The organism is Sphingobacterium sp. 2149 (assembly GCF_031455655.1).
Lineage (GTDB): Bacteria > Bacteroidota > Bacteroidia > Sphingobacteriales > Sphingobacteriaceae > Sphingobacterium.
The window spans coordinates 1-57,671 of sequence record NZ_JAVDTD010000011.1 but is presented as its reverse complement, the minus strand read 5'-3'; the positions used below and the strand labels follow the sequence as shown (position 1 = coordinate 57,671).

45 protein-coding genes, 2 tRNA genes and 1 pseudogene (1 of these 48 running past the window's edge) are annotated in these 57,671 nt (G+C 39.9%); 21 read left to right on the top strand and 27 right to left on the bottom strand.

Annotated elements, in window-relative coordinates:
- Positions 1–67: pseudogene (locus tag J2X77_RS23780) on the bottom strand (NPCBM/NEW2 domain-containing protein); its annotated part reaches 616 nt to the left of the window's first position; the annotation flags it as partial.
- An 89-nt stretch (positions 68–156) separates the two neighbouring features.
- Complete coding sequence (locus J2X77_RS16335) at positions 157–2,532, bottom strand: beta-L-arabinofuranosidase domain-containing protein (RefSeq protein WP_209580225.1); 2,376 nt, start codon at positions 2,530–2,532, stop codon at positions 157–159.
- 1,253 nt (positions 2,533–3,785) lie between these two features.
- Here J2X77_RS16335 and J2X77_RS16330 point away from each other — a divergent pair.
- From J2X77_RS16330 to J2X77_RS16320, 3 genes are read left to right on the top strand one after another with little or no spacing between them, the layout of a single operon-like run.
- The gene (locus J2X77_RS16330; protein ID WP_209580228.1) at positions 3,786–6,965 is read left to right on the top strand and encodes a TonB-dependent receptor; all 3,180 of its coding nucleotides are present in this window, start codon (positions 3,786–3,788) and stop codon (positions 6,963–6,965) included.
- Positions 6,966–6,975: 10 nt separating this feature from the next.
- Positions 6,976–8,739 carry a RagB/SusD family nutrient uptake outer membrane protein gene (locus J2X77_RS16325; RefSeq protein WP_209580239.1) on the top strand — a complete coding sequence of 588 codons (1,764 nt, stop codon included), beginning with the start codon at positions 6,976–6,978 and terminating at the stop codon, positions 8,737–8,739.
- A gap of 6 nt (positions 8,740–8,745) precedes the next feature.
- Positions 8,746–10,065, top strand: a complete 1,320-nt coding sequence (locus J2X77_RS16320) for a glycan-binding surface protein (protein WP_209580241.1) — start codon at positions 8,746–8,748, stop codon at positions 10,063–10,065.
- A gap of 270 nt (positions 10,066–10,335) precedes the next feature.
- Here J2X77_RS16320 and J2X77_RS23775 read toward each other — a convergent pair whose 3' ends face one another.
- Together J2X77_RS23775 and J2X77_RS16315 are read right to left on the bottom strand one after the other, a co-directional pair.
- A complete protein-coding gene (locus tag J2X77_RS23775) occupies positions 10,336–10,428 on the bottom strand; it encodes a hypothetical protein (RefSeq protein ID WP_209580340.1) in 93 nt (30 codons plus the stop codon).
- Between the two features lie 132 nt (positions 10,429–10,560).
- Positions 10,561–10,640, bottom strand: a tRNA-Leu gene (locus tag J2X77_RS16315).
- Between the two features lie 182 nt (positions 10,641–10,822).
- On the opposite strand from J2X77_RS16315, the gene J2X77_RS16310 reads away from it, so the two are divergent.
- Entirely contained in the window at positions 10,823–11,773 is a 951-nt protein-coding gene (locus J2X77_RS16310) for an aldo/keto reductase (protein ID WP_209580243.1), read from the top strand.
- A gap of 240 nt (positions 11,774–12,013) precedes the next feature.
- Here the strand turns inward: J2X77_RS16310 and coaD are convergent, their stop codons facing one another.
- From coaD to J2X77_RS16295, 3 genes are read right to left on the bottom strand one after another with little or no spacing between them, the layout of a single operon-like run.
- Positions 12,014–12,490 carry a pantetheine-phosphate adenylyltransferase gene (gene coaD / locus J2X77_RS16305; protein WP_209580245.1) on the bottom strand — a complete coding sequence of 159 codons (477 nt, stop codon included), beginning with the start codon at positions 12,488–12,490 and terminating at the stop codon, positions 12,014–12,016.
- Position 12,491: 1 nt separating this feature from the next.
- Positions 12,492–13,031, bottom strand: coding sequence for a 16S rRNA (guanine(966)-N(2))-methyltransferase RsmD (rsmD, locus tag J2X77_RS16300; RefSeq protein WP_310081610.1), 540 nt, complete (start codon positions 13,029–13,031; stop codon positions 12,492–12,494).
- The gene (locus J2X77_RS16295) at positions 13,022–13,819 is read right to left on the bottom strand and encodes a DUF3822 family protein (protein ID WP_209580248.1); all 798 of its coding nucleotides are present in this window, start codon (positions 13,817–13,819) and stop codon (positions 13,022–13,024) included. The genes rsmD and J2X77_RS16295 overlap by 10 nt, the downstream gene beginning before the upstream one ends.
- An 85-nt stretch (positions 13,820–13,904) precedes the next feature.
- On the opposite strand from J2X77_RS16295, the gene J2X77_RS16290 reads away from it, so the two are divergent.
- The 3 genes from J2X77_RS16290 to J2X77_RS16280 all read left to right on the top strand — a co-directional run bounded on the left by J2X77_RS16290 (position 13,905) and on the right by J2X77_RS16280 (position 18,463).
- Positions 13,905–15,329 (top strand): ATP-dependent RecD-like DNA helicase, encoded by a 1,425-nt coding sequence (locus J2X77_RS16290; protein WP_209580250.1) that lies wholly within the window; start codon positions 13,905–13,907, stop codon positions 15,327–15,329.
- A gap of 91 nt (positions 15,330–15,420) precedes the next feature.
- A complete protein-coding gene (locus J2X77_RS16285) occupies positions 15,421–17,913 on the top strand; it encodes a DPP IV N-terminal domain-containing protein (RefSeq protein WP_310081608.1) in 2,493 nt (830 codons plus the stop codon).
- Between the two features lie 7 nt (positions 17,914–17,920).
- Positions 17,921–18,463 (top strand): hypothetical protein, encoded by a 543-nt coding sequence (locus J2X77_RS16280; RefSeq protein ID WP_209580255.1) that lies wholly within the window; start codon positions 17,921–17,923, stop codon positions 18,461–18,463.
- A gap of 20 nt (positions 18,464–18,483) precedes the next feature.
- On the opposite strand, the gene ruvB is transcribed toward J2X77_RS16280, so the two are convergent.
- The 5 genes from ruvB to pdxH all read right to left on the bottom strand — a co-directional run bounded on the left by ruvB (position 18,484) and on the right by pdxH (position 22,967).
- Complete coding sequence (ruvB, locus tag J2X77_RS16275; RefSeq protein ID WP_209580257.1) at positions 18,484–19,506, bottom strand: Holliday junction branch migration DNA helicase RuvB; 1,023 nt, start codon at positions 19,504–19,506, stop codon at positions 18,484–18,486.
- A gap of 13 nt (positions 19,507–19,519) precedes the next feature.
- Positions 19,520–20,257 (bottom strand): polyprenol monophosphomannose synthase, encoded by a 738-nt coding sequence (locus tag J2X77_RS16270; RefSeq protein ID WP_209580342.1) that lies wholly within the window; start codon positions 20,255–20,257, stop codon positions 19,520–19,522.
- 363 nt (positions 20,258–20,620) lie between these two features.
- On the bottom strand, positions 20,621–21,817 hold the full coding sequence (locus J2X77_RS16265; RefSeq protein WP_209580259.1) for an NADH-quinone oxidoreductase subunit D: 1,197 nt from the start codon (positions 21,815–21,817) through the stop codon (positions 20,621–20,623).
- A 5-nt stretch (positions 21,818–21,822) separates the two neighbouring features.
- Positions 21,823–22,311 carry an NADH-quinone oxidoreductase subunit C gene (locus tag J2X77_RS16260; protein WP_209580261.1) on the bottom strand — a complete coding sequence of 163 codons (489 nt, stop codon included), beginning with the start codon at positions 22,309–22,311 and terminating at the stop codon, positions 21,823–21,825.
- 2 nt (positions 22,312–22,313) lie between these two features.
- Positions 22,314–22,967, bottom strand: coding sequence for a pyridoxamine 5'-phosphate oxidase (gene pdxH, locus J2X77_RS16255; RefSeq protein ID WP_209580263.1), 654 nt, complete (start codon positions 22,965–22,967; stop codon positions 22,314–22,316).
- Between the two features lie 153 nt (positions 22,968–23,120).
- On the opposite strand from pdxH, the gene J2X77_RS16250 reads away from it, so the two are divergent.
- The 3 genes from J2X77_RS16250 (at position 23,121) to J2X77_RS16240 (ending at position 26,070) form a co-directional block, all read left to right on the top strand.
- Positions 23,121–23,684: a YqgE/AlgH family protein gene (locus J2X77_RS16250; RefSeq protein WP_209580265.1), complete on the top strand. Its 564-nt coding sequence runs from the start codon at positions 23,121–23,123 to the stop codon at positions 23,682–23,684.
- Between the two features lie 171 nt (positions 23,685–23,855).
- Positions 23,856–25,748: a molecular chaperone HtpG gene (gene htpG, locus J2X77_RS16245; protein ID WP_209580267.1), complete on the top strand. Its 1,893-nt coding sequence runs from the start codon at positions 23,856–23,858 to the stop codon at positions 25,746–25,748.
- A 248-nt stretch (positions 25,749–25,996) separates the two neighbouring features.
- Positions 25,997–26,070 (top strand) — tRNA-His (locus J2X77_RS16240).
- A gap of 120 nt (positions 26,071–26,190) precedes the next feature.
- On the opposite strand, the gene J2X77_RS16235 is transcribed toward J2X77_RS16240, so the two are convergent.
- Positions 26,191–27,348, bottom strand: coding sequence for a glycoside hydrolase family 130 protein (locus tag J2X77_RS16235; protein ID WP_209580269.1), 1,158 nt, complete (start codon positions 27,346–27,348; stop codon positions 26,191–26,193).
- 475 nt (positions 27,349–27,823) lie between these two features.
- On the opposite strand from J2X77_RS16235, the gene J2X77_RS16230 reads away from it, so the two are divergent.
- The gene (locus J2X77_RS16230; protein WP_209580278.1) at positions 27,824–28,852 is read left to right on the top strand and encodes a Gfo/Idh/MocA family oxidoreductase; all 1,029 of its coding nucleotides are present in this window, start codon (positions 27,824–27,826) and stop codon (positions 28,850–28,852) included.
- Between the two features lie 57 nt (positions 28,853–28,909).
- Here J2X77_RS16230 and J2X77_RS16225 read toward each other — a convergent pair whose 3' ends face one another.
- The 5 genes from J2X77_RS16225 to J2X77_RS16205 form a co-directional block, all read right to left on the bottom strand.
- The gene (locus J2X77_RS16225; protein WP_209580279.1) at positions 28,910–29,803 is read right to left on the bottom strand and encodes a cation diffusion facilitator family transporter; all 894 of its coding nucleotides are present in this window, start codon (positions 29,801–29,803) and stop codon (positions 28,910–28,912) included.
- A 93-nt stretch (positions 29,804–29,896) separates the two neighbouring features.
- Positions 29,897–30,457, bottom strand: coding sequence for a TlpA disulfide reductase family protein (locus tag J2X77_RS16220; RefSeq protein WP_209580280.1), 561 nt, complete (start codon positions 30,455–30,457; stop codon positions 29,897–29,899).
- Between the two features lie 386 nt (positions 30,458–30,843).
- The gene (locus tag J2X77_RS16215) at positions 30,844–31,065 is read right to left on the bottom strand and encodes a heavy-metal-associated domain-containing protein (RefSeq protein ID WP_209580281.1); all 222 of its coding nucleotides are present in this window, start codon (positions 31,063–31,065) and stop codon (positions 30,844–30,846) included.
- A gap of 142 nt (positions 31,066–31,207) precedes the next feature.
- Positions 31,208–33,625: a heavy metal translocating P-type ATPase gene (locus J2X77_RS16210; RefSeq protein WP_209580282.1), complete on the bottom strand. Its 2,418-nt coding sequence runs from the start codon at positions 33,623–33,625 to the stop codon at positions 31,208–31,210.
- Between the two features lie 146 nt (positions 33,626–33,771).
- Positions 33,772–34,032, bottom strand: coding sequence for a hypothetical protein (locus J2X77_RS16205; protein ID WP_209580283.1), 261 nt, complete (start codon positions 34,030–34,032; stop codon positions 33,772–33,774).
- 684 nt (positions 34,033–34,716) lie between these two features.
- Between J2X77_RS16205 and J2X77_RS16200 the strand changes: the two genes are divergently transcribed.
- Positions 34,717–35,085, top strand: coding sequence for a hypothetical protein (locus tag J2X77_RS16200; protein WP_209580284.1), 369 nt, complete (start codon positions 34,717–34,719; stop codon positions 35,083–35,085).
- 12 nt (positions 35,086–35,097) lie between these two features.
- On the top strand, positions 35,098–38,181 hold the full coding sequence (locus tag J2X77_RS16195; RefSeq protein ID WP_209580285.1) for a lantibiotic dehydratase: 3,084 nt from the start codon (positions 35,098–35,100) through the stop codon (positions 38,179–38,181).
- A 4-nt stretch (positions 38,182–38,185) separates the two neighbouring features.
- Here J2X77_RS16195 and J2X77_RS16190 read toward each other — a convergent pair whose 3' ends face one another.
- On the bottom strand, positions 38,186–38,890 hold the full coding sequence (locus tag J2X77_RS16190; RefSeq protein ID WP_209580286.1) for a LytTR family DNA-binding domain-containing protein: 705 nt from the start codon (positions 38,888–38,890) through the stop codon (positions 38,186–38,188).
- A gap of 28 nt (positions 38,891–38,918) precedes the next feature.
- Positions 38,919–40,028 carry a sensor histidine kinase gene (locus J2X77_RS16185; protein WP_209580296.1) on the bottom strand — a complete coding sequence of 370 codons (1,110 nt, stop codon included), beginning with the start codon at positions 40,026–40,028 and terminating at the stop codon, positions 38,919–38,921.
- A gap of 163 nt (positions 40,029–40,191) precedes the next feature.
- On the opposite strand from J2X77_RS16185, the gene J2X77_RS16180 reads away from it, so the two are divergent.
- From J2X77_RS16180 to J2X77_RS16170, 3 genes are all read left to right on the top strand, one after another.
- On the top strand, positions 40,192–40,653 hold the full coding sequence (locus J2X77_RS16180) for a DinB family protein (protein ID WP_209580298.1): 462 nt from the start codon (positions 40,192–40,194) through the stop codon (positions 40,651–40,653).
- A gap of 127 nt (positions 40,654–40,780) precedes the next feature.
- Positions 40,781–41,263, top strand: coding sequence for an OsmC family protein (locus tag J2X77_RS16175; protein ID WP_209580301.1), 483 nt, complete (start codon positions 40,781–40,783; stop codon positions 41,261–41,263).
- A gap of 84 nt (positions 41,264–41,347) precedes the next feature.
- Entirely contained in the window at positions 41,348–42,583 is a 1,236-nt protein-coding gene (locus J2X77_RS16170; RefSeq protein ID WP_209580303.1) for a TCR/Tet family MFS transporter, read from the top strand.
- Between the two features lie 440 nt (positions 42,584–43,023).
- Here J2X77_RS16170 and J2X77_RS16165 read toward each other — a convergent pair whose 3' ends face one another.
- The 5 genes from J2X77_RS16165 to J2X77_RS16145 all read right to left on the bottom strand — a co-directional run bounded on the left by J2X77_RS16165 (position 43,024) and on the right by J2X77_RS16145 (position 51,442).
- Entirely contained in the window at positions 43,024–44,334 is a 1,311-nt protein-coding gene (locus tag J2X77_RS16165; protein WP_209580305.1) for an efflux RND transporter periplasmic adaptor subunit, read from the bottom strand.
- A gap of 7 nt (positions 44,335–44,341) precedes the next feature.
- Positions 44,342–48,667 carry a CusA/CzcA family heavy metal efflux RND transporter gene (locus tag J2X77_RS16160; protein ID WP_209580306.1) on the bottom strand — a complete coding sequence of 1,442 codons (4,326 nt, stop codon included), beginning with the start codon at positions 48,665–48,667 and terminating at the stop codon, positions 44,342–44,344.
- A gap of 135 nt (positions 48,668–48,802) precedes the next feature.
- On the bottom strand, positions 48,803–49,132 hold the full coding sequence (locus J2X77_RS16155) for a DUF6660 family protein (protein ID WP_209580308.1): 330 nt from the start codon (positions 49,130–49,132) through the stop codon (positions 48,803–48,805).
- 305 nt (positions 49,133–49,437) lie between these two features.
- Positions 49,438–50,604, bottom strand: a complete 1,167-nt coding sequence (locus J2X77_RS16150) for an alpha-hydroxy acid oxidase (RefSeq protein ID WP_209580310.1) — start codon at positions 50,602–50,604, stop codon at positions 49,438–49,440.
- 181 nt (positions 50,605–50,785) lie between these two features.
- Positions 50,786–51,442 carry a response regulator transcription factor gene (locus tag J2X77_RS16145; protein WP_209580320.1) on the bottom strand — a complete coding sequence of 219 codons (657 nt, stop codon included), beginning with the start codon at positions 51,440–51,442 and terminating at the stop codon, positions 50,786–50,788.
- A 320-nt stretch (positions 51,443–51,762) separates the two neighbouring features.
- Between J2X77_RS16145 and J2X77_RS16140 the strand changes: the two genes are divergently transcribed.
- The gene (locus J2X77_RS16140) at positions 51,763–52,263 is read left to right on the top strand and encodes a hypothetical protein (RefSeq protein WP_209580322.1); all 501 of its coding nucleotides are present in this window, start codon (positions 51,763–51,765) and stop codon (positions 52,261–52,263) included.
- 6 nt (positions 52,264–52,269) lie between these two features.
- On the opposite strand, the gene J2X77_RS16135 is transcribed toward J2X77_RS16140, so the two are convergent.
- On the bottom strand, positions 52,270–54,423 hold the full coding sequence (locus J2X77_RS16135; RefSeq protein ID WP_310081592.1) for a mechanosensitive ion channel domain-containing protein: 2,154 nt from the start codon (positions 54,421–54,423) through the stop codon (positions 52,270–52,272).
- 79 nt (positions 54,424–54,502) lie between these two features.
- Complete coding sequence (locus J2X77_RS16130; protein ID WP_209580327.1) at positions 54,503–54,736, bottom strand: hypothetical protein; 234 nt, start codon at positions 54,734–54,736, stop codon at positions 54,503–54,505.
- A gap of 253 nt (positions 54,737–54,989) precedes the next feature.
- On the opposite strand from J2X77_RS16130, the gene J2X77_RS16125 reads away from it, so the two are divergent.
- From J2X77_RS16125 to J2X77_RS16110, 4 genes are all read left to right on the top strand, one after another.
- Positions 54,990–55,733: a nucleotidyltransferase domain-containing protein gene (locus tag J2X77_RS16125; RefSeq protein ID WP_209580328.1), complete on the top strand. Its 744-nt coding sequence runs from the start codon at positions 54,990–54,992 to the stop codon at positions 55,731–55,733.
- Between the two features lies 1 nt (position 55,734).
- Positions 55,735–56,466, top strand: a complete 732-nt coding sequence (locus J2X77_RS16120) for a metallophosphoesterase (RefSeq protein ID WP_209580330.1) — start codon at positions 55,735–55,737, stop codon at positions 56,464–56,466.
- 171 nt (positions 56,467–56,637) lie between these two features.
- A complete protein-coding gene (locus J2X77_RS16115) occupies positions 56,638–57,192 on the top strand; it encodes a type 1 glutamine amidotransferase domain-containing protein (RefSeq protein ID WP_209580333.1) in 555 nt (184 codons plus the stop codon).
- A gap of 86 nt (positions 57,193–57,278) precedes the next feature.
- On the top strand, positions 57,279–57,530 hold the full coding sequence (locus J2X77_RS16110) for a Rho termination factor N-terminal domain-containing protein (protein ID WP_209580335.1): 252 nt from the start codon (positions 57,279–57,281) through the stop codon (positions 57,528–57,530).
- The last annotated feature ends 141 nt before the right edge of the window (positions 57,531–57,671 follow it).

Below are 57,671 nucleotides of genomic sequence, written 5' to 3'. Positions count from 1 at the left end.
CTGTTGCTACTTTCAGGTCTAAGTCGTCTAACCACACAGTATGCTGAGCGCGGACAATTTGTGTCATAGACAAGAATAACAAGACAAGAATTCCTTTTTTTATGCTGTATATCATATTTTATATGTAATTTGTTTAGGTTAAAAATATTAAATGTCTTATCGGTGTCTTTCAACTAAGCGAACTTGAAATATCCGACCACTGCTGTTGTTTTCCTTTGCCTTAAACTCAACACGAATCTTTGTTTTGTTTTTCGTCCACTCTTGGGGAATGGAATAAGTGACATCGAAAAATTTACTCTGTTCCCATTTTCTAGCCAAATCTTCTGCAACCAATATCTTGTCATCAACCAGAATATCAAATTTCTTATTCCCAATCTCATATCCCCAATATCGAACTAAAAGATCTAATGGTTGTTTCTTATTGGTTTGGAGTTCAAAAGAAAAGCTGCCTCCTCCATTAGTTTGACGCCATGACTCACCTTGATGTACACCTTTGGCTATGTTTTCGCCTTTCAAGACGTGGTCCACTTCGGGTTGCTGCTCTCCTAGCTTGATCATATCTGCAGTACGCTGATCCAACCCAACTTTTTCCTGTTCTTTATGCTCCATTTCCTTTTTGAGATGATCAAATCTATTTTTTGTTACAGACAACCAATACATCATATAACGGCTATCATGAATTTGATAAAATGGCTGAAGTGTCAAATTCTTTTCATTTCCCCTGGTAACCGTCGCATTCATCCTATAATGGAGTGAATCGCTATCTAACGGCGCGCTTTCATTCAGAAATTTTAACAGATCCTTTCGTTCTCCCAATAGGATCGGACTGTCGAACAGCGAAACCAACGGGCCATGTGCTATATGCCCCCAACGATGGTCATCGGCAACCAAGCCATCCAAATTTTTAGTACCCACTTTTGCTCCCATTAAGATTGGGCCACGAAATAGCGCTACATAATCCGGGTTAAATGGAAGTTCTTCGACGTGAAATTTCAATTTTGTATCCAATGTAACGATGTCTCCTTTTTTCCATATGCGATCAATAATAATGTACTCCCCTGGTTTGGTATTATCCGCATAATTAAACCCGTCCACCTGTACTTTAAATTCGCCTTTCTGAGCCCAAAGCGGATAACGCACGAACATTTTGATTCGAGTGGGCAGATGAAGATCAATAGTTAGGGAACCTCGGCCGGTTACGGGCAAATTGCCTTGCTGAGTCAAGGTAATTTTTTTCTCCTTCCACTGAACTTCCGAAGGCACAAAAAGATTTACATAAAGGCTATCACTCTGATGACTATAAATCATTTCGCCATACTTACCATGATTTTCCATTCCGGTCCCCACGCAACACCACATTGCACTATTAACACTAGAGTACACTCTATAATGTGCGGGTCTAGCAGATGTAAAATAAACATAACCACCATGCTCAGGATGCTGGGTTGAAAGAATGTGATTGTAAAGTGCTCTTTCATAAAAATCCATTAACCTGGCATCGTGTCTCATCCTAAAAAGCCCTTCGGTCAACTTCAACATATTGTTTGTATTACAAGACTCAGGCCCTTCACGTTCTTCTATGTAACTGAAAAAATCCTTCTGGGACGGAAAATGTTCGCGCCGACTATTTCCACCCAATGCAAGCGAACGATAGCCCACTACAGTCTCCCAAAAGAATCGCGCCGCAGTAGCATAATCCATATCATCTGACACTTCGGCAACACGTTGATATCCCACAGCTTTGGGAACTTGTGTATTTGCATGCTTATTATCGAGATTATCCTCTTGTATACGCATACTGTCAAATATTTCCCGATGTGAGAATCTCTTTGCTGTCTTTAAATAACGATCGTCTTTTGTCATTTGATAGGCGTCTGCATAAACTTCGTTCATTCCACCAAATTCATTAGCTAACATTGTCTCCATCTGACTATCATCTAGCTTACTGATCAGTTGCGCACCCCAATCACATAGCTTTAAAAACATCTCTTTAGCTTGCTCATTACCCCCATACAACCACGAATCCCGCAGACCGGCATAGGTCTTATGCAAATTATACCACGGCACCCAATAACGCCCTACAATATTCACATTTCCTTTCCCAACTTCATTCCAGATATATTTACCTTCAGGAACACCACCTAAGTAACCATTGCCCTGCTTGTCCTGACATTTTTTCAATTCAGAAAGCATATATTCCATACGTATTTTTAATTGTATATTACCTGTGGCAGCATAATGAATGGCCAATGCTGAAAGGTAATGTCCACCAATGTGACCATCGAGATCAATCCAATTACCAAAACTCGGAGCTTTTGGCGGCAGACCAGCCTCTTTTAGAAAAGGAGCCAATAGCCTATCGACATCATAATGGAGCAGTGTTGTCACATTTAGGTCCTGCGCATGTTTAAAAGGGCTTTCTAAGAGCTTAACATCCGCTAAAGCGAAGTTAGTTTTGTAAAGACGATCTTGCGCTGATGCTGTACCGCTAAAGAATAATAAATAAATCAAAAATTTAAAGTAAGCTCTCATAGCTAATAAGGTTTAATAATTTTGTTAAAATAATCTGCTTTGACCTGCAATTTCTGAAAAAATAGTCCTATTCAATAGATACTTTTTCGATCTGTCAACCAGTGTCTGTCTTTTTCTCCTATTCAAATGTATGTACGTATCTAATCCTGAGGCGAGCGATCCCTTACTTACAATTGGTTATTGATGACGCTATTTTTTATACTCAACCACCGGATCATTAAATGCGGTTAATAAAGACAGGTGCATGTTGAGATTCTTAAATCACTCTTCAAAATTATCATACTTGGCCAAAAATAACGTCGTAAAATGTTACTTTTAATTTGCTATTTGTTTCAATTAATAGTGTTTTCAGATCCTAATACCACAAACACCGCACTTCTAAAGATATACAAGCCGACAATCCGCACTAATCACAAGATTATCAAAGTAAACAACTATCCTGAATGTGCACTCTTTCTCGCCCAATTTTTATTTATTACTTAACCTGTTGTGGCGAGTTTGGATTGTATGCGCTCGAGTCACAGTTAAGCTTTAGGTAATATACTATTCGCGCTGAAAGAATCTCTTTCATCCGTAAGACCTGCTACAAATTTATTGCAGCTAAAATAAAATTGCTGCAGCATCTATATGATAGGTGCTTGAAGTCCACTTTGGCAATCCACGTATATCTATGAATCAGAGATATAAGATAAGTAAATATCAATTTTACTTATATAATAACATCGTTTAAAAATGGATAATTCAGCGCTATTATATACGAAGCAGAGTATTAAACAAGTGATTTGAACTCACATCTACATACAATAGTTTGCCTCTGACATAAACGAGATCATAGCTCCCAAAGTGATAAAGTAGAATTTACAAATAAATTTTACACCTGAATAACAATAAGTTAAAAAGGATGTAACAAAAAACAATGTTTATGAAACACGATGATATTTCAGTTTCGAAATGTTATTTCGACATTTATAATCATAAACGGGCTACAGCATTCGACAGAAGTTAAAGTAAAAGTCCTAAAACCAATTATAAATTCTATTAAAGTTATGAAAAATCCAATTGCAGGAATAAAAATTCCTATGCTCCTATCCACTCGGCCATTCCGATCTTTGGCAGCTGTTGATAATCCACAGCGAGATGGTGTACCGCAAATCTACTACGTTTCATCTATCAGTAAAAATTGATTTAGAAGCTCGATCGAAGACAACACTCTTTCTAGAAAGAAAAATCTGAACTAGCTAAACTGTTTAATTATGAGAATTCAACTATTAATCATTCTCTTTCTATCTACTTGTGTTTATGCATTTGGGCAAAATACACAGATAGAGGGCTCCGTTAAAAACATACTAGGCGAGCCGTTAATCGGCGTCACGGTGGGGATAGAAAATTCCAGTATCGTGACCAAGACAAACAAAGACGGGTTTTATACCATAAAGGCACCAAAAAATGCCACTCTGAGCTTTTCGAGTGTAGGTTATAAGACTGTCACTGTTGCGACTTCAAATCGTAAAACAATCGACATTATTCTACAAGATGACACGAGAAAAATTGACGAAGTCGTTGTTAACGTGGGTTATGGCACCATGAAAAAAAGTGACCTTACAGGGGCTGTTTCGTCAATTACAGCGGAGAGTATACAGCAATCTGTACCCACTACGATAGATCAGGTCTTTCAGGGACGAATAGCAGGCCTACAAATGTCATCCAACTCAGGTCTTCCCGGAGGGGGAAGCTCTATTCAGATTCGCGGCATAAACTCTATCAATAGTACAAACGAACCTATTTACGTTGTAGATGGAGTCATTATGAGTGGGCAGACAGGTAATAATGATGTAAATGCACTGGCAGGAATCAATCCGAATGATATCGAAAGTATCGAGGTACTTAAAGATGCATCTGCTTCCGCAATTTATGGCGCCCAGGGCGCAAATGGTGTAATTATTATCACCATGAAAAAGGGAAAAAATGCTCGTCCAATTATCAATTTCAATCTAAAATATGGTTTAGAAGAACTCCCAAAAAAGATAAAAATGATGAACCTCAGGGAGTATGCCGTACACCACAATGCTTTCTCCGATGTGCTCGGCTATGGCCATCGAACAGACTTTGCACATCCTGAGTACCTAGGAGAGGGAACAAATTGGCAAGACGAACTTTATAGAGTAGGCAATCTACAAACATATGATATCGCCGTACGAGGCGGAAACCAGATTTCCAATTATGCAGTCTCCGCGGGTTATCTCAATCAAGATGGTATGATTTACGGATCGGGCTTCAAGCGATTCACTTTTCGGTTAAATCAGGAAACGGAGTTGCGTCCATGGTTAAAAATGGGTGCTGTACTTAATGGTAATTATACGAAGCAAGCTACAGCAGTTTCGTCATGGGGTGTTGTTGGTAGTTCTCTATTGCAAACGCCATCTATCCCTGTCCGAAACGCCGATGGCACATTTGGTGGACCTTCATCTGAATACGATGCAAATAATCTTGGATTTTCAAACCCTTTGGCCATCGCACAGCTCAATCAACGTAACCGAGCTCAATTTGGAGGAAGAGGTAATTTTTATCTGGAAGTTAAACCGACGACATGGATGAACTTTAGATCCGAGCTCACTGGCGAAGGCAATACCAATAACTATCAGCAGTTTTTACCCGCCTATACTTTTGGTGCTTCCATCAAATCTAATTCCGAAACTAGACATGAAAAATCCTTTAATACATTCTGGTCACTGAAAAACCTATTCAATTTTAATAAAGATTTCGGTAAAAAGCACAAAACAACATTAATGCTAGGACATGAAGTCATTGCCACTCGATATGAGTTTTTAATGGGTGAACGTCAATATGGCTCAAGCGAGTTGCCAGGTCTTGACGCTGGAGATGCAGAGTATGATTCGAATGCAGGCAACTCCAATGAAACCAAAAGAATTTCCTTTCTGGCGCGAGGCACCTATAATTATGATAACCGTTATCTCTTTACAGCGACATTTCGCCGTGATGGATCGCATAACTTTGCAAGAGGCCGTAGATGGGGCAATTTTCCTTCGGCAGCTCTTGCATGGCGCGTGTCTCAAGAACGATTTTTCGCTCCTTTAAAAAATAGCATTGATGATCTCAAATTTAGGGTGAGTTATGGCGCCGTTGGCAATGCCAATGTAGACGCATTTGCCTATCAGGCCATTTTAGCTAATGTCCTCACCAACAATTGGGGAGTAGGTTATTCGACTTCAAATATTCCGAACGAAAATATTACGTGGGAGACAACAAAATCTTGGAATATAGGCTTTGATCTCAGTTTTTTAAAGCGGCGTGTTGAATTGGTTTTCGATGCTTACAATAAAGTCACAGATGATCTTCTCCTTCGTTTGTCTTTGCCCTCATTCACGGGGACACGCGGCAATACCCCAGGTTCAGCTGCCCCTCCTTATTATAATATTGGTGCTATAGAAAATAAAGGAATTGAATTTTCCCTCAATACACATAACATCAAAAAGACCGATTTCAACTGGAGAAGTGGGCTTGTGTTTACCCTTAATCGAAATGAGGTGACCCGCATGAATACCAAAACAGCAACAATCCAACAGATTGATTACTCCAATGGCACCAACATCATCACCCAAACCATGCAGGGCAAGCCTATTTCTCAATTTTATGGATACAAACAGATTGGTCGAATTAATACTGCATCTGACTATCTACAGGATAATGGTAATGGAACGAGTACCGTGATCACTGCGACATTTAAAAATCGAATTGGTGACATTGTCAATAATGACGGCTTAGCAACTTCCACCTATGTCGGTGACATCCTTTATGCAGATCTGAATCAGGACGGAATCATCAACGATGCCGATATGACATTGATCGGAAGTCCGCTGCCGAAATTTACTTTTGGTTTCAATAACACGTTCAATTATAAAAACTTTGATTTCACGCTGTTCTTAAACGGTTCTTTTGGTCATAAAATCTTTAATATTTTTAGAGCAGCGCTGGATAATCCCAGAACGTATAGCAATGTCCGAAAAGATGTTGCCAACTATCCAAAAATCGGTTATTATGACGGTGATGCACAAAATACAAATGTGTGGAATGCATTTGTGCTACCAGGTTCAGATCCTCAATTAGGACGCATGTCTGTCAGAGATGCTCAAAACAGCATCTTTAGTGATCGTTTTGTGGAAGATGGCACTTTCGTGAGGGTACAAAATATCGCTCTAGGTTATCGGTTTCCAACAAAATTTCTGTCTAGATATAATATCAACAATATTCGGGTGTATTCCAATTTACAAAATGTGTTCATCTTCACCAAGTATAAAGGCTATACACCTGAAGTAGGTTCCAGTTCAGGGCAAAGTATGCTTCGCTATGGCGTTGACGGTGGTTTTGTTCCTTCACCTCGCACATATACATTAGGTTTAGATATCACCTTTTAACCATTTGATCATGAAAAATACATTTTATTATATCCCATTAGTTTGTGCTATATTAGGTTTTTCAAGCTGTGAAAAATACCTTGACGTAACATCTGAAACACAGAAACAGGCAACACAATCTTTTAAAAACATAGCCGATCTCCGTGGCGCAACGGCTGCTCTATACTGCCGACCATGGTACACCACCAACACCTCTGTACGGGAAATCACAGAGGCCAGAGCTGGAAATCTATATGTGGACGGAGTGACCGGTGAATTGATCACTACTGCCCTATTCTCAGAAGTTGCCAATTACAATAATATAGCAAACTCTTGGGCATCTTTATATCTGGTGATTACCCAAGCTGATTACATTATCAATGATTATGTGAAAACAGCGATAGCAAATGGTATAAACGAAACAGAAGTAAAAGCATGCGAAGCTGAAGCACGTTTTATGCGAGCAACTGCATATTGGTACCTGGCAAACTTATGGCACGATGTACCCATTATCGACGATCCTAGAAACCATACTTTAAATCCCCTAACACCACCTCATCGCTTTGAAGATGTGGTGCAATACGCCATTAACGACCTCATATTTGCGTCAGAATTTCTCAAAGATACCGATACAAAAGGAAGAGTGACTAAAGATAGTGCAAGGGGGATGCTATCAAGGATATACCTAATGGCTGCAAATTATGCGATGGGCAACCATTTTTCAACCGATTATCTAAGTCGAAACAATGCAGGAAGCAACAACGAATTGGCAGACACCTATTTTCAGCATGTCAAGAAACTCTGTCAACAAGTGGTGGAAGGCGGATATTACTCCATGCTGCCTGATTTCGAACAACTTTGGCGGACACAAAACAATAATAATTCGGAAACCCTATTTGGCATTCAATTTATACCGGGCATTACAGATTGGGGATATACGAGTCCATTGAATGATCTTGCCTACAACAGGGAGTTAACAGGCAACTTAAATGGAGGCGGGGCACTATTCGCTTCTTACGATATGCTCAAGTCCTTTGTGGATGATGGTGCGTTGTCCAGAATGCGCGGAAGTGTTTCGATTCCTGGACAAAATTACAGTTATATCGGAACTCACTTAAAAGCAGGAAGCTGGACTGTACCTAGCGGAAAAACGAAGGTCAATTTAAAAAAATTCGTTGTCGGCAGTAGTAAAGACACCGATGGAGCGGCTGTTCAGGGCAATACAGGTTTAGTATCACCCATGTTACGGATGTCTGAAATCTATCTCATGTATGTCGAGGCTGCTCTTGGAAGACAACAACAGACTGCTGATCAAATAGCGCTAACATACTTTAATAAAGTAAGGGAAAGGGCATTCAGCAAAAATATCCAGAATTATGTGCCAGCAACAACGATTACCCGAAACCGATTATTTATGGAAAGAAGGCTCGAGTTTTTTTATGAGACGATCTACTGGACTGACCTTAAGAGGAGATCCTTTTACGACATGGAATGGACCCTTAACTTACTCAATAATAAACTAAAAGATAGCGATGCGGAAACCCCATTTACCAATTATGCCTCTTGGGCATACACCTATGATCCTTTATTGTATCCCGCAGGCAAAGGTTGGACAAACTCTCCTCGCGCCCAAAGTGGTTACAAACCACAAGCCGTGGTACATAACCTGCCCGCAGGATCTTATGTGCATGCAGTGGGTTCAACATCCAATATTTGGTGTTTACCCTACCCATCTGCAGATGTAACAACTGATCCTGAATTGACCTCAGCTCCAATAAATTATGACTTTAAATAATTTGATATGAAAAATTTAAGGATTACATATATATTTATCATAGTGCTAATATGTTATAGTTTTTTTTCATGCAAGAAAGATTCAGCTAGCAGCAGCATACAAGTTACAGGTGTCTGGTCACACAGCAGAAATACAGAACCCACCCAGATATCTTCTGTTTTTTTCAATAATTGGATCCGTATCCACGGCAATGGTTTTACTGGCCTACAGCGTGTCTACTTCAATGGAACACAGGTGCCTTTTATACCGATTTATGTTACCGATACAGACATTATCATCAACGTGCCGGAGACCATACCAACAGGCAGTGATGTAACGGACCAAACATTGCTAAACACCATCAAGCTAGTGACCACAGCAGGTCAAATAAGCTTTGACGGATTTATTTTTCGGGACCCAGATAAAATTCCATCGATCAGTGGAATATCTTATACAATGCCCTATGCTGGAGACCTCATTGAAGTATACGGTAAAAACCTGAAAGATGCGAATGCCGTCACTTTCCCTGATTCAACAAAAGGTACTATAAAATCTGCCAATGACTCCATCTTACAAGTGATTGTTCCTGCAAACATCGATAGACAAAAATATGGACGCATTACGATTGAGATCGATAATGAGCGCTATTCTTCAGCTCCCTACATGTTTTTCCAAAATGGAATATTTCTAAAAACTTTTACAGAGGAAGCTATGGTTGCTGGAGGAAGTAACGGGATCAAAATCTACTCGAATCCAGGGGATATTGCGGCACTGACAGGCCTTCAGCGAAATCCAGAATACGTGATTGCTATTCCAGCTACAAAAACAGATATACCCGTAGCAACAAACAATGGTATTAGCGGCAATTTTTTTAAGTTTCACGCTTATAAAGCTTTCAACAAATTGATTGAAAACAATAGCGAGATAAAAGGAACAACCTCCATTGAAAATCTCGCCATACAATTTGAACTATACATGCCATCACCCTGGATATCAGGCGCTATCCCTTTCAAAATGAATAAAAACAGAAGTGGGGTGAACTATGCATATCTCTATAATATCACGGCTTGGGAATGGAAAAAAGTGACTACTGGCGGATTAGAATTAAGTCCATTTGGATTTGACAACGGGTGGAAAACAATTACGCTCAAATTTAGTGAGTTTCCAACACTAGCAATGAGCTCACTAAAAGATTATTCCACATCATTGCAAACAAATGGCTTCGAGTCATTAGTCGGATATACGAATTACGATCTCAACGAAGATGGCCATACGCCACAAGCCGTAAAGAATTTTCAGATGTACCTTGCAAACTTCCGACTTGTTCCATTAACAAGTTTAGAATAACAGATCCGTCATATCATCCCCTCCCTTATCAATCCTTTCCGCCCAGAATTAACTCTAATTCCTGGGCGGATTAATTTTGACGTTTGTCCGATGTTGTTGCTGTAGGTCGGTAACATTTTATCGTCAAAAAAAAACATGCGTTGATAAACATGGCTACTGAGATGTGAATTATAGAACTTTCTTTTATACTTCACACTTCTCCGATGCCAACTGTTATAAGGAGTTTATTAGGGTTCGTCTATATTAACAAGATTAGTTATTGGTGAGACGTTAATCTATTCTGGTTAACACCTCGCTCTCCCGCGGACCGAGGTAAGAGGGTTTGAGTCCACCTCGGTCTATGATTAATCGTTGCAGAACAATGCCCTGATCCTATTTTTTGACATATCTTCAACTTTTGTACATAATCCATCCGTGATTATCGGATGTAATGATTTATTGAAAAAGGCCTATAAAACAATAAATCCTCTTTACATTCAGTAAAGAGGATTTTTGTACCCGGAGCCGGAGTCGAACCGGCACGGTTTCCCACTGGTGTTTGAGACCAGCGCGTCTACCAATTCCGCCATCCGGGCATATCCGTTTGGGATGATGCAAAAGTAAGCAAAGTTTTTATTATTCCAAATTACCTTACTAATCATTTTTAAAACCTGCTGAGAATGAATAAGAAAATTTAAAAAAAACTTTTCACTCCGATATAAATAGATTGAAAATGGGCTTTTTTACCTAATTTTAATTAGGAAACAATCAAATGATCATGGAAAAAGTAAAACTCGGAAATAGTGAAATTGAATTCAAACCGCTTGTATTTGGTGGAAATGTATTTGGTTGGACCGTAGATGAGAAGCAATCCTTCGCGCTGTTAGATGCTTTTGTCGATATGGGATTCAGCCTGATTGATACATCTAACAACTATTCGCATTGGGTACCGGGGCACAGCGGATCTGAATCAGAAACAATCATTGGCAAATGGATCAACAAACGAGATACGCGTGATAAAATTCAGATTGCCACAAAAGTCGGTGGACGCCGAATAGATAATAGTAAACCTAATCTGAAAAAAGAGTATATTATTAAAGCTGTGGAAGATTCGCTCTTGCGCCTGAAGGTAGATACAATTGATCTTTATCAATCTCATCACGATGATCTGACAATCGGAATCGATGAAACACTGGAGGCTTACCATCACCTGATCCAGACTGGAAAAATAAAATGGATCGGTGCATCAAATCTCAGTCCGGAACGGATTGCGGAATCCCTCCAGATTGCTGAGGAGCACAATCTGCCCGCTTATATTGCTATCCAGCCGGAATACAACCTTTACGACCGAGTGAAATATGAAGAACAGTATGAACAATTGACCCTTAACAATCATCTAGGTGTAATCAGCTACTATTCACTCGCCAGCGGCTTCCTCTCGGGCAAATACCGCTCTTTGGATGATATAAAAGAGGTAAAGCGCTACGATGCATTAAAAGACAGGTTTAATGCGCGTGGTCTCCGTATTTTAGATGTATTAGCTGAGATAGCCCATAGCCAACAAGCAAGCATGTCAGCCATTGCCTTAGCCTGGATTTTACATAGACCATCAGTTACAGCTCCTATTGTAAGTGCAACCAGTATCCAGCAGCTCGAAGAACTCAGTAGAGCTGTCGAAATCAAGCTAACACCTGAAGAATGTGATCTATTGGACAAAGCAAGCTCATAGTAAGCTAAAATACGGATAAATTAATTTAATGATTTGAAAACAAACATATTAAGTCTGAAATAATGGTGTAACCAAATAATATTTGGCCTTAAAGCATAGAGAGGAATCAGACAGTCTTCAATACCGAAAACATATTATTTACATAAAACACATAAAACCCTGTCTACCAATAATAAAAAAAGTGCAACAAAATATTATTTTGCTGCACTTTTTTATTAAATCGGGCTTTATTGATCGTGCTTATTTATCTTTTTCATTCAATAGCGACAGAATGGCAACGGGCACCATCGCACTGATATCCCCCCCATTAAACCAGACATCTCTAACAATGGACGAAGAAATATGGGCAGTCCCAGACCTACTCATCAAGAAATAACTTTCCACCTCGTTATTGAGCAGGAGATTATTTTGAGCAATGGCGTTTTCAAATTCGAAATCATTGGTATTCCGGAGCCCACGTAATATAAAACGCGCTTTAACCTGCCTGCAGAACTCCACGGTTAAGCCCTTATATTTATGCACCTCAACCCCGCTTACGTCGCTAAAAACACGGCTAATTGATTCCACCCGCTCGTCATGGTTTAACATACCCTTTTTATTGGCGTTATATCCTACCGCAATAATGATTTTATCAAATAACGGCATTGCTCTTTCGACAAGATCTTGATGCGCTAAAGTAAAAGGGTCAAAGGATCCCGGAAAAACAGCAATTTTCATATTAGATCGTATTAGTGTAAAAAGAAAATGATGAATACCCGTATTTCCTAGTTTCTATAAAATTTGGATGATCTTCCATCTGCCTTGTTGACGGATGCTCAACAACGAGGAGCCCACCATTACGCAGTAATTGTTGGTCAAAAATTAGTTTTGGTAATTGTGGTAATTTAGGAATATCATAAGGTGGATCAGCAAAAATAAAATCATAAGTATCCCTACAGCTAGCAATGAATTTGAACACATCGGCTTTTCTTGCTTTAATCTGCTCCAATTTCATCTTATCCACTGTATCATTGATGTATTGCACACATTTGAAATGAAGGTCTATCGCATCTACATGCTCCACATCCCTCGATGCGAGCTCAAAACTAATATTCCCTGTTCCTGCAAAAAGATCCAGACATGCTAAACCATCAAAATCCAGCTTGTTCTGTAAAATATTAAACAGCGCTTCTTTGGCGATATCCGTGGTTGGTCGCACAGGTAAATTATTTGGTGGATTGAGCCTTAAGCCACCTAAACGACCTCCGATTATTCGCATAGTATAGAATCAAATAATACATTATATGGCGCCAAATTTGAGTCGACTTCCCTATCTGCCAATACAACTTTTGTTTTTAAATCCAATATTTCAATATCAGCAGTATAAGTCGAGATACGCTTATAATAAGATTCATTTGGGATTTCTCCTGAAAGAAGCACTTTGTTAATGGAGTCGCCAAGGTTGAATTGGGTTAAAATATTAAGCACATAATAGCTAATATCATCCAGCGTATGAATTTCAAAACTATTATAGAGCTGGAAAACACCGTTTTTAAACAGGTAAAAATCAACCGTATTTTCAGCTACAAAATGAAGCCCTAAGACACTACCTCGAATCGAAACGCGCTCCTGTGCGCGGTCAAGCACAACAGCGAACTCGGGAAGTATCACAGCATCAGGAAACAACCTCCTCCATCTATTTAATAACAATCCATCAAACTGATATGCAGCAATTAAATTAAGGTTATCTAAAGAATAGCTAAAGGTATTTTCAAGATCAGATGTGCCTAAAAACTTCAGGTAATCGCCCATCTTTTCACTCAGAAAAAACTCTTTCGGAATAAATGTAAAAGTTTGATGTGGTATCACCACACGGACAAATCGAAACGGAAGACTCATAATTCGCGTGGCATCTAAAATCGGCTCCTCTGAAGGATACTCGATCAAAATCGGCGCAACCGACTTTTTATCAACCACTGCCAAGACATCTTTCTGAAAGCCAGCCTTGACCAAAAGATTGTACTCTGGTAAATAATGAATATTGAATTGCTTTGAAATATAATTCATTCGCTGAATTGTAAAAATTAAAATTTCTTAAAGCAAAAATAGCTTTTTCTAGAGGATAAGACAAACCTTTTAAATAACTTTGAAGGTGTTCATCAAAAATCTGTTAATACAGCAATTTCCATGGCAGGCCACCGGTCAGCAGTTGGAGGCCTTCGAATTACTGGAAGAATTTCTACTCGCTTTTGACAAGCAATCCTGCTTTGTACTTCGAGGATACGCCGGTACGGGAAAGACAACGTTAATTTCGGCGCTGGTCAAAGTACTGCCAGCATTACGCAAAAAAGCTGTTTTGCTGGCTCCAACGGGCAGGGCTGCAAAAGTGATTACCTATTATTCGGGTCGCAAAGCACTGACAATCCACAAGAAAATCTATCGAAAAAAATCTGCTGTTTCATTTCAGCTGGATTTCACTTTAGCGGAGAATCTTCATGAAGATACCCTATTTATTATCGATGAAGCTTCAATGATCTCCAATGCTCCTGTAAATGCCTTTTCGGGAAGTCTTTTGGATGACCTGATCCGCTATGTGCAATCCGGGAAGAATTGCACCCTACTATTTGTCGGAGATACCGCTCAGTTACCACCTGTAGGACTCCTGGACAGCCCCGCATTAAACCCAAATTATCTCGAAAATGAATTTCATCTATGCGTTTATCCGTTTGAGCTGACCACAGTGGTACGTCAATCCAAAGATTCTGGCATACTGTATAATGCGACAAAAATACGCGAAGAGATAACCTCTGCAGAGGAAGATCAAGATAATTTTCCTTTTCCTAAATTCATAACTAAAGGATTCAAAGACCTTTACAGAATGACAGGTGAACGATTAATCGAAGGGATAAACTATGCCTATGACAAATATGGACTCGAAAATACAATGATTATCTGCCGTTCAAACCGCTCCGCAAATTTGTACAATCAAAATATAAGAAATAGGATCTTATTTCGGGATGAGGAACTGACCGGCGGAGATTATATTATGGTTGTAAAAAACAACTACTTCTGGCTACAGGAAAATAACCTGGGCGATGGATTTATCGCAAACGGCGATATGGCCAAAGTACGAAAAGTGAGCAATATCCATGACCAGCATGGATTTCGATTTGCAGATGTCACACTTGAATTTGTAGACATTGACGAAATAGAACCTATCACTTGCCGCGTCATCCTAGACAGCCTCTATACGGATAGTCCCAACCTGCCCTATGAAACCCAAAAAGCACTCTACGAAGAGATCGCCTTAGATTATGCCGATATTATGGATAAAAAAGACCGCCTCGAAGCAATCAAAAAAGATCCCTATTATAATGCACTTCAGATTAAATTTGCATTTGCAATTACCTGCCACAAAGCGCAGGGCGGCCAGTGGCCAATCGTCTTTGTAGACCAGGGTTATTTAAACGATGACATGTTGGATCTTGAATTTTTAAGATGGCTATATACCGGGGTGACACGGGCAACAAAGGAGCTTTTTTTGGTTAATTTCAGTGAAAACTTCTATCCATCATAGGATTATTACACGAATCATTCGCAAAAGAACCTCATTATAGATATTTTTACATCCAAAACCATTATTGCACGATTATCTATATTATTATTTAATGCATAAGTTCTACTTTATCTTAGCGGTCAGCTTATTACCCTATATGGGTACCGCACAACAGGCGAAAGAGGTGCCTATAAAGGCCAACTATCAGTTGGCAGCGAAATTTTCCCCTGAAAAATTAAAGAAAATGATTTTTTCAACCAGTATCAAACCAAACTGGATCAATTTTTCTGATCGCTTTTGGTATGATTACGCAAGCCCGCAGGGAAGAAACTGGTACATTGTTAATCCCGCCCTGAAAAAGAAAGAACTCCTTTTCAATAATGACGACATCGCCGCTCAAATTACTAAAATCGTTAAAAACCCTGTAGATGCCCAACACCTGGAATTACAAGGGCTTCGGTTTACTAAAGATGAGAAGAAATTAAGATTTCAGGTTCAGAGTACGCAAGATACCGTCAAATCCAAGGATGAAATACAAAAACTCAAGAATAAGTCCGATACCACCAAAAAGAAACTATTTTATCTGGAATACGATCTGGCAACAAAGTCTGTCTTAGAAATCAGTGACTCGACAAAAGTAAAACCACCTTTGGCTTGGGCGAGCTTCTCCCCTGATACCAATACAGTTTACTTTGCAAAAGACTACAATTTGTATTGGATGGACAGGTCCAACTATCTTAAAGCGGTAAAAAATGAAAAGGACAGCACCATTGTAGAACACCAAATTACAAAAGACGGTGTGCAATATTATGCTTGGGGCGGCGATGAATACAGTACAACTACTGGTGACGAAAAAGAAAAAGATAAAGAAAATGAACCTAAACGTAAGCGGGTATGGATCAGCTGGTCGCCAGATGGGCGTTATTTTACCTTGAGCAGAAAGGACAACCGTTCATTAAAACCTTTGTGGGTAATCAATAATGTTGGCTCATCCCGCCCCACACTTGAAACGTATAAATACCAAATGCCAGGTGAGGTCGATTCGACGGAAACTGAACTTTATATCTTTGATGCAGGAGCAAAAACTCCACGTCGCATCGATGTGTCCGCGTTTAAAAATCAGACCCTCTCAACCTGGACAAAAACTCCGGATAAAAATTCGTATAAAGAGGATTACTTTATCAATTACTGGTTAGGCAATAACGAGGAATTTTACATTTCACGTTCTAGCCGCGACCTCAAACGGATTGACCTCCTAAAAGTCAATGTAAATGGCACAGTAAACAACATTATCCAAGAACGCTCCAATGTCTATCTGGATGCTCAAAAACCATTCCTGATTGAATATAAAAAACAATTGATCCATTGGTCAGAAAGAGACGGATGGGGCCATTACTACCTGTACGACACAAATGGAAAATTGATTAATCAGATTACAAAAGGTGCCTTTCATTCGGAAGAAATTACTGGTTTAGACCCTGCTTCAGGAACACTATACTTTACAGCATCGGGCCGTGAGAAAAACGAAGACCCTTATTATCTGCACCAATATAGTATAAATACAGGAGGCTCTGGTATTAAATTATTAAACCCGGGAAACTTTGATCACCAGGTGGAAATGAGTGAATCTTCTAGGTACTTTGTTAATAACTCCTCCAGGGTCAACACAACGCCCGAATCTGTCTTGTACAATAGCAATGGACAAAAAGTAATGACATTGGAAAAGGCCGATCTGTCGTTACTTTTTGCTGCTGGTTACAAATTTCCGGAACCCTTTAAAGTAAAAGCTGGAGATGGTACCACGGATCTTTATGGGGTGATGTATAAACCATTTGATTTTGACAGCACCAGAATGTACCCCATTGTCGAATATGTCTACCCTGGGCCTCAGACCGAAGCGGTCAATAAGTCATTTGGCAGAAGCATGGACCGAATCGACAGGCTAGCACAGTTCGGTTTTATCGTCATCACCGTCGGTAACCGTGGCGGACATCCTTCACGTTCGCAGTGGTACCATACCTATGGTTACGGAAATCTGCGCGACTATGGTTTGGAAGATAAAAAAGTGGCCGCAGAACAGCTTGCTGACCGCTATAAATATATTGATATTAACCGTGTGGGTATAACTGGCCACTCCGGGGGAGGATTTATGTCTACAGCAGCGATGCTTGTGTATCCTGATTTCTTTAAAGTTGCCGTGTCTGGAGCAGCAAATCATGAAAACCAAATCTACAACCGCTGGTGGAGCGAGCGCCATCATGGTGTAACAGAAAAGGTATCCGCTAAAGGAGATACTACGTTCTCGTACCAGATCAATAAAAATACAGAGATCGCAAAAAATCTTAAAGGTAAACTATTGATCGCCACCGGCGATATCGATAACAATGTACACCCGGCTAACTCGATTCGAATGGTCGATGCACTCATTAAAGCCAACAAAAGATTTGATTTCTTACTATTACCGGGACAAAGACATGGTTTTGGTGATATGACAGAGTATTTCTTTTGGAAAATGGGCGATTACTTTAGCCAGTATCTGTTGGGCGATTCCAAAATGAACGAGGTCGACATGACCGAAATAAATCGGGAAAAGCCACAAAGATAACGGCTATATGACATACGATGAAAAATTAGCATTTCTATCCGTTACCTTGAGATCTTTCGAGGTAGCGGATTTTTCTTTGGATATTCTTCAGGGAATAACACTAAGCGATCTGTTGAATATTTCCTTAGAGAAAGATAAAAAGATCGCCTTTCGCGCCGCATGGGTTTTTGAAACCATCGTTTTAAAAAATACGGCACTGCTAAAATCTGTTCTCCCACAATTCCTGGATAATTTAAAAAAACAAAAGAATTGGAGCTGCCTTAGAAGTTACACTGAGGTTCTGCTATTTTTGACGTCGAAAAAAAATAAAGAATATACACTTGGGAATGAGGCGGAAGAACAAATCATCGAGTACTCCTTCCAATGGATGATCGACCCTCCCTGTCCTGTCGCTGTATTGGTCAACTGCCTGGACGTCTTAAATAACCTACGAAAAAAGCATCCCTGGGTACAGGAGGAGTTACAGGCGCAAATAAACTATTTTCAACGGACAAAACCTAGTCCAGCCCTAATGAGCCGGACTAATAAAATTATGCAGCAGAAAAGTTAAAATACACTTTTCATTCGCGCTTAAAACAGTGTGTTTCCTTTCGAATGATTGACACGGCCCAAGTGCTTATAGGCCGCTTCGGTACACTCGCGACCCCTTGAGGTCCGCATAATGTACCCTTCTTGAATCAAAAAGGGTTCATAGACTTCCTCAATCGTACCTTCATCCTCACCAACAGCAGTAGCTACAGTTTTTAGTCCGACAGGTCCTCCTTTAAATTTGTCTATAATAGTCGTTAAGATTTTGTTGTCCATCTCGTCTAAACCATTTTCATCCACATTAAGCGCGTGCAAAGCATATTTCGCTATTTCTTTATCGATGCTTCCGTTACCTTTTATCTGAGCAAAATCCCGTGTACGGCGCAGTAAAGCATTGGCTATCCGGGGTGTACCCCTGCTCCTCCGCGCAATCTCATAGGCCCCTTCCTCGGATATCGGTGTGTTTAAGATATGAGCCGAGCGCAACACAATAGTTGTCAGCAATTTTGCATCGTAATATTGGAGGCGTGAATTAATTCCAAAGCGTGCACGCAAGGGGGCAGTCAAAAGTCCCGAGCGTGTTGTGGCCCCGATCAAGGTAAACGGATTCAGGGAAATCTGAACAGAACGTGCATTTGGTCCTGTTTCCAGCATGATGTCAATTTTGAAATCCTCCATAGCCGAATAAAGATATTCTTCCACCAAAGGACTTAATCGATGAATCTCATCGATAAACAAAACATCACCTTCTTCCAAATTTGTTAATAACCCTGCTAAATCACCCGGTTTATCCAATACAGGTCCTGAAGTAATTTTGATACCAACCCCCATCTCATTCGCAATAATATGCGACAAAGTTGTTTTTCCTAAGCCCGGAGGGCCATGCAGCAAAACGTGATCCAGCGCCTCGCCTCTCAGCCTAGCCGCTTTCACAAAAATATTGAGGTTCTCTAATATTTTAGCCTGTCCGGTAAAGTCTTCAAAAGCCTGAGGCCGCAATGCTCGTTCAATATCACGGTCGGTATTACTGAGACGTTCTGCATTTGGATCTAAATTCTCGTTCATTGTGGCAATATTTTTAATTTCTCTTATAGCGCTTTCCGATACTACCTAATTTTAATTGGATTACACCAAAAAATGCTTCCTTAAAGATACTCGTACTCATCTTTGATGTACCTTCGGTCCGATCTGTAAATATAATGGGTACTTCGACCACCTTAAAGCCATATTTTATGGCTGTGAATTTCATTTCAATCTGAAAGGCATAGCCTACAAACTTAATCTTGTCGAGCGGGATTGTTCCAAGGACTTCCCTTGTAAAACAAACAAATCCGGCAGTAGCATCCTGGATATCTATCCCTGTTATAAAACGAACATATACCGAAGCAAAATACGACATCAGTACCCGGCTCATTGGCCAATTGACCACATTCACGCCCTTGATATAACGCGAACCTATACTCATATCAGCACCATCCACGCAAGCCTGCCGTAAACGAAGCAAGTCCTCTGGATTGTGGCTGAAATCTGCATCCATTTCAAAAATATAATGGTAATGTTCGCGGGATAGCGCCCATTTAAATCCATGAATATACGCCGTTCCCAGCCCTAGTTTCCCGGTTCGCTCTTCGATAAACAAACGGCCAGTAAATTCATGAAGCTGTAAATTCTTGATGATGGTAGCCGTTCCATCCGGGGAACCATCATCTACAATTAAAATATCAAATGCATGTGATAAGGAAAAAACTTTGCGAATGATTTTTTCAATATTTTCCTTTTCATTATATGTTGGAATGATAACTAAACTATCCGTCACTTTTTTATATTTAAGACCAGTAAAGGTAATCATTTACGTTAAATTCTAGTGCAGGAATTCGACGAAATATACAGGATAATCAACATTGCACAGATGAAAAAGCAGTAAACCCTTCAAGCGCAAACCAACACCGAAATCATTAATAACTTACATTAATAGGTGCATCGATAAAAAAAAAGAAAAGCCCGCTACTTTGGGAGTAACGAGCTTTCATTAACCAATTATAAACTTAAATTATGAGACTGCAAATATGATGAAAATTGCTTTCATTTACAAATTTATTTGCGTTTTCCTGCAACATTTTCAATACAATCCCTATTTTGTTTTGCTAAATCGTTTATAAAACATGCATACTACCGCAATCTAACGATCCACCTCTCCTAAAACGATATCGATAGATCCAAGAATTGCAATCAAATCAGCAATCAGCACGCCTTTTCCGAGTTCTGAAATCACCGAAAGGTTATTGAAACTTGGCCCCCTTGATTTTACACGCAATGGAATATCTGATTTATCTTTTGTGACAAAGTAAAAACCCAATTCTCCCTTCGGATTTTCAGCACGCACATAATAATCCTGAGCTTTCAAATTTACTTTCTTCGGTACAAGAGCCCGCGGATCAAATTCGGCTGTACGTTTAAAATCTTTCTGCAATCGTTCAAGGCATTGCTCAACGATGCGAACAGATTGCTTGACCTCATCTACCCTAACTTTATAACGGTCCCAGCAATCACCGAGTGTTCCCATTTCACCTGTTCCTACAGGTATCTCAAAATCAATCTCTGGATAAACCGAATAGCCATCTATTCGTCTCAAATCCCATTTTATACCCGAAGCCCGCAGCATAGGTCCCGATACACCATAATTTATCGCAACGTCAGCAGGAAGTACACCTATTTTAGCCGTACGGGATATAAATATCTGATTCTGAGTTAATATCTCATCCAGTTCGACCAATTTAGGTTTGAAGTATGCAATAAATTCTGCACAACGTGCTTCAAAGCCAACAGGCAAATCATAAAACAAACCACCAACCCAAATATAGTTGTACAACATCCGGGAACCAGAAGCCCACTCAAGCATATTCATAATATGTTCACGGTCACGAAAACACCAGAGAAACGGCGTTGTTGCACCGATATCAATACCATATGTTCCAATAGCAATCAGGTGCGATGCAATTCGATTGAGTTCACAGACCAGCACCCGGATGTACTCTATTCTTTTGGGTAGCCTACTGTCGAGACCAAGCATGCGTTCGACACCCATAACGAAAGCATGACTATTATTCATTGAGGCTAGATAATCTAGACGATCAGTAAAAGGAATTGTCTTTGCATAATTTAACGATTCGGCATGCTTATCAAAACAGCGGTGTAGATACCCTAAATGGGGAACAACCTCTTTCACAACCTCTCCGTCTGTAATCAGCTGAAGCCGGAGTACGCCATGCGTCGAAGGATGCTGAGGCCCCATGTTTAACACCATTTCCTGACTGGATATCGCTGTAAGGTGTTTTTCATAGCGCACTAGTGCCTCTCTATATTTTGGATTCGCCATTTCGATCAATTAATATGAATGCCATGATATGTTTCTGCCTCTTGATAATCCTTGCGCAGAGGATACCCTTCCCAATCGTCGGGAAGCAGAATCCTTCTAAGATCCGGGTGTCCCTCAAAATAAATTCCCATCAGGTCAAACGCTTCCCGTTCATGCCAATCTGCCGTACGCCATACCGAAGTAAGCGAAGGAATCTCAGGTAATTCGTCCAGCGAACGATGACCAGACAGCTCAACTTTTAAGACCAAACCGTGTTGATAAGGCAATGAATTGAGATGATAGACAACGGTAAAATGCGTTTGATAGTCCACCGCAGTAAGATTGCTTAAAAAATCAAAGTACAGCCCCTCTGTATCCCTCAGGAACAAACAGACGGCTATTATATCGGCCTTATCAATAAATAATGCAGGCTGCAGCCCATTGCGATCTTCCTTAAGAATAATTTGAGTTCCAAATCTGGAAACCAACATCGATTTAATTTCGTCAAATGTCATATTTATGGAGCTATACGTGTAATCTTCCAGGAATCAGACACTTTTTTATAAACGATACGATCATGCAGCCGGCTTGCACGTCCCTGCCAGAACTCGAAATAAATCGGTTTCAGCAGATAGCCGCCCCAATGTGATGGTCTAGGTACAGCTTCGCTTCCATTATATTGGTGCTCGAATTCTTCCACCCTGTTTTCCAAAAAACTGCGGTTTGGAATCTCGTGGCTCTGCGGGGAAGCCAGTGCACCGATACGGCTCGCTTTGGGTCGTGATTGAAAATATTCATCCGAATCGGCCTCACTTACAAAATCAATAACACCTTCGATCCGGACCTGCCGCTGTAATTCAGGCCAGAAAAACAATAATGCAGCATGCGGATTAGCTTTCATGTCTTCCCCTTTACGACTCTCATAATTTGTAAAAAAGACTAAACCTTCTGCTACAATATCCTTCAATAGAACAACTCGAGAGGACGGCAAATGATGGGAAGAGACGGTTGAAAGCACCATAGCATTGGGTTCGGTCACCTCGCTGTGAATAGCCGCATCAAACCATTTTTTAAACTGGTGGACTGGATCACGATCCACATCCGATTCAGATAGGCTACCTAATACGTAATCCTGTCTGATTGCTGCAATATCTTTATGTTGAATGGACATAGAAACCTATATTTATGTCCTACAAACTTACTAAAATCATTGCTTTTTCTCTATAAAGTTAGTAGAAATTGACAAAATCCCAATTTTGGCACAAATCTCGCATAGTTCTAATTAAAAAAGATTAGATCAACAACTCATTAAAATACGCGCTATATGTTTACCGAACTTGACCCACAAAAAGGAAGTCTGTTAATTTCCGAACCGTTTATGTTAGACCCTAGATTCCTCAGATCCGTGATATTGCTATGTGAATACAATACGGAGGGATCTCTCGGCTTTGTTTTAAATAATCAAACCAATGTCCGCATAGGCCAATTATTGGAATCTATACCGGATTGCAATTTTCCCATCTACGTGGGTGGCCCCGTGGCTCAGGAAAGCCTCTTTTTTGTACATAACCGGTTTGATTTATTGCTGAGTGGCGAAGAAGTTGCTCCTGGAATCTATTTCGGAGGCGATGAAGAGAAGCTTATCGAAGCCATCCAAACGGATAGCATAAAAGCTGACGAATTAAAATTCTTTATCGGCTATTCCGGATGGTCTGCAGGTCAACTGGACGGGGAAATCAAAGAGAATAGCTGGGCTGTACAGAATAAATACCACCATCAGCTCATTTTTGAAGGGAATGGTGAATTGCTATGGAAGGATGCCATTATTGGACTTGGCCCTAAATATGCACATGTTGCCAACTTTCCACAGAGCCCTAGCCTGAATTAGGCTAAGGGGCTTTCGCTTGCTGACAGTTCCCTTTAAGATCCGATAGAAGCGACCCATAGATGTATGACAAAATGGGAAGTTTCCTGCCATCATGTCCTATTAAAACCGATTTGGAACACAGATTGTACGTTTTTAACAAATCATAAAATTAAAAATAGCGACATATAAATTATGAATCCAGAAAAAGGTAGTATTTCAATTCACACGGAGAACATATTTCCCGTAATCAAAAAGTTCTTATATTCCGATAATGAAATTTTCTTGCGTGAACTGGTATCTAATGCCGTTGATGCTTCTCAAAAAATCAAACGCCTGGCTTCTTTAGGTCAATATCAAGGTGAAACAGGCGAATTGATTGTAGATGTAAAATTTGATGAAGCTGCCAAAACCATCACTATTTCCGACAATGGTATTGGTATGACAGCAGAGGAGATAAAAAAATACATCAACCAGATCGCTTTCTCAGGGGCCACAGAGTTCATGGAAAAATTCAAAGAAGCAAATGATGCAAATGAAATCATTGGCCGTTTTGGTTTAGGCTTCTATTCCGCATTTATGGTCGCCGATACGGTGGAAATCCAATCCTTATCTTATCAGGATGGCGCAGAACCGGCTCACTGGACTTGCGACGGTAGTACATCTTACGAAATTTCTACAGGAACAAGAACCACACGTGGTACTGATGTCATTTTACATATTAACGAAGAATCAACTGAATTTTTAAGCCAGGCACGTTTACAGGATATTCTAGATAAGTATGCTAAATTCCTTCCTGTACCCATTCGTTTTGGGAGCAAGACCAATTCTGAACCGGATGGTGAAGACGAAGAAGGAAAACCAAAATACAAATCTGTAGAGGTAGACAACATCATCAATAATACTAACCCTGCCTGGACAAAGTCACCGTCTGAGTTAAAAGATGAAGATTATCTGGCATTCTACCGCGAGCTGTATCCGTATTCAATGGATGAACCATTGTTTTGGATCCACCTCAACGTCGATTACCCATTCAACCTGACCGGTATCCTTTACTTTCCTAAAGTTAAAAATGAACTGGAGATCCAGCGCAATAAAATTAAGCTTTACTCTAGACAGGTGTTCATTACCGACGAAGTGAAAGATATTGTTCCAGAATTCTTGATGTTACTTCACGGGGTGATCGATTCTCCAGACATCCCATTGAACGTATCGCGTTCATTTTTGCAGGCTGATAGCAACGTCAAGAAAATCAATAGTTATATCACCAAAAAGGTGGCTGACAAATTGAACGAAATATTTAAGACTGACCGCAAGGGCTTTGAAGAGAAATGGACGGATATCGGCTTATTTATCAAATATGGTATGCTAAGCGATGAGAAATTTGCGGAAAAAGCAAATGACTTCTGTTTAGTAAAAAACACGAACAACGAAAGTTTTACCATCAAAGAATATTACGAAAAAGTCAAAGACATTCAAGTAGATAAAGATGGAAACATTGTCTACTTATATACACATGATGCTGCCCAACAAGATGGCTTTATCCAAACTGCTTTAAATAAAGGCTATGATGTCTTGACGCTTGATGGCCCACTGGATACGCACTTCGCAGCTTATTTGGAGCAAAAGGGCGGTGAAAAGGTTCAATTGAAACGTGTGGATGCTGACGTTATCGATAAATTGATTCAGAAAGACGAAAAAGTCGAGCTGGCTCTTTCGGAAGAAGAATCCAAAAAAGCGCTGGAGGTTTTCGAAAAAGCAATTTCACGCCAAGATATGAAAGTTGAAGTTGACGCGTTAAATGAAGGTGATCTGCCCGTATCTGTAACGCTTGATGAATTTATGCGCCGAATGAAAGATATGGCCAAGACAGGTGGTGGTGGTATGAATTTCTATGGTTCATTGCCCGACAATTATAAGGTAACTGTCAACGGTAACCACCCACTGATCAAAAGAATTTTATCAGCATCCGACGAAGAGGGTTCAAAACTGGCAAAACAAGCTTTTGATTTAGCACTCTTATCCAGAGGTTTATTGTCCGGAGCCGATCTAACATCATTTGTGAAGAGAAGTGTAGAAATGATTTAATATAAGTTCCCCTTACAAAAAAGGCGGTTTCTATAATAGAAACCGCCTTTTTTGTAAAAAACGAAAAGCAAACGGGAACTTCTGGATTATTAAAGTAAACATTCCTGCCAATATGGACGCGCTTCGATGTTTTTTATTAAAATTTAATAAACTAATCTTCACCTAGTTGACTTTAAACGCTGTTTTTTTTCAGTCAAATATTTGGAGGGAATAGGGTTTAATCGTACTTTTGTATCATCAAAATCACGGTAGGTATAGCTCAGTTGGTTAGAGCACTAGATTGTGGTTCTAGGGGTCGTCGGTTCGAGCCCGATTACTTACCCAAAAAGGCAGATCAAATGATCTGCCTTTTTTTATTTGGTAGGTTCCCAGCCAACTAAATAAATTCTCTTTGACCAGCTACCCATAATCTAAACAAATTTCAAATAAAACTTCTTCCCTTTTACAATCCAGGTACAGGATCCATTAGCGGTGGATAGCGCGGATTATAAATAGCTACAGCAACTCTAGAGTCTGCACAGCCATAATATAAAAACCATTTTTGTTTAAAAAAGACCAATCCTTCGATAAAAACCGTTCCGTCTATATATTGCCCGCTTTTCTCGAAAGATTCCATGGGGCGCAAAAAAGGAACATCCATTCGCGCCAATACGCGCGTAGGATCTCGCGGATCAAATAGAACCTGCCCCGCAGAATAGGTGTTTTTAGCAAAACGCATATCTCCTTTCGCAGCATGATTCTTACCATTGTATAACAACAAAATTCCTTTATCCGTAAGCACTGCCGGAGGACCGCACTCAGTCAATGCGCTATCGAAATAACCATGCCTTGGAGAGATGAAGGGTTTCATTGCTCCTCTATTGTCTAGTACGGGTTCCCAGTCAATCAAATTATCGGATGTGGCACCATAAACACCGTACTCACCCCAGTACAACCAATATTTTCCGTTGATTTTAGCAACGACCTGCTTATTGCCTTTCAATACGGTCACAATTGAGGCTGATTTATGCGGCTCATTGATTAAATTGGGCTTATTTTTCGATTTTTTAAAAATAGGTCCATATTTAACCCAGTGTTTCAGATCAGAAGAGATGGCTAAACCTAAGCGCGGCACCTTTCGGTTCCATTGGGTGTAAAACATGACAAAGCGCCCATCCTCTGTTTGCGCTATCCGAGGATCCTCAGTCCCACCAGGCCATTCATTATCCTGTTGGTCGTCGGGAGCAGGATAGAATACCGGTGTTTTGAGTCGTTCGAAATGAATACCATCTGCACTGGCTGCTAGTCCCAGCCTGGAGGTACGGTGGCCAATCGCTTTTCCTGTCCGGTCCTCTGCACGATAAATGACATACACACTATCTCCCTTAACAACCGCTGCAGGATTAAAGGTATCGTTATTCTCCCATCGAATTTCCTTTTTCAGAATTGGATCATAAAATACCGAACCCGTATCTGGCTCAATAATTGGATTGACGCCTTCGGGCCGCTCAAAGCCCCCAAATACCCAATTTCCTTTTTTAAACTGTGCATTACGCTGTACGTTACAGCCGCTTAAAACGACGAACAGAATAGCGCCTGCAATTTTTACGATATTATTCATATTTTCATTGACTTTAATTACTTTAATATTGCTTTTAACAATAGCCTGTAAAAGCGGACATTATAATTGGTTACAATAGAAGATGAGCGAAATTATTGCTGATCAACGTTCAATACGCCCATCCATTATACGCTAAAAAAATAAGCCAATTTCAGGGCAAATAACTCATTCCATTTGCAATAGGCTGTTAACCTTCAAATAAATAGAAAACCGAATATTGCAATACACAGTATAAAATTATATATTTATAGCATGATCTCAAAACAGGAACATTACTATTCATTACAAGTATAGTAGAACATCCGCTTTTCCTCGGCGCTCTCCGGTTTATCTACTGACGACAAAAGAATTGCGTAATTGGCTATCTAAAATACGTTAGAAATAGAAAATCGATACGGGCGAAATAATAAAAAAAGCACTTGAGCTGTCCATAAATAAAATAATAACTGGCGAAATCTGCCGTATTTTAAACACAATGAAATATACTCAAATTAACACAGGAATACTTAGTTTCGGCATGTCTGGGCGTGTCTTTCACGCACCATTTATATCTACCAATCCACATTTCAATCTCAGTGCCGTTGTGGAACGCTCGAAAAAGGCCGCGCATGAATTCTATCCCGGAATAATAAGTTACGATACTATGGCTGACTTACTAGCTGACGATACTATAGAACTGGTTATTGTGAATACACCAAACTATACACATTTTCAATATGCCAAAGAAGCCCTAGAAGCAGGTAAACATGTTTTGATAGAAAAGCCCGCTGTCGATGACTCAGCACAATTCGATGCGCTGCTTGCCATTAGTAAACAACAAGGAAAACAATTATTTTTCTATCAAAATAGACGCTATGATAGTCATTTTTTAGATCTTAAGAAAGTAATAGAAAGTGGAGAATTAGGAAAGCTGATTGAAGTGCATTTCAGATTTGATCGCTATAAAATGGAATTGGGACAAAAATACTTCAAGGAAGATACGCAGTATATTTCCAATGGTATTACCTATGACCTCGGTCCTCACCTTCTCGATCAGGCAATCTCCCTTTTTGGAAAGCCGATTAAATTCAGCAAGACGACGTCTATTAACAGACCAGATTCAAAAGTTGCAGACTACTTTCACTATCATCTCTACTATCCAGCTGAACTGAACGTCTACTTAACGGGCAGTCTGCTGGTCGCTTCTCCACAACCAGCCTTTGTCCTACATGGTACAAAAGGAAGTTTTGTCAAAAACATGACGGATGTGCAAGAACAGCAATTGCTGGATGGTATGCTACCTGACGATCCATCTTATGGCCTTGAGCCAGCAGGACTCGAAGGGAAACTCGTGACCATAGATGCCGCTAATCAAAAACATGAATCTTTCGTAACCCCACATAAAGGAGATTATAATCAGCTATTTGAAGCTATTTATGAAAGCTTAAGAAATCATGTCAATTACCCTATTCAAGCTGATCAGATTAAATGGCAGATCGAGTTGCTTGAAGCAGAAAACACCTAAGTTTATAAAAAATCAAATGGCGGCACCGTTCGAGAAAAGAGATATGTGCTGCCATTTTTAATTTCCTTCCCAGCGGCATTCGTTCGGTTCGATATGGATCATCACATGACCAAGGTCAGGAATATGTGCTTTCAGATGGTCCTTAAGTTGATGCGCCAGCTCATGCCCTGCTCGTACTGTAATTTCACTATCGACAATAGCATGGAGATCGACATGATATTTCGCTCCGGATTTACGAACAAAACATTTTTCTGTCGCTTTTATCCCCTCAACTTTTAATGCCTCTTTTCGGATATCATCAATGACTTCATCGTAGACATTTTCATCCATGATCTCGCCAAGCGCTGGTCTGAAAATATGATAACAGTTATAGAGTATAAATCCAGCAGCAAATAATGCCGCATAGTCATCCGCATTTTCGTATCCTTTTCCGAGCAACAATGCAATAGATATCCCAATGAAAGCTGCAACTGATGTTATCGCATCGCTTCGATGGTGCCAAGCGTCCGCACGAAGTGAAGAGCTATTCGTTTCTTTACTTTTCTTCATAACGATTCTATAGGAAACTTCCTTCCAAACAATAATTCCCCCCAGCACAAGTAGCGTCCAGGGTTTGGGTAGATCATGTGGCGTTCCTATATTCTCAATACTTTCATAAGCGATTATGGTTGCGGAAACAATGAGAAAGCCAACGACAATAAATGTAATAAGGGGTTCTACCCGACCATGACCATAAGGGTGATTGTCATCGGCAGGTCGCTGCGCATATTTTAAACCAAGAAGCACTAAAAATGAAGAGAAAATGTCCGCTGTTGACTCAATGGCATCCGCAATCAGCGCATAGGAGTTTCCGAAGAAACCTGCTAGCCATTTTAACAAGGCCAGTAATGCATTACCCACAATACTAAAATAAGTCGTTCTGACTGCAGTCTGCTCTTGAAGTTCGGACATCGCTATAAATTAACTTGACAACGCGAAAATACTGTTTTTCTTTTCAAATTCTATTCTCCATCTATAGAAAATAGCGATTGCAACAGTTGATCGTTAGCTGCCACTTGCGATATCCTGCAATGCTTTTTTTATCTCAGGAGTTCCATAGTCACGGCTTCCCTCCAGGCGTTCTACGATCTTTCCAGCTTTATCCATGATGACTGTTGTCGGTATGGATTGTCCTAAGAATTCTGCAGGAATATCCCCCGCTGCTATATAAAGAGGTAGGTCATACTTATTTTCTGCCATAAATGCGGAAGACTTCTCCATGTCGCCATCAACATCTACCATGAGAAAAACGATATCCTTATGATCTTTAAGCGATTGCCTAAGCTGGTCAATCGAAGGTAGTTCATGGATACATGGAGGACACCAGGTCGCCCAGAAATTGATAAACACGACCTTACCTTTTAAAGCACTTAATGGAAGAACCTTACCCTCTTTATCCTTAAAAGATAACTCCTGGGTTGTAGGTGCACTAACTTCAGCAGGTTCCTCCACCTTTTCGGTCTTGACCTCATTTTTAGTACCTGGATTTCCACAGCCAAAAAATAAACCGGTCGATAACGCGACAAGTCCAAAAAAAATAGATCTGCTATTAAACCTTATACTCATTGTCTTTTGTTTCATTAAAATTATTTCATTTACAAATAAATCCTCCCTCGCTAAGCGTTTTTTTGAAGTAAAGCCAAAAGCCTAGATCAAAAATTCGTATATCTTCTCAACCTTATAGTCTTGGGGGCCAATTTTTCAAAGCATGAGCTAATTTAATCTTAATTATTCGGGGCCGCAAATGTCACATATCCTTACACAATCTAAGTCGCTGACTATAAACAAAATAAGCGACAATAAAAATAAAATTAAAAAATTGCAAGCGCTTTTCAGGGAATTAAAAAGTGAATAAACCAACACCTTTCATACCTCAAAAAAACACCCTAAAAGTTTTGTCTAACTTTTAGGATGTGGTTTAATAATAGCGCTTCTATAGATTTATTGAAGAATTATGCAGAGTAGGCCATGGCATTAAAGCCCTTCTTTTTGATAATTTCAATGATTTCTTCCTCTGAAACACCATCAGATTTTACTGTCAAGATCTTGTCTGCATTCGCAGTGTCAACACTCCACTCATAGATACCGTCCATATTATCCAGATCAGCACTTACTTTAGACACACAGCCCCCACAGTTAAGGTTTGTTTTAAATTGAAGTTCTTTGCTTTCCATGTTATTTAATTTTAATGTTATCAATCTATTTATTTTTCTACGGGAATACCCGTATAATTCATTTGGCTGCACTTGCAGTTTTCCTATCTTGGTCTACCATATTTACACTTTATGGCAAGCTTCCAATCCATGCTTAATGACCTTATTTTTTCCAGCGAAGCCGCAAGCTATTGCTGACAACACTAACACTACTCAGTGCCATAGCTGCTCCAGCTATCATAGGGTTTAGCAAGAAACCGTTGAATGGATACAGAATACCTGCAGCGAGCGGAATCCCAATCAAATTGTAAATGAACGCCCAAAACAAGTTTTGCTTAATCGTTGCGACTGTTTGTTTCGAAAGTCGGATTGCCTGTGGTATTTTCGTTAAATCAGAAGAAATAATGGTCATTTTTGCCACGTCCATTGCGATATCGCTTCCTTTTCCCATGGCAATACTGACATCTGCTGTCGCTAAAGCTGTACTGTCATTAATACCGTCTCCAACCATAGCTACAACCCGACCTCGTTCCTGTAGTTCTTTAATAAAATCAGCTTTTTGCTCAGGCAATACTTCCGCTTTATAATGTTGAATACCTGTTTCAGCAGCAATTGCCCTGGCTGTGGCCTCGTTGTCACCAGTCAGCATATATAGCTCAATTCCCATTGCCTGCATCTCCTTGATGGCACGTACAGAAGTTTCCTTAATCTGGTCTGCAATGGCAATGACAGCTAATGCAGTCTGACTATTGGCAAACCAGATCACTGTTTTAGATTGATTTTCCCATTGCGTGGTATGGTCCATCAATTCCGTCGGAATGGTGATCCGATTATCATCTAACAGCCTCCGATTCCCAACATAATAGGTTTCATTGCCGTCACTAGCTTTTACACCTTTCCCTGTGATACTTTCGATAAAAGATATTGGAGTAACTATCACATCCTTAAAATACCCTACAACAGCCTCTGCCAAAGGATGTTCCGATTGTTTCTCCAAGCTTAGCAAGATGCCTTTTAAATTATCCGTATTATCCTTCCAATACACGTCAGTTACCATAGGCTTTCCCGCAGTAATGGTTCCAGTTTTATCCAAGACAATGGCATTTACCTTTTTGGCTAGCTCTAGACTTTCCGCATCTTTAATTAAAATACCCTGCTCCGCTCCCTTGCCAACACCGACCATGATGGCCGTAGGTGTTGCTAAGCCCAATGCACAGGGACAGGCTATCACTAAAACCGTTACTGCAGCCAATAATCCCTGCACCAGATGATTTTCTCCACCCAATGTAAACCACAGTAGAAAAGTTAAAATAGCAATACCAATGACAACAGGAACGAATATAGCAGCAATTCGATCAACCAGCTTTTGCACGGGTGCTTTACTCCCCTGCGCGTCCTGTACCATTTTAATAATGTTTGCCAACATGGTTTCTTTACCAACTTTTGTGGCTCTGAACTGAAAGCTGCCTTTCTGATTGATGGTCCCTGCGAACACGTGTTCATTTTCCATTTTTAAAACAGGAACTGGCTCCCCACTTAACATACTTTCATCGACATAAGAATTTCCACCGATAACAATACCATCGACTGCAATTTTCTCTCCTGGTTTTACCAAAATGATGTTACCTGCATTCACATTTGCTATCGGTACCTGAAGTTGTGTACCGTCAGACTGAACGACCATAACCGTCTTAGGCTGTAGTCCCATTAGCTTTTTAATGGCCGATGAGGTGTTGCCTTTCGCCTTTTCTTCCAGTAGTTTGCCCAATAAAATAAAAGCAATAACAACTGAAGCTGCCTCAAAATATACATGTGCATGCAAACCGCGTTGATGCCAAAATTCAGCAAAAAGCATGTTAAATACACTAAAAATATAGGCTATTCCTGTGCTTAATGCAACGAGGGTATCCATGTTGGCCGAGTGGTGTTTTGCCTGTTTCCAAGCATTGACAAAAAAGTCCTTGCCCAGCCAAAGAACTACTGGCGTGGAAAATAGCCACATCATAGGATTTGCGTACGGTATATCCATAAAGAACATACCTATCACGACCACGGGAAGCGAAAGTATTACTGCCCACCGTGTTTTAATCTTAAGCTTACGGAATTTCTCCGCGTGAATAGCCTCCAAAGTTTCCTGTTGTGTGGATTCGTCTTCGATTAACAGATCATAACCACCAGCTTGGACTGCCTTTTGGATTTTTAAAGGATCTGTCACACCCGGAACATATTCAACAGTGAGATTTCCTGTTGCAAAATTTACAGCTGCATTAACAACACCCTGTTCATATTTTGTCATACTCTCGGCACTAACGGCACATGAGGCGCAAGTCATCCCAAGAACTGGAAATGTTTTCGTCAATGTGGAAACACCATAACCAAGATTTCTGATGGTCTTTACGCTGCTAAGAACGGCTTCACGATCTTCTGGTACGATAGCAACTCTTTGATTGTTCAATTCTACCCGATAGCTCGCCAAACCTTTAACCTGAGCTAGTCCCTTTTCGATAATTGAAGCACAATGTTCGCTTTCAACATCCTCTATAGGTATATAAATCGTATCTTTATAAATAGCTGTAGCCATAACTGATGTTTAATTTTGTACTACAAATTTGGCCATAAATAAGATGGAAATCATTACACAATTACTGTTTTCATTTGTAAGATTTACGCGGTAATAGAATACGAAAGGTTAAACTTAACAGAATAAATTATAAGGAGACCCCTGCTTTAACTTTCAACTTTTTCCACAAAACAATAGATAATATAATCACCACGTTCTTCGAGTTTAATCCTTTCCATTTCACTCCAGCCCGATGCATTGGTATCTTCATCGGTAAAATTCTGAATTCTGTCAAATGCGACACCGATCTTTGTTTTCCCATCTGCATAGATCTGATATTTCGCAGAAGTCTGCCAGCTTACTTTTTTTCTAAATAACCGTAAACCTTCTCTTTTCAAAAAACCGTGCATTTCATTCGATAAATTCATATTCTCATTTGTTTTACGCGCCCACACTACTCCCCTATTTATTTGGCAGATGCTTTTTTTGGTTTAAGGACTTACCTAAAGCCTTTTCTTTACATTATCTATCTGAGCTACATGACTTTATTAGCTAAAGAAATAGTTTTTCAACGCTGAAATAGATAGCCCTAAGATAGCGAACCCGATGAAAACCAACAATTAAACTACTGCTATTTTATCGTACTCAAATGTGATTTCGTCGAATTTTCTAACAGCACAGGATGGCACTTCTTTCCATGCTCATTATGATCGGCCAGACTATTCAAACAAAGTCTACTGAATCAAAAACAGAAATAGCAACACACGCTATTTTTTTATCGAATAGAACTACTAGTTCGTCGGCTTCATTTTCCATTCTGTCGATATTTTTCGTTGTTATTTTCCGTAGAAAGCACATTTGTTTACAATTTAAACGAATACCTATGGAAAATATTGAAAATTTTTTAGCGGAGGATTTTGTACTGGATGTACAAACTGTCTGCATAGTCGAACCAATCTCATTTTTTGATTTTGATGATATGGAATATATAACCACGAAGACAGTTTCGTCTTCACAAATCATATAAAGGGGATAAAGCTGTAAAGGCGTTCTGGTAGGCGCCTTTACAGCAATCGTCTTTGCGACTCAATACACAAAAACAAACCAACTATATGACTTCACCCAAACTAAAATGTATTCTCATTGAGGATGAACCACTGGCAACAAAAAAAATAGTCGAATACATCCATATGTTCCCAGATCTTCAATTGATAAAAATGGTCGAAGACATTGAAAATCCAGAATTATTTAGGCAGGATTTAAAATCTGCAGACATCCTGTTCTTAGATCTCATTGTTAGCGGCGGCAATATTAATGCACTTGCCGAATTGATCTCCGAAATTCCTATATTGATCATTACATCCGCCGTGTCACGTTGGCAATATCCAGAATTTATCAAAAATAGAAAGCATTTTGCACTGCAAAAACCAATTTCGCCCGAAATGTTTCAGTCTTGTATAAAACAGGTTATGCAATACTAGTCCTCATCACCCATGTCATTATTCCAGTTATCCGATTATTTTCTTCTGCGCACACCGCTACTTCCCGCTGCAGTTGCCGTTGATCTGTTAAGGATAGAAGAGGCAAATGATATGGAAGAGAGACTTCGTCACCTCTTTCAACGTGAGCAATTAAAAGAAGCGCTATTTCTAGCAAGCCCGACCTTCTCGGTAGAAGTCGAAAAATGGCTTGAATACAAGAAAGAGAGCAGTCTAAAAATGATTACTTCGCTACTGAAATATGCGATTCGCATGAGCAGCAGGAGCACGCCTTTCGGCCTATTCGCAGGTGTATCTTTGGGGAATGTTATAGCTTCCGAAAAAAAGGTGTCATTAATCAGGGGTAATACACATAAAACTGTACTAAAACTGGATGCCTCCGTTCTGACAGGAGTTATTGGACGGCTATCAAATGACGAAAGAATTTACAGTCAGCTCTATTATCGTATCAATTCGACCTTATACTTAGAAGGTAAATATTACAAATATTATCAAAAAGTAACAAACGGGAAGAAAGGACAGAATATACTGAAACGCATAAGGCTTACCCCGGTTTTGCATCGTGTCGTCGAATATTTCGAAAGCAATGAGCGAACTGCCCACTATCAATCATTGACTGATTTGCTGCAGCGTTTTGGGGCGTCAACAGCGCATGCTACCCTATTTGTCAATAACCTCATCAGTCTCGGGATTATATCCTCCGAATTACAGCCCAATGTAATTGGTCGAGGTTATCTTGACAGTTTGATAAAGACACTTGAAAGAGTGGATAAGAAGGGAAATTATTTAAAGCGTTTTTTAATGATAAAAACATGGCTTCATAGCACGCTACCTGTCATTGAGATTCAAAAGGCCATCGTTAAATTATTGCAACCTTTGGATCCAGACCTCGATATGACCAATTCGTTACAAGGGGACCTTCTTATCACTATGGAAGAAAATAATCTATCAGATGCCGCATTAAAACACCTAAGAGATCAATTTCAAGATTTGCTACCACTTTGCCGCCAGGCAAAGTTGACAGATTTCGACCGTTTTAAAGCTGCATTCTCGGATAAATATGAAGATAGAATGATCCCACTGACTACAGCTCTTGATCCGGATACCGGCATTGGTTATGGCCGTCAAGAAGGTGTCTACAATATAACCGATGAAATACTTGGGGAAGTTAAAAATATCGCTCCAACAGACGAAAAAAAATATGGCGACCACCATTATCAAGACTTGGTCATTGAAAAATTTATAGAAAGTGTAAAAAGTCATTTCACTGAAATTCAGCTTACCAGCAAAGATTTAAATCATATTGCTAAACAGCGTAAACAGACTGCCAACGCTATTCCTTCTTCGTTCTATGCTATCGGCAACCTTCTTAAAAGTTCAAGTGAGGATAATTTATGCTTCAATCTGGGTACTATTGGTGGTTCGTCATCCGGAAACTTAATTTCCAGATTCGCACATCTGGATGAAAAATTGAATAACAAGTTAAAGGAATCTGCCAACAGAGAGCAACAGCAATTTCCCGATGCAATACTCGCCGAGATTTGCCACTACCCAGATAACAATGCCGGAAATATCATTTATCGACCAGCGCTACGAAGAGCATCCATCTGTCTGACCCCCACTATTGACACAGAACAAGAACAAATTGATGTTAGTGACTTACACCTGTTTCTCAAAGACAATCGCTTAGTATTGTGGTCCAAAAAATTCAATAAAGTCATTATCCCCCGTTTGACGACGGCCCACAATTTTGAGCAGGGAATGAATATCTATAAATTTCTTGCAGATTTTCAGTTCCAAAATAATAGGCTGGATCTTTCCTGGAATTGGGGAATTATGAAAGAACAGCCGAGACTCCCGAGAATAACCTACAAAAATATTATCTTGTCTAGAGCACAGTGGCGAATTCAAAAACTCGCAAAATACCCAAGTGCCCCCCATGCTTTTGTCAAAAATATGCAGGCAGAGCTCAAAATTCCTACAATGGTCGTCATCAGCAGCGGCGATAATGAACTGTTGATAAATTTAGATAATCCTCTGTGTGCAGAAATACTATTGGATCATATGTGTAAAAGAGATACTCTATTAACCGAAGATATCTTGCAAGACTATTCATCAGTAGTCTACGATAAAGATGGAAGTGTTTTTGCCAACGAGATCATTATTCCAATAGAAGCAGCGCATGATGCTCGTGCAAATGAGTCAGCCCCTCAAGAAAATAACCTGAAAAGATGCTTTCCTTTGGGCAGTGAATGGCTTTACGCCAAAATCTACTGCGGTTTACATTTTGCAGACACCCTGTTAAAGGAAATTTTCCCCTTAATCATAACGACTATTCATCAGCAAGATGCTATAAAAAAATGGTTTTTTATACGCTACAACGACCCAGCTCCCCACATTAGATTTAGGGTGCAGGTCTCAGATCCAAGCCAATGCTGTTTCATTATATCCACCATGAATACCCTATTGGAACAGTTTGTTCAAGAAGGTCAGGTTTCGGCGATATCTTTTGATACTTATACACGGGAGATTGAACGATACACCCCATTATGTATGGAACTTAGTGAGGAGTTATTCTATCGACAAAGCGAAACCATACTGACAGCAATCCAGCAAAGCACTTCAATCAACGATCGATGGCGTTTGGCTTTCGAAAATATGGAGTCGCTATTCGAAGCCGCAAAATTTACACTGATCGAAAAAAAAGACTTTTGTATACGAATGAATACGCTGTATCAGCAAGAATTTGACAATAATAAAAATCTCTGGGTTCATCTCAACAATAAGTTCAAAGAGAAAAAAAACTGGTTCGATAAACCGTTAGACAATCTTGGAGACACCAAGGAGAAACTAAATGCAGTCCAATACAGCATATTTTCTACCTTACGGATACATACAGATCAAGAAGAGTTCCAGTCCATCCGCGCCTCGTTATTGTCAAGCTATATTCACATGTTTATTAATCGATTGTTCATGTCGGATCAACGTTTGCATGAACTTGCAGTCTATCATTTTATGGTTTGCTATTATAAAATGCAGATCGGGAAACAGAAAGAGCATATGACTTCGATAAATTAAACTTTTATATAAGTCCCATCTTGGCAAAAAGCTGATTGCGGTATTGCAAACCTATACCGAGCTGAGTTCCATTTTTCAGAACTACTTTGCTTGCCTCAACCCCCTTGATTTGCTTGATATTAACAATATAGGATCGATGCATACGGGCAAACATATCCCACGGTAGTTCTGCTTCCATATCTTTCATGGTAGACAATAAAGTTTGCATACCTTCTACAGAGTAGATCTGTATATAATCCCCCCAAGCTTTTAGATAGAAAATATCCGCAGGATCTATAAAAATAGTCTTGTTCCGGTCTTTTATCTTAATCGCCTTTCTTTCACCTTGTGGCCCCCTTCTCGAATACAGAATTGCCTTTTGAACTTTCTCGATCGCCTTGATCAACCGCTCCTCCGTGAGGAGTGGCTTTAAGATATAGTCAATTACATCCAGCTCAAATCCATCAACTGCATACTCATAATGCCCTGTTATAAAAACTACAAATGGCGGATGAGCAAGTCCTTTGAGAAAGGTAATTCCATCCATTTCAGGCATATCGATATCCGACAAAATAAGATCTACCTCCTGCTGCCTTAAAACGTCAATTGCTTGCAAAGGGTTTTCGAATACACCCAATATTTTGATCAGGCCTAATTTGGAAACTAATTTCTCCAGGCGACCTCTCGCAATAGGCTCATCTTCAATAAGGATAGTTTTAATTCTATTCATAAGTAGTTTGCATGCCGCTGCTTTGGTGCTACGGTTCTGTTTCCGAATGTAAAGTTACAACAAGATTAACACTAAATACACCCTCTTGCGACTTTATTTCCAAAATGTGATGATGAGGGTAATGAAGTTCCAGTCGTTTTCTTACGTTTTCAATCCCTAATCCACCGATATAATTTTCTGGTTTTGAAAGTGCTCGAAATGCATTGGACACGTTCATATGCACCTTATCCTCCTTCACCTGAATATTTATGGATATCCATCCCGCAGAAGAACTTAAACGAGGTCCATGTTTGAATGCATTTTCTACGAACGGAAAAAAGATCAAAGGAACCATCATGCAGTTTTCGTCATCAGCCGCCAGATTTAGATCAATCTGTACTGTTTGATTATAGCGTAACTTTTCCAATTCAACATAATCCTTTAACAATTGAAATTCGCGATTAATTTCTATCCTTGGCTGATTGCTCTCATGTAGTAAATACACCATAATACTGCTTAAACGCATCATACTTTCGCCACCTCTTTCATCACGATCGGATACCAGCACATAGATGCTATAAAGTGTATTAAGTAAAAAATGGGGATTGATCTGATATTTGAGAAAAGCAAGCTCCAATTGAACGTTATTCAATTCCAATGCAGCATTTTTCAGTTCGAGCTTCATTTTGGAATTTCTGACAGACATAAATGCCTGTACAATTTTTACGGTCAATGGCAGAGCCACTAAAAAAATAAAATCCAATAAATAATAGCTAATAGAGGAAGGTCTAAAGGCTCCAAAGATTCCCTTATCTAATACTATTTCAATATAACTTGATAAACGAATATCTGGTGTTAAATATTTGAGCGTCAAGATCGCGCCAAAGTAACTTAGAAATGACCACCAAGCATAAATAAACAATAACCATACAATACACAGCAAAAACTTCCCTGGAATAAACCAACGCGGAATAACAATATATGCTGTCACATAAAATATGGTCAATAAAGAGAATACGTCCTTTAAAAACAATATCCATGAATTATCAATATCTATTCGCTGATAGGAAATGAATTGCATTCCCAAAACCACAAACCAAAAACACAGATGAAGAATAATACGTTTACCAGTATTGTAATTCTGAAAAAAACTGTTCATAGATAGCATTGCTCTCAATAAGATGAGTCTAAGATAGAAATATCATTTAGTTTGTACTAGGGTAAATTGTCAAGTAATCCATTAAAAAGACATTTTTGAGACAAAAAGCTAATACTATCTTCCTTATATTTAACGTTAAAGAACCCGAAAAAGCAACAATTCGATGTCAACTACATTTACGCAGCTATGGCTATATAATAACTGGGCCAATACAGTAGTACTAGAAAAACTAAAAAAGGAAGGCGAGAAAACGCCCCATTCTTGCCTGCGGCTATTTAGCCATATTGTGAATGCTCAGGCTATTTGGTTGAGCCGATTGATTGGCGAGAAAATACCTGTTGGCGTTTGGGATGAACATAGTATAAGCGATTGCCAGAGGTATCACCAATTAACATCGGAAGGATTTGCTCAGCAGATTCAGGGCATAAAAGATACGGATAATAAAATTGCCACTTACACAAACACACAGCATCAAGCTTTTCATAATAAGGTCAACGATATCCTCTTACACGTGTTTAATCATGGTACTTATCATAGGGCACAAATCGCAAGTGAAATGAGAAGAAATGGCATAGAGCCTATCAATACAGATTATATCACTTTTATCCGCCTAAAACAATACTAAATGTATACGCTGCTTCCAATCTTACCATTATATTAAGATGCCGATTTTCTCGCAAAGATAAATGTCATGCATCATGATCATTCCGCATGATAAACACATGGGAACTACCACAAATTTAAAACAAAAAATGAGTTACAAGCACATCTTTAAAGCATCTCTAACTTGGCCTCATACTGAACAGCCTAGTCTTCAGGGATTAAAAGTTTATAATAAAAACCATCACATCGCGATTGAGGGAAAAGCAGATCTTCACGTTTCAGCCGCAAAAGTATTCAAGGGCGATCCCGCATTATACAATCCAGAAGATTTGCTTCTCAGCAGCCTGGTTTCTTGCCATATGATGTCATACCTATATGTATGTTCGCAGAACAGCATTCAGGTTCTATCTTATACTGATAACGCCGTTGCTATCTTGGCAACTGAAATAGACGGCAGCGGCCGTTTCACAGAGGTTACATTATACCCTGAAGTGGTTATCGCAGATAATTCTCAAGTAGACCTTGCCTTATCACTACATACACAAGCAAACAAACTTTGCTTTATTGCCAATTCATGCAATTTCAAGGTACTGCACCATCCGACATGTAAAGCCATCAATACAGAATCTTAGCGCAATCGAAAATAAAAGACTGATCACAAATTAGTAATTAAATAACATACAAGTTTTTAAGGATTTGATTATTTTTGGAACATAATGGAAAATTCCAAGAAAAAAGCAGCAATCGGATTTATATTTATCACATTACTCATCGATATTACAGGTTGGGGAATTATCATTCCTGTTGTTCCTAAACTTATTGAGGAGCTGATCCATAGTGACATCAGTGAAGCGGCTAAATATGGTGGCTGGCTTGGCTTTGCTTACGCTTTTACGCAGTTCATATTTTCTCCTGTCGTTGGCAATCTGAGTGATAAATATGGTAGAAGACCTGTTATATTGATTTCCCTTTTTGGATTCGCGGTAGACTATATCTTTCTCGCCCTTGCACCAACCATAGGATGGCTTTTTTTGGGAAGAGTTATTGCTGGATTGACTGGAGCCAGCTTTACAACTGCAAGTGCCTATATTGCAGATATATCAACCGATGAAGATCGGGCGAAGAACTTCGGCTTGATAGGTGCTGCATTTGGTTTAGGCTTCATCATCGGTCCCGTTATCGGTGGTTTACTCGGCCACTATGGCGCTAGAGTTCCCTTTTATGCCGCCGCAGGATTGTGCATGCTAAACTTCCTTTATGGTTATTTTATTTTACCCGAGAGCTTAGACAAAGAAAAACGCAGAGCCTTTGACTGGAAACGTGCCAATCCTGTTGGATCTTTTAAATTTCTCGGAAAGCATCCGGAAATATCCGGTTTAATCGTTGCCTTAATTTTAATATATATTGCAGGACATGCTGTTCAGAGCAATTGGAACTTTTTCACCATGTACAAATTCAATTGGACTGAAAGAATGGTAGGTATTTCGCTAGGTGTCATTGGTTTGCTGATTGGGTTGGTTCAGGGTATTTTGATTCGATGGACAACACCCAAACTTGGTGAACAGAAAAGCATTTTTTATGGGCTTACCCTTTATGCGATTGGCTTACTGTTATTCTCATTTGCAAGCCAAGGATGGATGATGTTCGTATTCCTAATTCCCTATTGCCTCGGTGGTATTTGTGGCCCTGCCCTACAATCTGTTATAACCAAAAATGTTCCTTCAAACGAACAGGGTGAACTTCAAGGTGCATTAACCAGCCTGATGAGTGCAACATCAATAATTGGCCCTCCGATGATGACCAATCTTTTCTATTACTTTACGCATGATAACGCACCCTTTAAATTCTCCGGCGCACCATTTTTCTTAGCATTTGTTCTGATGTCAATAAGTGTAATAATTGTATATAGCGCTTTCCAGAAGAAGCGGAAACAACAAATAAATCAGCTTTAAAAATATCGCCAATGGAATTTCATGGTGTTGCGCCATCCTGCGAAAGTAGATTGACAAAAAACTATAGCATGATTTATGGACAGTATATAAACAACTAGCTAAACACTGACCCAAAGATTATATTATATTGATCGATCACTTGCTTGAAAACCACATAACTCGCTTATTCGTTACTGTAGCTACACGAATAAGCGATGTAAATCAGCGCCCGCAGGACTAGTTCATCTTCACTCGTTCAGACCATTAATAATAGTCCGAACTTCAACATGGCTGCGACTGTAATCATGATAGTCTAGAAGCCGGCACTTTTTATATAAACTAGTTCTGCTCTGCGCTGATTAAATACTTTTGCTTCTACATACAGCATAGCTGCCTGCTTTCGCTTTCAGATTGATGTATATTACATAAATTGATTTTATTATGTTAACAAATGTTGTCAATTAGTGTTCGTGTCCACCTGTATTACTCATTTTAGCATTAATAAAAAAAGCGCCCTTCACAACAATTTTTGTTCCTGCAGGAATCTCCATTACAGGAATAATCGCAGTATATCCCAAGGCAGACACGCCTTTTTGAATCTCAATTTTTTCAAAATTGATGTTCTTTGCCTGTTCCTCCCCGTGCTGGCCAGCTTCTTTCTCATCGCTGTGTGCATGTTTTGTTTCGCCCTGATCATGTGCATGCCCGTGATCATCGTGCTCTTCTTCATGTTCCTCAGGTTTCTTGTCTGTTTCCACAAATATGTAATACTTGCCGTCGGCCTCCACAATGGCATCATTCGGAACAGCCGGAGTCCGCACATTATTGACACCGATCATCCCCGTAATGTTCATCCCATCAATCAAGCCCACTTTGCTACCTACCACTGTACTGTGTACAGCGATGGTCTTGCTGTCGTTTTCAAAGGAAGAACCTATGGTAAAAACTTTGGCAGTATAGGTTTTATCGGGGTTGTTTGTCAGCTGGAAGTTGATGATCTGCCCCACTTTAACCAAGGGTAAATCCTTCTCAAACACCTGCAGATCTAAGTGCAGAAGACTATTGTCAACAATCTCGATTACCGGAGAAGATACATCCACATAACTCCCTATTTTCGCAAAAACATTACTCACCGTTCCATTGATAGGGCTTGTCACGGCCAATGAAGTGCGCATATTGGAAAGATTCACACTATTGGGATTAATTCCCATCAACTGGATCTGTTGCTGTAAGGAAGCCTTTCGAGCTCGTAAACTGTTGAAGTCAGCCGTTGCGGCCTGCAGATTTTTACGTGCGCCGGCATTGCCCTCATTCAATTCCTGTTGCCTTGCCATCTCTTGTTCAGCGAGGGTAATTTTGCTAGCAAGAGATACATATTCTTCCTGCAGCAGTACAAACTGCGGGTTGGTAATTGTCGCGATCACCTGTCCCTTACGCACATTGTCCCCCAACTGTACATTCAACGTCTTTACAACACCACCATAAAGCGCCGTCGCATTCGCTTTATTATTATTGGGTACACTCAAAAGTCCATTGGCCTTGATTGTAGCAGTAAGCTCCTTCTCTTCAATACCTCCAAAAACGATGCCCACAGCTTTTATTTGTGCAGCACTCAATGCGGCTACGGTAACCGGTCCCTCCTCGTGCCCCTCTTCGGCATTAGGCTCTTCCTTTCCCGCGGGTTGACCTTTAGGCTCCGACTCATTAGAACCGCAACCGTAAAAAAAAGCTACGGCGATACATACGATAACTATTCTTATGAAAACTTTCATTGTTGACTTATTTGTTATTGAAGTAATTATATTGAATTGCTGATTGATTATACTGATTGAGTACTTCGAGATAATTCTGACGAATCCCAATGGCCTGACTTAAAAATTGACTTAATTCAGCAAAATTAATCTCCCCCGTTCTATAACCCAAAGTAGCTGCTTTAATAATCGCATCCGCTTGTTTCAAACCCGAAGACTCGTAAAATTGCAGTAATGCACTATGCTTGTCAATCTCAGCAAGTGCGTTCCCTTTATTGGTTTGGAATACCTGCGTATCATATTCCAACTTACGCTGTTGAACTTCCATCTCGGCACTGGCAGCCTTCACTTTACTCTTATACGCGCCCAGACTAAAAACTGGAAAAGATGCGGAGATAGAAAATCCCGATAACGGATCTTTGGCTCCCCAAACACGTTGGGAGAAAAATCGACCCGAGAACTCCGGCTTATTGGTATTTTTCTGAACGCTGATATTGGATGAAGCGATATTTACATTTTGCTGCTGTAAAACAAGTAAAGGATGCGTTAGTTCTTCAGACGGACTGCTTGCTACATCGATCTTCGCTAAAGACTGATCTAATGGAAGCATCCATAGATTACGATCCAGCAACATCATCAATTGCTGCTGCTGAATAACGATATCTTTTTTGTTTTGAGCTAGTTGTGCTTCAAGCTCTTTCAATTTTGCTTCTGCGGCGATCTTATCCAGTGCGGCTACGTCACCAGTTTTAAAACGTAATTCAGTTGCCTTAAACATACCCGTATAGATACTATCGAGCTCCATATATAATTTTTGGCGATCCTGGAGATACCAGAGCTGAAAATACGCCGTCCTTACATCTTTCGTAATCGCAGTTTTCAGTACATCTGTATTTAGATTCGCATATTTCAGTTGTTGTTTAAAATACTCTTTACGCGCCGCATAGAGCCCGGGCCAGGCAATGCTTTGCGTTACACCGATTTTCAGCAGACCGGCCTTATCCGATGGACGATAGTCTTCATTTTCTGCAAAGATCCCTGTCTTGGGAATTTCGGTTGCCGTTTTGACATTAAAACCTGCTCCTGCGATCTCGGCCTGATTGATCTGAAACTGGCGATTGCTCTTCAACGCAGTTTCCACAGCTTCTGCAACAGAAATACGTTCCTGGCCAATCACCACCTGAGATCCCAAGGTCATAAATAAGAAAATAAGTACTGTAACAAAGGTCTTAGCACCGCTACTTCGTTTCATATTCCATTTAGAATTAAAAATTATATACAATAGTGGCAACACAAACAAGGTCAGAAAAGTTGCTGTTACCAGTCCTCCAATAACCACGGTAGCGAGAGGTTTCTGAACTTCCGCTCCCGCACTGGTGCTGATTGTCATCGGCAAGAAGCCCAAGGAAGCCACGGTTGCCGTCATAAGCACAGGGCGTAAACGCGTTAAAGTCCCCACTTTAACACGCTGAAAGATATCGTTAACGCCCTCTTTGTTCAGCTGATTGAATGTACCGATCAAAACAATACCATTGAGTACAGCAACACCAAAAAGTGCAATAAAACCGATACCGGCACTGATGCTAAAAGGCATTCCGCGCAACATGAGTGCAAATACTCCACCAATGGCGCTCATTGGGATTGCTGTAAAAATCAACATCGCCTGTTTAAAGGAATGAAAAGTGAAATACAGCAACATAAAAATAAGTAGCAATGAAACAGGCACAGCAATCAGCAGGCGTGAACTAGCTTTTTGAAGATTCTCAAACTGGCCGCCATAGGTGAAATAATATCCTGCAGGAAGCTTCACATGTGCAGCTAATTTTTGTTGAATATCTTTTACCACAGTTTGAACGTCACGCCCTGCTACGTTAAAACCGATCACAATTCTTCTTTTGCCCGCTTCACGGCTGATTTGGGCTGGCCCCAACTTATAATCGATGGTAGCCACTTGAGAAAGCGGTATCTGTGTGCCGGTATCTGTAGGAATCATCAGATTACGCACATCATCAATACTATTTCGATGCGTTGTATCTAATCTCACGACCAGATCAAAACGGCGTTCATTTTCATAAATCTGTCCAGTACTACGGCCCGCAAAAGCCGTACTCACCACATCATTGACATCCTGAATGGTCAGACCATAATTAGCAATCCGTGTACGGTCGTAAACAATATTGATTTGCGGCAGGCCGGATACACGTTCAACCTGTGTTGATGTTGCTCCTTCAACCGACTGGATCTGAGCTGCAACCACAGTAGCATATGCAGCTAATGAATCTATATTTTCGCCAAAAATTTTTACAGCTACATCTTGACGAACTCCTGTCATCAATTCATTGAAACGCATCTGAATAGGTTGGTTTTTTTCAAAGAATACCCCGGGAATAATTTCGAGCTTTTCAAGAATAGCCGCTCCTAATTCTTCATAAGACCGCCCAGACTTCCACTCTTTCTGAGGTTTCAATACAACCATTATATCGGTTGCTTCTGGTGGCATAGGATCTGTCGGAACCTCAGCGGCCCCTGTCTTGCCGACTACCATTTTAACCTCAGCAAACTCTTTGATAATACGGGAAGCCTGCATGGAAGTTTCAATACTCTGTGAAAGTGAGCTTCCTTGCGGTAAAATACAATGGAACGCATAGTCACCTTCCTGCAACTGTGGAATAAACTCTCCCCCCATATGCTTAAAACAGAAAACGGATAATGCAAAAATTGCAAAAGTCAAACTCACGATCAGGTACTTAAATCGAAAAGCTTTTTGCAATAGAGGTTCATAAATACGCTGCAGTCCCGCAATCATGCGGTCACTGAATGTTTTCTTGTCGCTGTGTTTTTTCGGCAAAAACAAAGCACACATCATAGGGATATAGGTTAACGAGAGAATCAATGCGCCGAAAATAGCAAACCCAACTGTTTGCGCCATTGGGCGGAACATCTTTCCTTCAACACCCACCAATGTTAAAATCGGAATATAAACGATTAAGATGATAATTTCCCCAAAAGCTGCACTTGTACGGATCTTAGACGCGGATTCGAATACCTCATGATCCATCTCCGCTTGGGTCAATTTCTCTGTCGACTTCCGCAGGCCTAAATGATGCAGCGTAGCTTCCACCACAATCACAGCCCCGTCGACAATCAGACCAAAATCTATAGCACCCAAACTCATTAGATTCGCACTGACACCAAAAACATTCATCAGTCCAAGTGCAAACAGTAGCGCCAGGGGAATCGCCGAAGCAACAATAAGACCTGCCCGCAAATTGCCAAGAAATAGCACCAGCACGAATATCACGATAAGCGCACCCTCGATTAAGTTTTTTTCAACAGTACTGATCGCACGTCCGACTAGATCCGTGCGGTCTAAATAAGGTTCTATAATGACATCATCGGGTAAGGATTGCTGAATAGTTGGCAGTTTCTCTTTCACCCTATTGACCACCTCATTACTGTTTTCACCTTTCAACATCATAACAACACCACCCACGGCATCCACCTCACCATTATAGGTCAGGGCGCCATAACGCACAGCATGACCGAAACGTACATCAGCAACATCTTTCACATAAATCGGTATGGAGCCTGATTTACGAATAGCAATATTTCTTACATCATCAAATGAGGTAGCCAGACCAATTCCGCGAATAAAATAAGCATTTGGCTTTTTATCGATATAGGCCCCTCCAGTATTCTGATTGTTTTTCTCCAAAGCTGTAAATATCTCGGGAATAGTGATATTCATCGCTTTAAGCCGATCGGGATCAACAGCTACTTCATATTGTTTAAGCTCACCGCCGAAACTATTAACCTCTGCAATTCCCGGGGTTCCATAAAGCTGACGGGCAACGATCCAGTCTTGCATAGCTCGCAAATCTTTTGCATCGTATTTCTTGTCACTTCCCTTTTTGGGATGGATAATATATTGATATACTTCGCCCAATCCGGTACTTACGGGAGCCAATTCAGGTTTACCAATGCCTTTGGGAATTTGATCGACCGCTTCATTTAAACGCTCACCAATCAATTGACGGGCAAAGTAAATATCGACGTCCTCGTCAAAAACAACCGTAATGACAGACAATCCAAAACGTGAAATACTCCTAATTTCTTCTATTTTTGGAACAGTTGCAATACGCTGTTCAATCGGAAAAGTGACCAATTGCTCCACTTCCTGGCCTGCGAGTGTCGGGCAAGATGTAAAAATCTGAACTTGATTGTTGGTAATATCGGGGACAGCATCTATAGGTAGTTTTGTTGCGCTCCATACTCCCCAAATGATAAGTAACAAAGTCATTAAACCAATAACAAACTTGTTCTTAATGCTAAATTTTATAATATGATCTAACACAATTATACGAGATTAATACTTAAATAATCGCTCATTCTTATTGGAGTAAACACAACAAGCGAACTCCAACAACAAAACCCAATAAAGAACAACATGCATTCTCTATCAATTCGGTTTTGAAATATTTACAAAAAATTAAGCATTAACCTTCGGCGGTTGCCAGATGCTTCCACAATAGCTGGAAACAATTTTGGTATTGAGGACTGGTATACGATTGTCAAAATAAATAGAAACCGGCACGCCGGCTATTTCCGGAAATTGATAAGCATAAGCTGTTATATTTCCGCTACAACAATTGCAATAACAGAAAATTGAACACGCATCAGATGCATCATCACCATGGTTGTGTGTTTGATTGAGCTTTGCTTCCATAGCAGTCTCTTCACAGCGATTTTTCGAATCGCTGCACGGGACAAAGGAAAGTCCCAGAATATAGCCAATCAATATGAAGACTGTTAACCTCATGGATATACAAATCTAAGAAATTAAATTAAAATCCTCTCTCTTCACTGAAAAATCCTCTTGGTCCTGATGAACTTTTGCTATCGATCAAACCTATTTTGGCTTCCTGACTTGGGGAAGTTATTAAACCATCACTGAACGATCACCGAAGAAACACTGTTAAAACACAAAATTTGGTGCAGCGTTGATCTTTGGTTCTGCACCTTGACATGAACATAAAAAGAATAAGCTACAAGCAAAATTGTAAACAAAAATTGTCGGCATACGCCTATTTCAAGGCCAAATCGATGATCTTTACTACAGAGCACTTAGAGAATAGACTGCAGACGCTGTGGAAAATCCGCTATCTTCGAAAGACTCAGCTGCTTCATGACCTGATACAAATGTGTTTTGAACATATTGATCGTATGTTTGCCGCCTGCTGCACCTAACGCGCCTACACCATACATAAAAGGCCTTCCCATAAAATTGAATTCTGATCCGACCGCATGGGCACGCGCCAAATCAACACCCGAGCGAATCCCACCGTCCAACATGATTTTAATATTCTTTTTATATTCGGGATTACCAGCCAAACGAATTAATGAATTGATCGAAGACTCACTTGCGTCTAGCTGTCGTCCACCATGATTTGAAACAATCACACCATCAACCCCCAATGCGATGGAAGCCTGCATATCTTCATCTGTTGCAATTCCCTTCAGCACCAACGGGCCTTTCCATAGGTCGCGTATTGCTTTAATCTTTTCAACATCAACTTTACCCGTAAATGTCTTATTCATAAACTGTCCCAGTTGGGCCAAGTCAAGACCTTTTTCCATATAAGGTTTTAAAGTCGCAAAAGAAGGAATACCATGTCTTAGCGTTTCAATACCCCAAGTAGGACATGCAAATGTTTGCAAAATATTTGAAACGCTCATCTTAGGCGGCATGGACAATCCACTTTTTATTTCACGATACCGAAGTCCGAATGCCGGTACGTCGACCAATACCACCAATACAGGACATTCAACAACCTGTAAACGCTTAATAATGTCATCTCGCAATTTATTCTCGGTAGGATGATAGAGCTGAAACCATGCTTTCCCATCTGACACTTCGGCAATACGCTCAATACTACTTGTCGATACGGTGCTTAAAATATAGGGAATATCATTTTCTGCAGCCGCTTTCGCAAGAATTTCCGGCGCATTCGGCCACATCAATCCTTGAAGTCCAATGGGCGAAACACCAAATGGCGCGCTATAACGCCGACCAAACAATTCGACAGAAAGATCTATTTCATCGCTCGCTAATAGGTATTGCGGTTTTAACAAAATGTTATCAAAATCGTTTTCATTTCTAGCGAGATTCAATTCTTCGTTTGCTCCTCCGGTCAAATAATCAAATGCAAATCGGGGAATCCTTTTCCTCGCTTTAATCTTTAGATCTTCCACAGAAGGATAATGCGTATTATATTCAAATTTTTGGCTCATGATTGATTTTTATTTACAAATAGTCTATAACTGCGCGCCAAACTTAGATAAAATGCATTTCAAATGCAAAATAATTATAACTATTATAAAAATTCAATCATGCCGTTGAAATAGAAATTATTGCTTTAAGCCGATATTATAAGGCTATGAGCCCATCGTTTTCTAAGCACAACACTCCACCTTAGCTCAATAATTTTTTCTGAAAACCAAAGCGAACAAGTCCCGCCGTATTCTTGGATCCTGTTTTCTCGATCAACTGTTGTCTATGCCCTTCGACTGTCCTTTTGCTTAAATAGATCTGCTCTGCTATTTCAGCATTCGTATGTCCTTGTGCAATCAATTCCAATACGGAAAGCTCCCGTTCAGAAATGTCATATCTGTTCATTATGGCGCTTCGATCCACATCCATATGGGTATATTTCGATAAATTTCTAATAATTTCAATACTCAGTGATGCACTAATATATTGTTCGCCTCGGACAACCTGCTGGATTCCGAAAAGGATTTCCTCAACATTAGAATCTTTTGACAAATAGCCATCGGCACCAAGGTTTAAAATTTCCTGAACTACCTGGATATTATCTTCCATGGATAAAACGATGATTTTTATGTCGACATACTTCTTTTTTACTGCTTGAATGAGCTGGATGCCATCCATCTGGTCCATATGAATATCTGTTAAAATGATATCTGGCTTCGATGAACTGTCTAAATATTCCATGGCTTTTTCACCATTTTCTACCCCAGCTATTACAGTGATGTCCTGTTGTGCCTCTAATATTAGTTGGAAACCGGATCGCACCAATGTATGATCATCCACCAAAAGCAACTGTTTCATAGCTTTCTGTATTTTCTTTTTAGTTTAGTTGAGTAACAGATTTTTGAAAGAAACAGCTTTCAGACCAAAAATGTTTTAATAAAAAAATGTTTGAGTAATTACGAACACTCGCCAATAACTCGATACATCAGAATTTAAGGATCATCATTTTTTTATTCGTTTCTAAAACTGCCTAATGGAAAATGGAGAAATGCTGCGATCGAATTGGATTATATAGGATCTTGATTTTCGCATTAAATACACAAAATATAAGTATTCCAAACACTAAGATCGCCACCAATGTTCACTTAGTAAACAAATAAAAATCAAGTATCAGTATTATGGAACACACATTCGACTACGTACACGAACTGCTTAATAGACAAATGGCCTTACGAGCCAAAATTGAGGAGAGCCCAATAGCCGGGGATATTAAAATGATTTACGGCCAAGATTTTTATCAAGAGGAAGTAAGAGCGACGGGTTTGGCGATGATTCGCGACGGTTGGGACGTAGAGGGTGAGCAACTCATACAGGATTATGTGGCAGAGCACTATCCAACGCGAACTAATGATGAGCTCATTTGGATTAATAAAATGATGCACCATTTGGAGGCAGTTACTGATACTTTTATCGACAACCTACAAGCTGCGGGCTATAAATGGCTACAGGGTAATGTGGACATGCCTAATGAAAATGTACTTTTTTACCCCGTTCACGAAATTGACGAATTTGGAGCATTATCTGCTAAATTAGGCATAAATAATCTGATAGACCTCAAGAATATTGACGAACTGAGAAATGTTCAGGGCTGGATTTATTACCGATATGGAAGTAAATAGCCTCCATTAGGCCGAAGTCACTTTTGAATCATAACGGATGGCTTCGGCTCTAACTATCTCTAAAAAACTACTTCTAAAGCATTCTATTTTTTGCACATTCTTCAAACCTACTTGAATGGAAATTACATAGGCATCTGCTGTAATGTCTTTTGTTAAAATTTTTACATCAAGATTGGGATCAATCTCCTCAAAAGAAGAAATGGTCTCTTTTAGCCATTTTTTCCAATCTTCGATGTTTCGGGCGGTAATGATAGTTAGCTGAAGGTTCAAGCGGATATCAGATTCGTCAAATGTCCAATTGACTAATCGGCCAGAAAGCAAGTCACCATTGGGTATAATTACTTGAGCACCCTGATCGGTCAGCAAGGTACTAGATCGGATTCCGACTTGCATGACTTGCCCTTTTTTGTCTGCAAGTTCTACATAATCGCCAACTTTAAATGGCCGCTCAAATACTAAAATAACACCTGAGACGAAATTGTTGATTATATTTTGCAAGCCTAAGCCTATACCAACACTCAATGCGCCTATAATGACGGTCAGTTTGTCAACTCCCAATCCGAGGATACGTATTCCTATAAGGAAGCCAATAATGAAAATTACGACGCGCACGAGCGGCAACAATGCATTAGGACGCTGATTTGCTTTTGAATTCGGCCGATCTAGAAGATCCTTTAAGTTCTTTTGAATCCAGTTCGCGGACCATATCACTACAAAAGCCAAAAGAACATCTCCATATGTGTAGGTTACACTACCGACGGTATGCGTGCTATTCAACAGCCGGTCACCTAACCGACGTAGCTCACTCGTAATATGCAAAGTGTTAGCCCAGATGATAATCCCTATTAAAATAGAAAAAAAACCAGTTATTCGGTGCAATGCCGCAATCAATTTTTGCTTATCAAAACGATTTATAAATTGGTCTTTTTTTGAGTTTTCATAAGAATTAACCACATCATGGGCGAGCATATCACGGAATGCACGCATGGATAATGTTTGCAAGAATCCTACAGCGACTGCAATATTGAATGTACGTGCTAAGTTTAGAAAACCGAAAATATTAAATATAATCGCACCGACACCAAAAGATAGTAGTAGCCACCGCACAGTAGGTCCTACGTGCGTAAATGGTATTTTTCCATTCCTACTCCACCGTAGCGCCCAAAGTAAACGGATACCCACCAAATTGACAATTACAACAATGATCCGTGAAATCCAATCTGTATCTAAAATTAAATTGCTGACCAAAACCGCAGTATAATAAAAGAAAATGGAGTGCCAGACCTTAATTTGTACATCGGACGAGGCGGCACGTATCAGTACGTATAAAAATCCAAATACAAGTAGATAGGTCATTTCCAGCACAAACACTGGAATTCTAAGCGAGGTCAAGGGTAGTAGAATGAGAAAGAAAACGGCAAATTTCAGAATGGGAATCCACCAAGGTTGATTGCGATGTAAGGGTAAAGCTTCATCCGCCCCCACTGCGCTTTTTCGCATTTTATATAACCAATAAAAATAGGCAAAGCTGAATATAATCAGCAGAAAGCGACCATCCCATCCAGTGTCATAGTAACTTTGCGAGAAGCCATCCTGTTCGAGATTCTTTTGTATAATATGTCTCCAATGAAACCAAGTGGCAATATTCGAAGCTGCTCGAACCACCTTCTCTTGCTGCTCGGCCTTATCACTAAGGTCCTTCATATCCAACAGAAGTGATTCAATATCCCGCCCTAAAGTGGCAGCACTATCTTGAATCGCGCGCCAAGAAGTTGCGGTAGAATCCTGAGGTACCGTCTGTTTTTGCAGGATATTTGCTTTCTTATGTAAAGAAAGCAATGTGGGTTTTACAAATTGTATGTACTGTTGTACTTGATTTGGAACGACTAATTCATTGTTTGTTCTTTGCCAAGCCACCCTCCGTTTTACACTGTCAAACTCCACATAAGAATGGTCAACCTCACTACGCCATTTTTCGAGAAAGTTTCTCGCCGAAGCAAGTGGGTTTTTAGGTAATGAATCGAGTAAAGCTATCGAATCCTTGGTTCTTAAAACAGAATCAACTTTTTGAGCGTACAATGTAGATATGAATAAGCTGAGTTGAATCAACAAAATTAACTTTAGTACAGTACAGTTTATCGCACCCTTAATAGTTAGCATACTCCTTATTTTTTTTTATTATATGTTTACTAGAATTTTACCTGCGAAGCCGCCGCTGTGAGTTATTGACAATACACTTTTAATCTGAAGGTTTGTCCCTGTCTAAGTTATCCAACGGTATCCCCTGTTCCTTACTTTTATCATTTTCCTTGTTCATATCCTGCGGCCGGCTTCGATGGATGTTGTCCAATGGAAGGCCGCTTTGTTTGGTTATTGTGTCGGTTTTATATTCTACTTCGCTATGCTTGTTGGCGTCACCGCACGCGGTCGACGCAGCTGCAATTAAAATTGCTAAATACGTGTATTTTACCATTATCTTCTATTTAATAATTTAACCTTCTGCTGTTTCGTTATGTGGCGGTTATCGTCCACTCAAATAATATCTAACGTATATACTCTTTAATTAATGAATATAATCTTTAGGTATAACGTATGCGGGAGGCATCTCAGGGGTAGCGATTTTTAAATTGAGTACTTCTACCTATTACTGATGTGCCTAATACGTTTTAAACACTGATCGACAAACTACTCGATTTAGTTAACTGTTATAAAAAAAAGCAGACTACATGATTCACTTAGATAATCCACCTGAAGATTGCCTTAGGTTCTTCCGGGATACCCTTCAACTTCTACAGCAGAGTAATAGCCAATTTATGGTGGGCGGAGCCTTAGCAATGTTCCACTATACGGGAATAATAAGGCCCACAAAAGATCTCGATATATTTTGCAAGAGCAGTGAATATCCAAAAATTCTTAAGCATTTTGCCGCCAATGGCTATCAAACAGAATTGACGGATGTTAGGTGGCTAGCGAAGATCTACAGGGATCCTTATTTTATCGATATTATTTTTGATAGTGTCAATCACTATTGTACGGTTCAGCAGGATTGGTTCGACAGAGGGCCAGAAGGAATCCTTTTTGACACGAAGGTGCGCTACATACCAGCAGAAGAGTTGGTTTGGTGTAAGCTCTATGTACAAAACAGGGAGCGACATGATAGCGCTGATATCAATCACATTTTGTTAAAACATGGAAAAAAGCTTGACTGGAATCATTTATTGGCACGCATGGATCAGCATTGGCATCTGTTACTTGCACAAATACTTATTTTTCAATTTACGTATCCACATGATTATCGCGACATTATCCCAAAAGACCTATTCGACGAGCTTCTCATGCGCGCAGCGGGTCAGTATGAATTACCCCCATGCCTCGAAAAAGTATGCTTGGGGCCGCTAATTGACCAAACGCAATACGAGATTGACATTAAAGAATGGGACTATAAATCGTATACTATAAAAACTGTTTGATATGACCAAAACAACGATAGCCGCCTTGGGTGATATACATATGAATGTAAATCAGCAGGGAAAATGGAAAATAGCTTTTGAAGAAATTTCAGAAAAGGCCAAAGTCCTACTATTATGTGGTGATTTAACCGACACTGGCGATGAAGAAGAAGCGGAGTTACTTGTCTCAGAACTGCAGTCCCTAAAAATTCCTGTGCTGGCAGTATTAGGTAACCACGATTATGAAAAAGGACGACAGAAACAGATCCGCCAGATTTTGATTGATAATAAAATTACTGTTCTGGACGGCGAAGCCATTGTAATCGAAAATATTGGATTTGCGGGCGTGAAAGGTTTTGGTGGTGGATTTGACCGCTACATGTTATCAATGTTTGGCGAAGACGCCATGAAAAGTTTTGTTCAGGAAGCTGTCAATGAGTCTTTGCTGTTGGATCGCGCGTTGGCGCGGCTTGAGCAAGAACATGCGGATATAAAAAAAGTCGCTTTGCTCCATTACGCACCTATAGCAGAGACTGTATTAGGAGAACCCGAACAGATCTATCCATTTTTAGGCTCTACACATTTAATGGAGCCGCTGCAACGTCGTAAAGTCTGCGCTGCCTTCCACGGGCATGCACATGCTGGAAAATTCAAAGCTTTATCGCCCACCGGAATACCGATTTATAACGTAGCAGTTCCTGTCCTGAAAGCTCATCATGGAAACGATATTGCCTACGCTCTTATTGATATTTAGCGAGATAAGTGGTTCATTCGTTATTTTAAGATTGGGGATTTAGATTTAATCAAAGCAATTTAGGAACAGACTAGCCGAAATGTCCACGCTTAAATTATCTTATTTAAAACTTTAAATGATTTAGATCCGTTATATAAAAGTAAATAAAGAATATTAGTAAAATTTAATTACATGGAAAATTTAAAGAATAAGCGGATCGCCATATTAGTTGCGGATGGATTTGAAGAAATTGAACTAACAAGCCCTAAAGAAGCACTGGAAAACGCGGGTGCAAAGACGGACATTATATCGCCTGTTAATGGAAAAGTCAGAGCAAAGAGTGGAGATGAGTGGTCAAATGATTATCCAGTCGATGTTGCTCTCCAAGAAGCAGAGGAGGATCGATATGATGCATTACTTCTTCCCGGAGGAGTAATAAGTCCCGATAAATTGAGGACAAATAAAACGGCTATTGCCTTGATCAACGCGTTTTGGGAACGGGATAAACCGATTGCAGCAATTTGCCACGGGCCACAATTGTTGATTAATGCAGATTTGGTACGTGATAAAAAGATTACCTCTGTCGCAGCCATTCAAATGGATCTTATTAATGCAGGTGCATTATGGGAAGACAGTGAAGTTGTAGTCGACGATAAACTCATCACAAGTCGTACACCCGATGATCTGCCGGTTTTCAATAAAACTATCATTCAAGAATTTGCTGCGGATAGGAAGAATAAAGGGTAATAGTACGATCCGATAACGTACTTAAACAGCCAACTATTAAATGCTGCAACATGTTCAGTCTATAAATAACAATAAACACGGACATTATGAATACGACAAAAAATTCAAGCCGTACGAATGCTAAAGGGCAGTCGCACGACAAAGGTAACGACAAAGGAAAAACATCAGTTACAGTGACTGGAAGCAAAGCTTCTTCGTCCAAAAGTTCACGAAAGGAAAACGCAGATAAAACAAAAGCTGAACTCTTAGAAATGGCGAAGAAAATGGAAATCACTGGACGTCATGATATGACTAAAGACGAGTTAATCAAAGCCATTGACAAACATGGAAAAAAATAGCACTATTTTAAATGTATAGCGCTGATAATAAAAAGGCCCGCAGAATTGAGGGCACTGAAAAAGTCTCAAGTTTTTAATGAGTCCTAAAGAAATGACTGAGTATCGGGTTTACCTTACTCGGTCATTTTTGTTTAAAGGATT

Coding starts and splice junctions, on each gene's coding strand:
- J2X77_RS16335 (WP_209580225.1), bottom strand. CDS start 2,532: ATGAGAGCTTACTTTAAATTTTTGATTTATTTATTATTCTTTAGCGGT.
- J2X77_RS16330 (WP_209580228.1), top strand. CDS start 3,786: ATGAGAATTCAACTATTAATCATTCTCTTTCTATCTACTTGTGTTTAT.
- J2X77_RS16325 (WP_209580239.1), top strand. CDS start 6,976: ATGAAAAATACATTTTATTATATCCCATTAGTTTGTGCTATATTAGGT.
- J2X77_RS16320 (WP_209580241.1), top strand. CDS start 8,746: ATGAAAAATTTAAGGATTACATATATATTTATCATAGTGCTAATATGT.
- J2X77_RS16310 (WP_209580243.1), top strand. CDS start 10,823: ATGGAAAAAGTAAAACTCGGAAATAGTGAAATTGAATTCAAACCGCTT.
- coaD (WP_209580245.1), bottom strand. CDS start 12,490: ATGAAAATTGCTGTTTTTCCGGGATCCTTTGACCCTTTTACTTTAGCG.
- rsmD (WP_310081610.1), bottom strand. CDS start 13,031: ATGCGAATAATCGGAGGTCGTTTAGGTGGCTTAAGGCTCAATCCACCA.
- J2X77_RS16295 (WP_209580248.1), bottom strand. CDS start 13,819: ATGAATTATATTTCAAAGCAATTCAATATTCATTATTTACCAGAGTAC.
- J2X77_RS16285 (WP_310081608.1), top strand. CDS start 15,421: ATGCATAAGTTCTACTTTATCTTAGCGGTCAGCTTATTACCCTATATG.
- J2X77_RS16280 (WP_209580255.1), top strand. CDS start 17,921: ATGACATACGATGAAAAATTAGCATTTCTATCCGTTACCTTGAGATCT.
- ruvB (WP_209580257.1), bottom strand. CDS start 19,506: ATGAACGAGAATTTAGATCCAAATGCAGAACGTCTCAGTAATACCGAC.
- J2X77_RS16265 (WP_209580259.1), bottom strand. CDS start 21,817: ATGGCGAATCCAAAATATAGAGAGGCACTAGTGCGCTATGAAAAACAC.
- J2X77_RS16260 (WP_209580261.1), bottom strand. CDS start 22,311: ATGACATTTGACGAAATTAAATCGATGTTGGTTTCCAGATTTGGAACT.
- pdxH (WP_209580263.1), bottom strand. CDS start 22,967: ATGTCCATTCAACATAAAGATATTGCAGCAATCAGACAGGATTACGTA.
- J2X77_RS16250 (WP_209580265.1), top strand. CDS start 23,121: ATGTTTACCGAACTTGACCCACAAAAAGGAAGTCTGTTAATTTCCGAA.
- htpG (WP_209580267.1), top strand. CDS start 23,856: ATGAATCCAGAAAAAGGTAGTATTTCAATTCACACGGAGAACATATTT.
- J2X77_RS16235 (WP_209580269.1), bottom strand. CDS start 27,348: ATGAATAATATCGTAAAAATTGCAGGCGCTATTCTGTTCGTCGTTTTA.
- J2X77_RS16230 (WP_209580278.1), top strand. CDS start 27,824: ATGAAATATACTCAAATTAACACAGGAATACTTAGTTTCGGCATGTCT.
- J2X77_RS16225 (WP_209580279.1), bottom strand. CDS start 29,803: ATGTCCGAACTTCAAGAGCAGACTGCAGTCAGAACGACTTATTTTAGT.
- J2X77_RS16220 (WP_209580280.1), bottom strand. CDS start 30,457: ATGAGTATAAGGTTTAATAGCAGATCTATTTTTTTTGGACTTGTCGCG.
- J2X77_RS16215 (WP_209580281.1), bottom strand. CDS start 31,065: ATGGAAAGCAAAGAACTTCAATTTAAAACAAACCTTAACTGTGGGGGC.
- J2X77_RS16210 (WP_209580282.1), bottom strand. CDS start 33,625: ATGGCTACAGCTATTTATAAAGATACGATTTATATACCTATAGAGGAT.
- J2X77_RS16205 (WP_209580283.1), bottom strand. CDS start 34,032: ATGAATTTATCGAATGAAATGCACGGTTTTTTGAAAAGAGAAGGTTTA.
- J2X77_RS16200 (WP_209580284.1), top strand. CDS start 34,717: ATGACTTCACCCAAACTAAAATGTATTCTCATTGAGGATGAACCACTG.
- J2X77_RS16195 (WP_209580285.1), top strand. CDS start 35,098: ATGTCATTATTCCAGTTATCCGATTATTTTCTTCTGCGCACACCGCTA.
- J2X77_RS16190 (WP_209580286.1), bottom strand. CDS start 38,890: ATGAATAGAATTAAAACTATCCTTATTGAAGATGAGCCTATTGCGAGA.
- J2X77_RS16185 (WP_209580296.1), bottom strand. CDS start 40,028: ATGAACAGTTTTTTTCAGAATTACAATACTGGTAAACGTATTATTCTT.
- J2X77_RS16180 (WP_209580298.1), top strand. CDS start 40,192: ATGTCAACTACATTTACGCAGCTATGGCTATATAATAACTGGGCCAAT.
- J2X77_RS16175 (WP_209580301.1), top strand. CDS start 40,781: ATGAGTTACAAGCACATCTTTAAAGCATCTCTAACTTGGCCTCATACT.
- J2X77_RS16170 (WP_209580303.1), top strand. CDS start 41,348: ATGGAAAATTCCAAGAAAAAAGCAGCAATCGGATTTATATTTATCACA.
- J2X77_RS16165 (WP_209580305.1), bottom strand. CDS start 44,334: ATGAAAGTTTTCATAAGAATAGTTATCGTATGTATCGCCGTAGCTTTT.
- J2X77_RS16155 (WP_209580308.1), bottom strand. CDS start 49,132: ATGAGGTTAACAGTCTTCATATTGATTGGCTATATTCTGGGACTTTCC.
- J2X77_RS16150 (WP_209580310.1), bottom strand. CDS start 50,604: ATGAGCCAAAAATTTGAATATAATACGCATTATCCTTCTGTGGAAGAT.
- J2X77_RS16145 (WP_209580320.1), bottom strand. CDS start 51,442: ATGAAACAGTTGCTTTTGGTGGATGATCATACATTGGTGCGATCCGGT.
- J2X77_RS16140 (WP_209580322.1), top strand. CDS start 51,763: ATGGAACACACATTCGACTACGTACACGAACTGCTTAATAGACAAATG.
- J2X77_RS16135 (WP_310081592.1), bottom strand. CDS start 54,423: ATGCTAACTATTAAGGGTGCGATAAACTGTACTGTACTAAAGTTAATT.
- J2X77_RS16130 (WP_209580327.1), bottom strand. CDS start 54,736: ATGGTAAAATACACGTATTTAGCAATTTTAATTGCAGCTGCGTCGACC.
- J2X77_RS16125 (WP_209580328.1), top strand. CDS start 54,990: ATGATTCACTTAGATAATCCACCTGAAGATTGCCTTAGGTTCTTCCGG.
- J2X77_RS16120 (WP_209580330.1), top strand. CDS start 55,735: ATGACCAAAACAACGATAGCCGCCTTGGGTGATATACATATGAATGTA.
- J2X77_RS16115 (WP_209580333.1), top strand. CDS start 56,638: ATGGAAAATTTAAAGAATAAGCGGATCGCCATATTAGTTGCGGATGGA.
- J2X77_RS16110 (WP_209580335.1), top strand. CDS start 57,279: ATGAATACGACAAAAAATTCAAGCCGTACGAATGCTAAAGGGCAGTCG.